General features: G+C 58.8%; 53 protein-coding genes and 1 tRNA gene (1 of these 54 running past the window's edge). 29 read left to right on the top strand and 25 right to left on the bottom strand.

Going from position 1 to position 56,306, the window contains the following annotated elements:
- The 3 genes from rpsR to A9G06_RS04580 all read left to right on the top strand — a co-directional run.
- On the top strand, window positions 1–177 hold the 3' portion of the coding sequence (gene rpsR / locus A9G06_RS04590; RefSeq protein ID WP_005308890.1) for a 30S ribosomal protein S18. It extends 54 nt beyond the left edge of the window; 177 of the gene's 231 nt are visible here — the last part of the coding sequence; its start codon lies beyond the left edge, outside the window; the stop codon is at window positions 175–177.
- Between the two features lie 52 nt (window positions 178–229).
- Window positions 230–676 (top strand): 50S ribosomal protein L9, encoded by a 447-nt coding sequence (rplI, locus tag A9G06_RS04585; RefSeq protein WP_005340490.1) that lies wholly within the window; start codon window positions 230–232, stop codon window positions 674–676.
- 101 nt (window positions 677–777) lie between these two features.
- On the top strand, window positions 778–1,518 hold the full coding sequence (locus A9G06_RS04580) for a ferredoxin--NADP reductase (RefSeq protein WP_069554424.1): 741 nt from the start codon (window positions 778–780) through the stop codon (window positions 1,516–1,518).
- A gap of 49 nt (window positions 1,519–1,567) precedes the next feature.
- Here the strand turns inward: A9G06_RS04580 and A9G06_RS04575 are convergent, their stop codons facing one another.
- Entirely contained in the window at window positions 1,568–1,918 is a 351-nt protein-coding gene (locus A9G06_RS04575; RefSeq protein WP_069554423.1) for a hypothetical protein, read from the bottom strand.
- 19 nt (window positions 1,919–1,937) lie between these two features.
- Window positions 1,938–2,234 (bottom strand): hypothetical protein, encoded by a 297-nt coding sequence (locus A9G06_RS04570; protein ID WP_069554422.1) that lies wholly within the window; start codon window positions 2,232–2,234, stop codon window positions 1,938–1,940.
- 255 nt (window positions 2,235–2,489) lie between these two features.
- On the opposite strand from A9G06_RS04570, the gene A9G06_RS04565 reads away from it, so the two are divergent.
- Window positions 2,490–3,488 (top strand): Preprotein translocase subunit SecY, encoded by a 999-nt coding sequence (locus A9G06_RS04565; protein ID WP_069554421.1) that lies wholly within the window; start codon window positions 2,490–2,492, stop codon window positions 3,486–3,488.
- A gap of 7 nt (window positions 3,489–3,495) precedes the next feature.
- On the opposite strand, the gene fos is transcribed toward A9G06_RS04565, so the two are convergent.
- Entirely contained in the window at window positions 3,496–3,897 is a 402-nt protein-coding gene (fos, locus tag A9G06_RS04560; RefSeq protein ID WP_069554420.1) for a fosfomycin resistance glutathione transferase, read from the bottom strand.
- 36 nt (window positions 3,898–3,933) lie between these two features.
- Entirely contained in the window at window positions 3,934–4,101 is a 168-nt protein-coding gene (locus A9G06_RS21850; RefSeq protein WP_162516863.1) for a hypothetical protein, read from the bottom strand.
- 56 nt (window positions 4,102–4,157) lie between these two features.
- Between A9G06_RS21850 and A9G06_RS04555 the strand changes: the two genes are divergently transcribed.
- Genes A9G06_RS04555 through gshA form a run of 4 tightly spaced genes read left to right on the top strand, consistent with a single transcriptional unit; the run spans window position 4,158 to window position 10,041 of the window.
- The gene (locus A9G06_RS04555) at window positions 4,158–5,135 is read left to right on the top strand and encodes an NADP-dependent oxidoreductase (protein WP_069554419.1); all 978 of its coding nucleotides are present in this window, start codon (window positions 4,158–4,160) and stop codon (window positions 5,133–5,135) included.
- Window positions 5,132–5,569 (top strand): VTT domain-containing protein, encoded by a 438-nt coding sequence (locus tag A9G06_RS04550; protein ID WP_005340498.1) that lies wholly within the window; start codon window positions 5,132–5,134, stop codon window positions 5,567–5,569. The genes A9G06_RS04555 and A9G06_RS04550 overlap by 4 nt, the downstream gene beginning before the upstream one ends.
- Window positions 5,570–5,596: 27 nt before the next feature.
- A complete protein-coding gene (locus A9G06_RS04545; RefSeq protein ID WP_069554418.1) occupies window positions 5,597–8,410 on the top strand; it encodes a pitrilysin family protein in 2,814 nt (937 codons plus the stop codon).
- A 32-nt stretch (window positions 8,411–8,442) separates the two neighbouring features.
- Window positions 8,443–10,041: a glutamate--cysteine ligase gene (gene gshA, locus A9G06_RS04540; RefSeq protein ID WP_069554417.1), complete on the top strand. Its 1,599-nt coding sequence runs from the start codon at window positions 8,443–8,445 to the stop codon at window positions 10,039–10,041.
- A gap of 81 nt (window positions 10,042–10,122) precedes the next feature.
- Here gshA and A9G06_RS04535 read toward each other — a convergent pair whose 3' ends face one another.
- On the bottom strand, window positions 10,123–11,913 hold the full coding sequence (locus A9G06_RS04535; RefSeq protein ID WP_069554416.1) for a long-chain fatty acid--CoA ligase: 1,791 nt from the start codon (window positions 11,911–11,913) through the stop codon (window positions 10,123–10,125).
- A gap of 185 nt (window positions 11,914–12,098) precedes the next feature.
- Here A9G06_RS04535 and A9G06_RS04530 point away from each other — a divergent pair, with 185 nt between their 5' ends.
- The gene (locus A9G06_RS04530) at window positions 12,099–12,644 is read left to right on the top strand and encodes a hypothetical protein (protein WP_069554415.1); all 546 of its coding nucleotides are present in this window, start codon (window positions 12,099–12,101) and stop codon (window positions 12,642–12,644) included.
- Window positions 12,645–12,681: 37 nt separating this feature from the next.
- On the opposite strand, the gene rimI is transcribed toward A9G06_RS04530, so the two are convergent.
- Together rimI and A9G06_RS04520 are read right to left on the bottom strand one after the other, a co-directional pair.
- Complete coding sequence (gene rimI / locus A9G06_RS04525; RefSeq protein ID WP_005340505.1) at window positions 12,682–13,131, bottom strand: ribosomal protein S18-alanine N-acetyltransferase; 450 nt, start codon at window positions 13,129–13,131, stop codon at window positions 12,682–12,684.
- Window positions 13,132–13,249: 118 nt separating this feature from the next.
- Complete coding sequence (locus A9G06_RS04520; protein ID WP_069554414.1) at window positions 13,250–13,684, bottom strand: DNA polymerase III subunit psi; 435 nt, start codon at window positions 13,682–13,684, stop codon at window positions 13,250–13,252.
- Window positions 13,685–13,998: 314 nt separating this feature from the next.
- Here A9G06_RS04520 and A9G06_RS04515 point away from each other — a divergent pair, with 314 nt between their 5' ends.
- The 3 genes from A9G06_RS04515 to A9G06_RS04505 all read left to right on the top strand — a co-directional run bounded on the left by A9G06_RS04515 (window position 13,999) and on the right by A9G06_RS04505 (window position 19,002).
- Window positions 13,999–15,612, top strand: a complete 1,614-nt coding sequence (locus A9G06_RS04515) for an ATPase RavA domain-containing protein (protein WP_069554413.1) — start codon at window positions 13,999–14,001, stop codon at window positions 15,610–15,612.
- 9 nt (window positions 15,613–15,621) lie between these two features.
- Window positions 15,622–17,076 (top strand): ATPase RavA stimulator ViaA, encoded by a 1,455-nt coding sequence (gene viaA / locus A9G06_RS04510; RefSeq protein WP_069554412.1) that lies wholly within the window; start codon window positions 15,622–15,624, stop codon window positions 17,074–17,076.
- Window positions 17,077–17,157: 81 nt separating this feature from the next.
- Window positions 17,158–19,002 carry a diguanylate cyclase gene (locus tag A9G06_RS04505; protein ID WP_253182307.1) on the top strand — a complete coding sequence of 615 codons (1,845 nt, stop codon included), beginning with the start codon at window positions 17,158–17,160 and terminating at the stop codon, window positions 19,000–19,002.
- Window positions 19,003–19,143: 141 nt separating this feature from the next.
- Here A9G06_RS04505 and A9G06_RS04500 read toward each other — a convergent pair whose 3' ends face one another.
- Entirely contained in the window at window positions 19,144–19,866 is a 723-nt protein-coding gene (locus tag A9G06_RS04500) for an SDR family oxidoreductase (protein ID WP_069554411.1), read from the bottom strand.
- 429 nt (window positions 19,867–20,295) lie between these two features.
- Here A9G06_RS04500 and prfC point away from each other — a divergent pair, with 429 nt between their 5' ends.
- Both prfC and A9G06_RS04490 read left to right on the top strand, forming a co-directional pair.
- Window positions 20,296–21,885 carry a peptide chain release factor 3 gene (prfC, locus tag A9G06_RS04495; RefSeq protein ID WP_085942070.1) on the top strand — a complete coding sequence of 530 codons (1,590 nt, stop codon included), beginning with the start codon at window positions 20,296–20,298 and terminating at the stop codon, window positions 21,883–21,885.
- Between the two features lie 57 nt (window positions 21,886–21,942).
- Entirely contained in the window at window positions 21,943–22,416 is a 474-nt protein-coding gene (locus tag A9G06_RS04490) for an ASCH domain-containing protein (protein WP_083243729.1), read from the top strand.
- 46 nt (window positions 22,417–22,462) lie between these two features.
- Here A9G06_RS04490 and A9G06_RS04485 read toward each other — a convergent pair whose 3' ends face one another.
- Window positions 22,463–23,377 carry a bifunctional helix-turn-helix transcriptional regulator/GNAT family N-acetyltransferase gene (locus A9G06_RS04485; RefSeq protein ID WP_069554410.1) on the bottom strand — a complete coding sequence of 305 codons (915 nt, stop codon included), beginning with the start codon at window positions 23,375–23,377 and terminating at the stop codon, window positions 22,463–22,465.
- 139 nt (window positions 23,378–23,516) lie between these two features.
- Complete coding sequence (mdtH, locus tag A9G06_RS04480; RefSeq protein ID WP_069554409.1) at window positions 23,517–24,713, bottom strand: multidrug efflux MFS transporter MdtH; 1,197 nt, start codon at window positions 24,711–24,713, stop codon at window positions 23,517–23,519.
- Window positions 24,714–24,805: 92 nt separating this feature from the next.
- Between mdtH and A9G06_RS04475 the strand changes: the two genes are divergently transcribed.
- A complete protein-coding gene (locus A9G06_RS04475; RefSeq protein ID WP_005349020.1) occupies window positions 24,806–25,699 on the top strand; it encodes a LysR family transcriptional regulator in 894 nt (297 codons plus the stop codon).
- Between the two features lie 32 nt (window positions 25,700–25,731).
- Here the strand turns inward: A9G06_RS04475 and A9G06_RS04470 are convergent, their stop codons facing one another.
- The gene (locus A9G06_RS04470) at window positions 25,732–27,507 is read right to left on the bottom strand and encodes a M4 family metallopeptidase (protein ID WP_069554408.1); all 1,776 of its coding nucleotides are present in this window, start codon (window positions 27,505–27,507) and stop codon (window positions 25,732–25,734) included.
- 346 nt (window positions 27,508–27,853) lie between these two features.
- Between A9G06_RS04470 and A9G06_RS04465 the strand changes: the two genes are divergently transcribed.
- Together A9G06_RS04465 and rimJ are read left to right on the top strand one after the other, a co-directional pair.
- A complete protein-coding gene (locus A9G06_RS04465; RefSeq protein ID WP_069554407.1) occupies window positions 27,854–28,408 on the top strand; it encodes a GNAT family protein in 555 nt (184 codons plus the stop codon).
- Window positions 28,408–28,959, top strand: coding sequence for a ribosomal protein S5-alanine N-acetyltransferase (rimJ, locus tag A9G06_RS04460; protein WP_069554406.1), 552 nt, complete (start codon window positions 28,408–28,410; stop codon window positions 28,957–28,959). The genes A9G06_RS04465 and rimJ overlap by 1 nt, the downstream gene beginning before the upstream one ends.
- 62 nt (window positions 28,960–29,021) lie before the next feature.
- On the opposite strand, the gene A9G06_RS04455 is transcribed toward rimJ, so the two are convergent.
- The 3 genes from A9G06_RS04455 to A9G06_RS04445 all read right to left on the bottom strand — a co-directional run bounded on the left by A9G06_RS04455 (window position 29,022) and on the right by A9G06_RS04445 (window position 31,927).
- Window positions 29,022–29,270, bottom strand: coding sequence for a hypothetical protein (locus A9G06_RS04455; protein ID WP_005340533.1), 249 nt, complete (start codon window positions 29,268–29,270; stop codon window positions 29,022–29,024).
- Between the two features lie 309 nt (window positions 29,271–29,579).
- On the bottom strand, window positions 29,580–30,629 hold the full coding sequence (locus A9G06_RS04450; protein WP_069554405.1) for an oxidoreductase: 1,050 nt from the start codon (window positions 30,627–30,629) through the stop codon (window positions 29,580–29,582).
- Between the two features lie 134 nt (window positions 30,630–30,763).
- Complete coding sequence (locus tag A9G06_RS04445; RefSeq protein ID WP_069554404.1) at window positions 30,764–31,927, bottom strand: multidrug effflux MFS transporter; 1,164 nt, start codon at window positions 31,925–31,927, stop codon at window positions 30,764–30,766.
- A 238-nt stretch (window positions 31,928–32,165) separates the two neighbouring features.
- Here A9G06_RS04445 and rdgB point away from each other — a divergent pair, with 238 nt between their 5' ends.
- Together rdgB and hemW are read left to right on the top strand one after the other, a co-directional pair.
- Window positions 32,166–32,762, top strand: coding sequence for an RdgB/HAM1 family non-canonical purine NTP pyrophosphatase (rdgB, locus tag A9G06_RS04440; RefSeq protein WP_069554403.1), 597 nt, complete (start codon window positions 32,166–32,168; stop codon window positions 32,760–32,762).
- 90 nt (window positions 32,763–32,852) lie between these two features.
- Complete coding sequence (hemW, locus tag A9G06_RS04435) at window positions 32,853–33,998, top strand: radical SAM family heme chaperone HemW (RefSeq protein WP_069554402.1); 1,146 nt, start codon at window positions 32,853–32,855, stop codon at window positions 33,996–33,998.
- A 104-nt stretch (window positions 33,999–34,102) separates the two neighbouring features.
- On the opposite strand, the gene A9G06_RS04430 is transcribed toward hemW, so the two are convergent.
- Both A9G06_RS04430 and zntR read right to left on the bottom strand, forming a co-directional pair.
- On the bottom strand, window positions 34,103–34,342 hold the full coding sequence (locus tag A9G06_RS04430) for an alternative ribosome-rescue factor A (RefSeq protein ID WP_069554401.1): 240 nt from the start codon (window positions 34,340–34,342) through the stop codon (window positions 34,103–34,105).
- A 213-nt stretch (window positions 34,343–34,555) separates the two neighbouring features.
- Window positions 34,556–35,011 (bottom strand): Zn(2+)-responsive transcriptional regulator, encoded by a 456-nt coding sequence (zntR, locus tag A9G06_RS04425; RefSeq protein WP_005341244.1) that lies wholly within the window; start codon window positions 35,009–35,011, stop codon window positions 34,556–34,558.
- 415 nt (window positions 35,012–35,426) lie between these two features.
- Between zntR and purH the strand changes: the two genes are divergently transcribed.
- The 4 genes from purH to A9G06_RS04405 all read left to right on the top strand — a co-directional run bounded on the left by purH (window position 35,427) and on the right by A9G06_RS04405 (window position 39,607).
- Complete coding sequence (gene purH, locus A9G06_RS04420) at window positions 35,427–37,019, top strand: bifunctional phosphoribosylaminoimidazolecarboxamide formyltransferase/IMP cyclohydrolase (RefSeq protein ID WP_069554400.1); 1,593 nt, start codon at window positions 35,427–35,429, stop codon at window positions 37,017–37,019.
- A gap of 114 nt (window positions 37,020–37,133) precedes the next feature.
- Complete coding sequence (purD, locus tag A9G06_RS04415) at window positions 37,134–38,420, top strand: phosphoribosylamine--glycine ligase (RefSeq protein ID WP_069554399.1); 1,287 nt, start codon at window positions 37,134–37,136, stop codon at window positions 38,418–38,420.
- A 277-nt stretch (window positions 38,421–38,697) separates the two neighbouring features.
- Window positions 38,698–39,072 carry a cytochrome b562 gene (locus tag A9G06_RS04410; RefSeq protein WP_005349056.1) on the top strand — a complete coding sequence of 125 codons (375 nt, stop codon included), beginning with the start codon at window positions 38,698–38,700 and terminating at the stop codon, window positions 39,070–39,072.
- A complete protein-coding gene (locus tag A9G06_RS04405; protein WP_005358118.1) occupies window positions 39,053–39,607 on the top strand; it encodes a cytochrome b/b6 domain-containing protein in 555 nt (184 codons plus the stop codon). Before A9G06_RS04410 ends, A9G06_RS04405 begins: the two co-directional genes overlap by 20 nt.
- Window positions 39,608–39,771: 164 nt before the next feature.
- On the opposite strand, the gene A9G06_RS04400 is transcribed toward A9G06_RS04405, so the two are convergent.
- The 5 genes from A9G06_RS04400 to rpsU form a co-directional block, all read right to left on the bottom strand.
- Window positions 39,772–39,848, bottom strand: a tRNA-Ile gene (locus A9G06_RS04400).
- A gap of 187 nt (window positions 39,849–40,035) precedes the next feature.
- Window positions 40,036–41,931, bottom strand: coding sequence for an RNA polymerase sigma factor RpoD (rpoD, locus tag A9G06_RS04395; protein ID WP_290439001.1), 1,896 nt, complete (start codon window positions 41,929–41,931; stop codon window positions 40,036–40,038).
- A gap of 183 nt (window positions 41,932–42,114) precedes the next feature.
- Window positions 42,115–43,902 (bottom strand): DNA primase, encoded by a 1,788-nt coding sequence (gene dnaG / locus A9G06_RS04390; RefSeq protein ID WP_069554397.1) that lies wholly within the window; start codon window positions 43,900–43,902, stop codon window positions 42,115–42,117.
- A gap of 88 nt (window positions 43,903–43,990) precedes the next feature.
- Complete coding sequence (locus tag A9G06_RS04385) at window positions 43,991–44,434, bottom strand: GatB/YqeY domain-containing protein (protein ID WP_005349081.1); 444 nt, start codon at window positions 44,432–44,434, stop codon at window positions 43,991–43,993.
- A 15-nt stretch (window positions 44,435–44,449) separates the two neighbouring features.
- Window positions 44,450–44,665 carry a 30S ribosomal protein S21 gene (gene rpsU / locus A9G06_RS04380; RefSeq protein WP_005309452.1) on the bottom strand — a complete coding sequence of 72 codons (216 nt, stop codon included), beginning with the start codon at window positions 44,663–44,665 and terminating at the stop codon, window positions 44,450–44,452.
- A 179-nt stretch (window positions 44,666–44,844) separates the two neighbouring features.
- Here rpsU and tsaD point away from each other — a divergent pair, with 179 nt between their 5' ends.
- Window positions 44,845–45,858 (top strand): tRNA (adenosine(37)-N6)-threonylcarbamoyltransferase complex transferase subunit TsaD, encoded by a 1,014-nt coding sequence (tsaD, locus tag A9G06_RS04375; RefSeq protein WP_005340567.1) that lies wholly within the window; start codon window positions 44,845–44,847, stop codon window positions 45,856–45,858.
- A 241-nt stretch (window positions 45,859–46,099) separates the two neighbouring features.
- Here the strand turns inward: tsaD and A9G06_RS04370 are convergent, their stop codons facing one another.
- Together A9G06_RS04370 and aspA are read right to left on the bottom strand one after the other, a co-directional pair.
- Window positions 46,100–47,419, bottom strand: a complete 1,320-nt coding sequence (locus A9G06_RS04370) for an anaerobic C4-dicarboxylate transporter (protein WP_019444958.1) — start codon at window positions 47,417–47,419, stop codon at window positions 46,100–46,102.
- Window positions 47,420–47,544: 125 nt separating this feature from the next.
- Window positions 47,545–48,987, bottom strand: a complete 1,443-nt coding sequence (gene aspA / locus A9G06_RS04365; RefSeq protein WP_005340569.1) for an aspartate ammonia-lyase — start codon at window positions 48,985–48,987, stop codon at window positions 47,545–47,547.
- A gap of 442 nt (window positions 48,988–49,429) precedes the next feature.
- Between aspA and A9G06_RS04360 the strand changes: the two genes are divergently transcribed.
- Entirely contained in the window at window positions 49,430–49,906 is a 477-nt protein-coding gene (locus tag A9G06_RS04360) for an FxsA family protein (RefSeq protein WP_069554396.1), read from the top strand.
- Window positions 49,907–49,940: 34 nt separating this feature from the next.
- Here the strand turns inward: A9G06_RS04360 and A9G06_RS04355 are convergent, their stop codons facing one another.
- Window positions 49,941–51,275 carry an MATE family efflux transporter gene (locus A9G06_RS04355; protein WP_253182310.1) on the bottom strand — a complete coding sequence of 445 codons (1,335 nt, stop codon included), beginning with the start codon at window positions 51,273–51,275 and terminating at the stop codon, window positions 49,941–49,943.
- A 260-nt stretch (window positions 51,276–51,535) separates the two neighbouring features.
- Here A9G06_RS04355 and A9G06_RS04350 point away from each other — a divergent pair, with 260 nt between their 5' ends.
- The 4 genes from A9G06_RS04350 (at window position 51,536) to A9G06_RS04335 (ending at window position 56,064) form a co-directional block, all read left to right on the top strand.
- Window positions 51,536–51,829 carry a co-chaperone GroES gene (locus A9G06_RS04350; RefSeq protein WP_005340573.1) on the top strand — a complete coding sequence of 98 codons (294 nt, stop codon included), beginning with the start codon at window positions 51,536–51,538 and terminating at the stop codon, window positions 51,827–51,829.
- Window positions 51,830–51,872: 43 nt separating this feature from the next.
- Window positions 51,873–53,507, top strand: coding sequence for a chaperonin GroEL (gene groL, locus A9G06_RS04345; RefSeq protein WP_005340575.1), 1,635 nt, complete (start codon window positions 51,873–51,875; stop codon window positions 53,505–53,507).
- 101 nt (window positions 53,508–53,608) lie between these two features.
- Complete coding sequence (locus A9G06_RS04340; protein ID WP_069554394.1) at window positions 53,609–54,109, top strand: molybdopterin-binding oxidoreductase; 501 nt, start codon at window positions 53,609–53,611, stop codon at window positions 54,107–54,109.
- Between the two features lie 23 nt (window positions 54,110–54,132).
- On the top strand, window positions 54,133–56,064 hold the full coding sequence (locus A9G06_RS04335; RefSeq protein ID WP_069554393.1) for a bifunctional diguanylate cyclase/phosphodiesterase: 1,932 nt from the start codon (window positions 54,133–54,135) through the stop codon (window positions 56,062–56,064).
- 56 nt (window positions 56,065–56,120) lie between these two features.
- On the opposite strand, the gene A9G06_RS22365 is transcribed toward A9G06_RS04335, so the two are convergent.
- A partial coding sequence (locus A9G06_RS22365; RefSeq protein WP_216093209.1) for a hypothetical protein occupies window positions 56,121–56,306 on the bottom strand: 186 nt, incomplete at its 5' end.

Raw genomic sequence — 56,306 nt, 5'->3', positions numbered from 1 at the left:
ACCGAGATCGACTACAAAGATATCGTTACTCTGAAAAACTACATCACTGAATCTGGCAAGATCGTACCGAGCCGTATCACCGGTACCCGCGCCAAGTATCAGCGTCAGCTGGCACGCGCCATCAAGCGTGCTCGTTACCTGGCTCTGCTGCCGTACACCGATCTGCACAACAAGTAAGAATCGGCCCGGCACTTAAGCCTAACTCAACGAAATTTATAGAGGAAAGGTAATGCAAGTTATCCTGCTCGACAAAATCGCCAAACTGGGCGGTCTGGGTGACCAAGTTTCCGTGAAATCTGGTTATGCCCGTAACTACCTGATCCCGCAAGGCAAAGCTGTTATGGCCACCAAGGCCAACATCGAAGCTTTCGGTGCTCGTCGCGCTGAGCTGGAAGCCAAACTGGCTGCCAACAAAGCTGCTGCTGAAGAGCGTGCTGCCAAGCTGGCCGAACTGGCTACCGTGGTTATCGCTTCCAAGTCTGGCGACGAAGGCAAGCTGTTCGGTTCCATCGGTACCCGTGACGTGGCTGAAGCCATCACTGCTGCCGGCGTAGCCGTTGCCAAGAGCGAAGTCCGCATGGGCAACGTTCTGCGTAACACCGGTGACTACGAAGTTGCTGTTCAGCTGCACGCTGACGTTAAAGCAACCGTACAGATCCAGGTTGTTGCCCTGTAATAGCGATTCGCTTTTGCAGAGAAAACCCGCGCTTTTGCGCGGGTTTTTTATTTTCCGGCCCGGGGGTAGAGTGAAGGTCTGTTCCACTGGAGGAGATCCTTATGGCTTGGGTAGAAGGCCGCGTCATCGAACGCATCGAATGGACACCCACTCTGTTCTCCCTGCGGGTAGCGGCCGAGCTGGCTCCCTACAAGGCAGGCCAATTCACCAAGCTGGCCCTCGAGCAGGGCGATCGCCGCATTCAGCGCGCCTACTCCTTCGTCAATCCCCCCTCTGCGCCATATCACGAGTTCTATCTGGTCGAGATCCCGAGCGGTGAGCTGACTCCGTCCCTCGGCTCGCTGCAAGCAGGCGATACATTGCTGGTGCAATCCCAGGCCACCGGCTTTCTGACACTTGATGAGGTGCCCGCCGGGCGCGATCTCTGGCTGCTCTCGACCGGTACTGCCATCGGCCCCTTCCTCTCCATGCTGGCCGATGGGGAAGCTTTCAACCGTTTCGAGAATCTGGTGCTGGTGCACGGGGTGCGCAAAGGCGAAGAGCTGAGCTATCAGGATTTGATCGCCAGCTTTGCCGAGCAATATGGCGCGCGTTTTTGCTATGTCCCCTTTGTCAGCCGCGAGCCCTGGCCCGATGCAATGGCAGGGCGGATCCCGGCGGCGATTGCCAATGGTCAGCTACAGGCGCGGGTGGGGTTGGAGTTCTCACCCGAGCTGAGTCAGGTGCTGATCTGCGGCAATCCGGAGATGGTGAAAGAGACCCAGCAGACCTTGCTGGCGCTGGGGTTGGCCAAGAATCTGCGGCGGGCGCCGGGCAATATCAGTGCGGAGAATTATTGGTAAAACAATCAGCATAGGGGCACCAAGCCCCTGCTGCATCAGGAGAGGGCGTTCAGTTCTTCTTGCCGTTGCCCTTATTTTTATCTTTCTGTTTGTCGTGACCTTGCCCGGGGTTATTGCCGCTGTGGATGCTGCGGTTGTAGTGATCCCGGTACTTGCCATCCATCTTGTCGCAGTTGAGTTTGATCCGGCTGTCGCCAATGCCAAGATCCAGGCAGTTGTCCTGCCACCAGTCGTACTCTTTGTCATCCCAGTCGAGATTGATCTTGATGTCATCACTGGAGATCTTGATGCCATCGCTATTTTTGCCTGGCGGTGCTGCAACCGCGATGCCATGCGCCATCAGCAAGGAGAGCAGCAGGGCGCCACGCTGGATAACGGGGTTGTGTTTGGCTTGGGTCATCGCAAGGGGACTCCTGTCGTTATTGGCCACTCTGCGAGTTGGCAGGGATCTGGTTGGTTTGCGGTGGCTGGTTGCGGTTCTCTTCATCTTCCAGATTGAATTTGACCGCCCTGCAGTCGGCCGGGGCGGTTTCGCCGACCCCCAAGTCGAGGCAGTCGTTCTGGGTCCAGCCGAACTGCTTGTCATCCCAGTCCAGGTTGAATTTAAGCTCATCGACGGAGAATTCGGAGCCACTGCTCTCTTGATATTGCTGTGTCGCTGCGGCGCTGCCGTTAACCAGAAGAAGGGAGAGTAGCAAAGTGGTCTTACTGTTCATGATGGCCTCGGATAATTGCAACGGTGGATGAGTGTACAGAGCGGAGCTGAACCCGGGCGGAACTGTTCCCCATCTCACCACATGATCAAGTCAGGGAGGGATTGTATCGCTTTTCTGCTGCCGATTTGTCCGTTTTGGTCGCACTCTGGGCAGCTGGTTGCCAATCTGAAGGAATTCAGTCATTTGCCCTTCTCTGGGCGAGTCTGGCGACTATAATCGGCAGCCAACTTTTCCTGCACAGCACACCCCTTCATCATGACCACACAGGACTCCTCCACATTGCGCTACCCCAAGGGGTGGTTTGCTCTGACGACGGTATACAGTTTCACCGGGTTGGCCATTCTGGCTTCCATTATCTTCTCCCTGCTGCTGTTCCTCTCCATCGATGACAACCCGCTGATGAAGTGGCTGTTCGGCGGCTTGGCCATCATCTTCGAATTGGGCAAGTTTTACGTCTGGTACGAGTACGGCGAGCGCAAGGCGCGGCGGGATTTAAGTGGCGCTTTCTGGTCGCTGCTGTTTTACAGCGTGCTGGCGGCCATCTCCATCGGCGGCAGTATTGGTGGCATCAACAGCGCCACCAACACGGTATTGAGCCAGCAGGCGCGCCACGAACGGGAGCTTGCCCGTTTCGACGAGCAGATCGCCAGCATCGAGCGGCAGATCCAGCTCAACGAGGAGGCGGCCCGCAAATATATCGAGCTGGAGCGCATCTCCAGTGGCGTCTCCTCGTTGCAGCACGCCAATACCAAGCTGCGCTTGCAGCAGGATGAGCTGCGCCAGCAGCGCGATGCCAAGCCGGTCAACGAACAATCCTCCATGCTGGGGCTGATGAGCAGTCTGGCGGACGGGGTAGGGATGAGCATCAGTCAGGTGCAGTTCCTGCTGGTCTGCTTCCTCTCGGTGTTGCTCGACGTGTTCGGCGCCTTCTTCGTCAGCCTGATCGGCGAGGAGAACCGCTTTCGCCGGATGTGGCGCTGGCAGCAGGATCAAGCCCGCAGAGAGGCGCAGGAGGCGTTGGCGATGGCAGCCCAGTCCGAGCCCATCATGCCCCCAGAGCCCGCCCCCGAAGTGCTGGCGCAGGTGCGCGGTGCGCTGATGAGCGGTGAGCTCAAGTGCAGCAAGCGCTCGGTGGCACAGGCGCTGTCACTCTCGCTGGAGGAGGTGGATCGGGTGTTCCACCATCTGCTGTCGCAAGGGGTGCTGGGGCAGGGGAGCAATCGCCATTATCATCTGCGTACTGACAGCGATTGAACCCGTTTTATTCGAACCAGACTAGGCCATCATAAGGACGTGTCTTGAGTGAATCGAGGCGACTGGCAAGGTTGCCAACATGGATCTCTAGTTGATGGCCGTCCGGGTCTTTTAGATAGAATGAGTCCCCTTCGCTGCTATTTGTCTTCCACTCTTCGATGCCCGCCTGGCGCAGACGGGCACAGAACTCTGAGAAGTGTTCCGCAGCGATACTTAGGGCGACATGGCTATAGTCTTCGGCGGGCTTAGCGGGGTCACTGGAAAGGCAGAGCCACAGCTCCCCCAGAGTTAAATAGGCCCCGCGAGCCCATCGCACCTTGGGACGAAAACCGAGTAAATCAACGTAAAACGTAAAGCTCTTTTCAAGATCTCCTGTTGCCAAGGTCAATTGATTCAATCCGCTCAGCATTGTTGCTCCCTTTATCCGATATCAAACGCGTAACCATTAGTTGGTCAGCACCATCATCAGGCTGAGGAAGGCGGCCAGTCCGCCACCGATGCCGATGATCCAGTAAAACCCCTTGGCCCCCTGTTTGAGCGGGATGCGGAAGTAGAGCAGAAATGCCCACCACCCCAGTGCCAGCAACAGAGGAATAAGAAACATTCGAGCCATGGTGTCCTCGCTGTTATTCTGTTGACCCTTGATCAATCAACAGGATGGATTGTGCAATGACGCAACTACAGATTACCGCATTCGGTGACCCCTCGGTACTCAAGCTCAACCCTTCCCTAGATAAGGTGCCTGCCGATGGCGAATTGCGGGTACGCATCTGCTTTGCGGGGGTCAACCCCATCGATGCCAAAACCCGCGCCGGTCTTGGCTGGGCGGCGGCCCAGAACAAGGACAAGCTGCCCTGGACACCGGGTTATGATGTCTCCGGCGTGGTAGAGAAGGTGGGCCCCGGCGTGACCTCGCTGGTCGAGGGGGATCTGGTATGCGGCATGGTCGGTTTTCCCCTCACCGCCGGTGGCTACGGGGAATCTGTGGTGGCAAGCGAGAGCGAGCTGGTCAAGCTCGACGGGGTGAGCCTTCGACAGGGAGCGGCGCTGCCCCTTGCCGGTCTCACCGCCTGGCAGGGGCTGCTTGAGCACGGCGCACTCCAGAGTGGTCAGCGGGTCTTGATCCTCGCCGGTGCCGGTGGGGTCGGCCATCTGGCGGTGCAGTTTGCCAGCGCTTATGGCGCCGAGGTGGTAGCCACCGCCAGCCCCGACAACTATGGCTTCCTGCACGCACTGGGGGCGCGCTGGATGGTGGATTACCATGATGCGAACTGGCCAGCACGGGTGGTGGCAGAGGCCGGCCAGGTCGATCTGGTGCTGGATCTGGTGGGTGGCGAAAGCGGCAAGGCGGCGCTGGCCTGTGTCAAACCGGGTGGCCGCCTAGTGACGGTGCCCACCATCACTGCCCAGCAGATCAAGGATGCAGGGGCTGCGGCGGGTATCGTGGTGGTCGGCATGCTGGTTCACCCCGACCAGAAGCAGCTGGGTCAGATGTTGATGCTGCTGCGTCAGGGGGAGGTGAAGGTCACCCTCGCCGGTGAATTCCCCCTGGTCGAGGGGGCGCTGGCCCATCAGGCTATCGAAGGGGGCCATGTGCGCGGCAAGCTGCTGCTGCGCATGCCCGCCGCTGACGGCCTGCCCGGATGAATGGCATTACCGAGATGGGTCTGGGGTGGCTGTTTCTGAGCGCCTTCACCTCCGCCACCCTGCTGCCCGGCAGCTCCGAAGTGCTGCTGGGGGCCATGGCGGCCAAGGGGGAGTGGAGCATGGCGAGCTTGCTGCTGTGGGCGACGCTGGGCAATACCCTCGGCTCCATGACCACCTGGTGGCTCGGCTGGCTCGCCACCTTCAAGAAAAAACCGGAAGATTTTCAAGGCCGTGGGGAACAAAAAGCCTTAGGCTGGCTCAAACAACATGGTCACTGGTGTCTGCTGCTTGCCTGGACGCCGGTGGTTGGTGATGGTCTCTGTCTGTTGGCCGGTTGGCTGCGCCTCTCCTTCTGGCGCTCTCTCATTTTGATCGGGCTCGGCAAATTGTTCCGTTATGCCCTGGTTTTTCTGCTGGCCAGTCATATTTTCTAGCCTGTTTTTGTCACTCACGAGGTTACCGTGAACAAAGTCATACCTTTAACGATTCTGCTGGGCTTCACCCTGCCGGTGCTGGCGGCACCGACCCTGATCGCCGAACAGGGCAAGGAGGAGGGCAAGCTCGCCATCCCCTACCAGATGTACAAGCTGGACAACGGCCTGACCGTGATCCTGGCCCCTGACCGCTCCGATCCGCTGGTGCACCTCGATGTGACCTATCACGTCGGCTCATCCCGCGAGACGGTCGGCAAGTCCGGCTTCGCCCACTTCTTCGAGCACATGATGTTCCAGGGCTCAAAACACGTCGGTGATCAGGAGCATATGCGGATCATCAACGAGGCCGGTGGCGACATGAACGGTACCACCAACAAGGATCGCACCAACTACTACGAGACTGTGCCTGCCAACCAGCTGGAAAAAGTGCTCTGGCTGGAGGCGGACCGGATGGGCTTCCTGCTCGATGCGGTGAGCCAGAAGAAGTTCGAGATACAGCGCGCTACCGTCAAGAACGAGCGGGCTCAGCGGGTCGATAACCAGCCGTACGGGCTGGTGAGCGAGAAGGTGGGGGAGGCGCTCTATCCGCGTACTCACCCCTACTCCTGGCAGCCCATCGGTTACGTGGAAGATCTCGACCGGGTCGATGTGAACGACCTCAAGCAGTTCTTCCTGCGTTGGTATGGCCCCAACAATGCCACCCTGACTCTGGGCGGCGACTTTGACAGCAAGCAGGCCCTCGAATGGGTCGAGAAGTACTTTGGCTCCATCCCGCGCGGCCCGGACGTGGCCGAGCCGACGCCAAAGCCGGTGACTCTGCCCGAGACCCGCTACGTGACGCTGCAGGACAAGGTACACCTGCCGCTGCTCTATATCAGCTACCCCACCGTATCCCTTGGTGACCCGCAGGAGCCGGCACTCGACATGTTTGCCGACGTGCTGGGCGGTTCCGCCAGCTCCATGCTCTACCAGTCTCTGGTGAAAACCGGCAAGGCGATCGATGTGGGGGCGTCTCACTACTGCGAAGAGCTGGCCTGTACCCTGACCGTCTACGCCTACCCCAATCCGTCGCAGGATGGCAGCCTCAAGACCCTCAAGGGGGAGGTGGACAAGGTGATCGGCGAGTTCGCCCAGCGCGGCCTCAAGCCGGAAGATCTGGAGAAGGCGATCGCCAAGTACCGTGCCTCCGCCATCTGGGGTCTGGATAGCGTATCCGGCAAGGTGAGCCAGCTCGCCATGGGTCAGGTGTTTGCCCAGGATCCCAACTATGTGTTCAAGACGCTGGATGCCATCGGCAAGGTGACACCGGAGCAGGTGAAGGCCGCCTACGAAAAGTTCATCGCCGGCAAGCCGGCGGTGGTGCTGAGCGTGGTGCCCAAGGGCAAGACCGAGTGGCAGGTCGCCACCCCGAACTTTACCCCCGCCAAGCGCGAGTTGCCGGATTACAGCAAGCATGACGAAGCGCTGGCCGAACGACCGGTAAAAGACAATTTCGATCGCAGCGTGCAGCCCAAGGCGAGTGAGGCGGTGAGCGTCAAGGTGCCCGCCATCTGGCACGGCAAGCTCGACAAGAACATCGAGATCATCGGCACCAAGAGTGACGAGATCCCGGCCGTCTCCATCATGATCGCCCTGCCGGGCGGTATTCGTGCCGAAGATAAGGGGCAACTGGGGCTGGCCAATCTGACCGCCGCCATGATGGGGCAGGGCACGGTGCGCCTGACCGAGGCTCAGCTGAGCGACGAGCTGCAAAAGCTGGGATCTTCCATCGATGTCTCCAGCGCCCAGTACAACAACCTCATCACCGTCAGCTCGCTGGCGGACAAGTTGCCCCAGACCCTGGCGCTGGTGCGCGAGGTGCTGGAGCGCCCGGGCATGCGGGAGGCTGACTTCGAGCGGGTCAAGGCGCAGCTGCTGCAAGGGATGCAGCAGGCCCAGCAGCAGCCCGAGTGGCTGGCCGGGCAGGCGTTCCGTGAGCTGGTCTACGGCAAGCAAAACCGCCTCGGTCAACCTACCGATGGGGTGGCGGCCGATGTGGCCAAGCTGACCCTGGCGGACGTGAAGCACTTCTATCAGGCGTACTACAACCCCACCAACGCCAAAGTGGTGGTGGTCGGTGATGTGGGCCAGAAGCAGATCGAGGAGCAACTTGGCTTCCTGACCGAGTGGAAGGGGGCCACGCCGACCCTGGGGGATCTCAAGCTCAAGGGTGAGCAGGCCAAGCCGGGTATCTATCTGGTCGACAAGCCGGGGGCGCCCCAGTCGGTGATCCGCATCGGTCGTCGCGCCATGCCGTTCGATACCACGGGGGATTACTTCACCGCCGGGCTGATGAACTTCAATCTGGGTGGCAACTTCAACAGCCGCATCAACCTCAACCTGCGGGAAGACAAGGGTTACACCTACGGCGCCAGCTCTGGCTTCTCCGCCAACCGCGAGGTGGGCACCTTCGCCACCGGCGCCAATGTGCGGGCCGATGCGACTGTGGATGCCATCCGCCAGTTCCTCAAGGAGATGGACAACTACCGCAAGAGCGGCCCGACCCCGGTCGAGCTGGCCTATATGCGCAGCGCGGTCTCCCAGCAGGATGCCCTCTCCTACGAGACCCTCGGCCAGAAGGCGGGCTTCCTGCTACAGATGGTGATGTATGACCTGAAACCGGACTATGTGCAGGCCCAGAACAACCAGATCAAAACGGTGTCGCCCGAGGCGCTGAAGGCCAGTGCGGCCCGTTGGCTCAATCCGGCCGACATGGTGATCGTGGTGGTGGGAGACAAGCAAAAGCTTGAAAAACCCCTGCAGGAGCTTCATCTTCCCATCTATCCGCTGCAGTTGCCGTAACTGACGCTTTATAAAAATCAAGAGCCGTGAATATGACTACAACAAGCTTGTCGCTCACCGAGTTGCTGAATGCGTTGGGATCGCCGGAGCGCCTCACCGCGCTCAAGGGGATCCGGCGCGGGATCGAACGTGAATGCCTGCGCATCACGCCGGATGGCCGACTCGCCCAGAGTGACCATCCCCGGGCGCTAGGTTCGGCCCTGACCCATCCCAATATCACCACCGACTACTCGGAGAGCCTGCTGGAGTTCATTACCCCGGCTACCGACTCCATCGACAGCCTGATGGAGCAGCTCGGCGACATCCATCACCATGTGATTCAGCATCTGGGTGACGAGCGGATTTGGCCGCTCTCCATGCCCTGCTTCGTCGGCGGTGAAGAGAGCATCCGGCTGGCCCAGTACGGCAGCTCCAATATTGGCAAGATGAAGACCCTCTACCGTCAGGGTCTGAAGAACCGCTACGGCAGCCTGATGCAGGTGATCGCCGGGGTGCACTTCAACTTCTCCATGCCCGACAGCTTCTGGAGCGAGTGGCAGGATCTGGTGTGCGAAGGGTGCTGCAGCCAGCGCTTTATCTCCGACAAGTACATGGGGCTTATTCGCAACGTCTACCGCTTCGGCTGGCTGGTGCCCTATCTGTTCGGCGCCTCGCCTGCTATCTGCGAATCCTTCCTCAAAGGGCGCAAGAGCAACCTGCCGTTCGAGAAGACCGGCAAGGGTACCCTCTATCTGCCTTACGCCACCGCGCTGCGTCTCTCCGATCTTGGCTATACCAACAGCGCCCAGGCTGGGCTCAAGATCAGCCACGACAATCTGCCGGTCTATGTCAGCAGCCTGCGCCGCGCCATCAACACCCACAATCCCGACTTTGCCAAGATCGGGGTCAAGGTGGATGGGGAGTATCGTCAGCTCAACGACAACGTGTTGCAGCTGGAGAACGAGCTATACGCTCCGATCCGCCCCAAGCGCACCCCACGCAGCGGCGAGAAGCCCTCGGATGCGCTGGATCAGCGCGGCATCGAATACATCGAGCTGCGCACCGTAGACGTCAACCCCTTCACCCCGCTCGGCATCGATGCGGATCAGATCCGCTTCTTCGATCTGTTCCTGGTCTGGTGCCTGCTGCGCCCCTCTCCGGTGCTGAGTGACGAGGAGATTGCTCGCAACCGCCGCAACCAGAACAAGGTGGTGCTGGAAGGGCGTCGTCCCGGCCTGACGCTGGAAGATGAGCAGGACAATGCCATTGGCCTCAAAGAGTACGGCCTCAAACTGTTCGACGAGCTGGCTCAGGTGGCTGACCTGCTGGATCGCTGCTGCGGCCGCAACCGCTATCGCGAGACGCTGGCGATGCACCGCGAGAAGCTGCTCAACCCCGAGCTCACCTATTCCGCCCGCATGCTCAAGGAGCTGCTGGAGAGCGGCAAGGACAACGGCTGCTACGGCGACAAGCTGGCGACCCGCTATCGCGAGGAGCTGCTGGCAGGGGAGCTGCAGTACTGGGATGAGGCCTACTTTGCCGGTGAGGCGAAGGATTCGCTGGCCAAGCAGCGCGAACGCGAGCGCAGCGACAGTCTGTCGTTCGATGACTTCCTGGCCGACTACTTCGGGACCAGTACCACCACGGCCTGAAGGCGGGTTCGTACCAACCAAAGTGCCAACAAAAAGCCGCTCGAGTGAGCGGCTTTTTCATTTCTCTGAACCTGAGCGATATCAGACGTGGTTATACATCGCCTCGATTTCGCTCTGGTACTTGGCCTCGATGATCTTGCGGCGCAGCTTCATGGTGGGGGTCAGCTCACCCAGCTCCATGGAGAAGGCGCTCGGCAGCAGGGTAAACTTCTTCACCTGCTCGAACTTGGCCAGCTCTTTTTGCAAGTCGGCGATGCGGGCTTCGAAGAACTCCATTACCCGGGAGTGGCGCAGCAGCTCGGTCTTGCACTGGTACTGCAGGTTGATGGAGCGGGCGTACTCCTCCAGCGACTCGAAGCAGGGGACGATCAGCGCAGAGACGAAGTGGCGAGCATCGGCGACGATGGCGATCTGCTCGATAAAGCGATCCTTGCCGATGGTCCCTTCCACCAGTTGCGGGGCCACGTATTTGCCGTTGGAGGTCTTCATCAGCTCCTTGAGGCGCTCAGTGAAGTAGATATTGCCCTGGCTGTCGAGCTCACCGGCATCGCCGGTACGCAGGAAGCCATCTTCGGTCATCACTTCGGCAGTCGCGTCCGGCTTGTTGTAGTAGCCGCGCATCACGGTGGGGGAGCGCACCAGCAGTTCGTTATTCTCACCCAGTTTTACCTCGATGCCGTTCAGTGCCGTGCCGATGGATCCCAGCTTGAACTGGCTATCCTCGTAGCAGCAGACGGTGGCGGTGGTTTCGGTCATGCCGTAGCCGTACTTGAGATTGAGCCCCATCGCCTGGAAGAAGAGGTTCACATCGTCGGCCAAGCGGGCGCCCGCCACCGGCAGGAAGCGGGTGCGGCCGCCAAAGCGGGCGCGCAGCTTGCGAAACACCAGTCGCTCGGCGAGCCAGAGTTGGGCATAGAGTTGCGGTGAGGCGGATTTGCCCGCCTGACGGGTGGCAACCATCTGCTTGCCGACCCGGGTCGCCCAGCCAAACAGGGCACGACGCAGGGCCGGAGCCTGAGCCACCTTGGCCTGGATCATGGCGTAGGCCTTCTCGTAGAGGCGCGGCACGGCGCACATCACGGTCGGCTGCACTTCGCCAATCACATCCATCACCTTCTGCGGATCGCGGATATAGACGTTCTCGGCACCGCAGTAGAGCACGTAGTAGCTCCAAGCCCGCTCAAACACGTGGCTGAGCGGCAGCATGCAGAGCGACACATCCTGCTGATTGAGGTCGAGGCGGCTGTTATGCATCTCGAAACAGGCGGCGATGTTGCTGAAGTCGAGCATGACCCCCTTGGGCTCGCCTGTGGTGCCGGAGGTGTAGATCAGGGTCAGCAGATCATCCATCCGGTACTGGCTTTCCCGTACTCGCAGCTCTTGCTCGCTGGGCTGATGGTTGCCGGAGACCAGAAATGTCTGGAAGTGGCTCGCCTGCTCGCAGCCGCGCAGATTGACGTTGCCATCGAGGGCGATGAGCTGGCGGATCTCGCCGCTTTCAATCAGTTGCAGCGCCTGATCGAACTGGGGTTGTTCGCCAACGAACAGTACCTTGATGCCGGCATCTTTGACGATGTAGCGCAGCTGATCGAGGGTGCTGGTGGGGTAGATAGGGACGCTGACACCGCGGGCGGCAAGGATGCCAAGATCGGCCTGGGTCCACTCCGGCATGTTGCGGGCATAGATGCCGACCATTTCGGTTGGCTGGTGGCCGGCACGGATCAGCGCCTGTGCGCAGTAGTCCATTGCCTGGCCCAGAGTACGCCAGCCGATGGCGCGCCACTGGCCATCTTGCTGAACCCGCAGGGCAGCCTTGTTGCCAAGCTGGGCAATACGTTCACGCATCAGTCGAACCAGATGAAGCTTCGGCATCAGTTAAACATCCTTTAATTACAGTTGTACGCCCGCGAGGGCACTAAAAATCGGGCTAGAGTTTAAACTCCAACATTACAGCTTACAAGTGTTCGCCGTTTGTCTTGGATCACAAAGAGCGCAAATAGCTCTCCCTTTGCGCAGACTGGCCGATACTGCTAGGAGGCAGAGAGAGGGTTAACGATATGAATCTGTGGGTGAAAGGGGCGTTGGCCGCGGTCGGGTTGATGGTGGTGGGGGGCGCTGCGTTTTGGTTCTTTGCCGGAACCTCATCACAGGGGCCCGCCAATCCCTGGTATCAGGGGGCCGATGGGTATCAGCAGGCGCAGCAACAGGCGCTGGCGTTGGGCTATCCGCTGCTCTATGTGCTGGAGACCCCCAAGTGCCGCCGCTGCGGCGATCTGGAGAAGAAATTCTGGCAGAGCAAGGAGATGGCTGGCCCGCTTGCCCGGTTGGTGAAAGTGCGGCTCAACCCGGGCAAGGGGGATGGCAGCGAGCAGATCCTGCGCCGCTTTCCCAAAGTCGCCACGCCGCCCGGCATCTATATCCAGCAGCCGGGCCAGCCCCTCAGACCCATCAAGATAGTGGTGGATATCGACCAGATCTGGATGCCGGGGAAAACCTGGCAGCGTGGCTTCTATATGCCGCTCTCCGGGGCCGGATTCGAGGCGGTGGTACATACCACCCTGGCCTTGCAGGATCCCGCGCTGGACAACGCCCCCCTCGATTGAGGGGGACAAAAGGCTTGGGCGCGACGAACAGGCTGGATCAGCCGAAATCGAACAGTCGCGACATCAGCACCGCATCTTCCCTGTCGTTGCCGGTGCCGTAGTAGTCGGCGCGGCGGCAATACTCGGCAAAACCGGCGCTCTCGTAGAGGTTGATGGCGGTCTGGTTACCGGCCCGTACCTCGAGAAACCAGGCCTCTGCCCCGGCTTGCTTGCTGCGCGCCAGATAGGCCTGCAACAGCGCCCGCCCCAACCCCTTGCCCTGAAACGCCGGATGCACGCAGATGTTCATCAGCGAGCTGTCACCGGCCACCAGATCCGAGATATAGAAGCCCGCCGGGCGACCATCGACCAGCATCAAGCCGTTGAGATAGCGAGGACCGAAGCAGGAGAGCAGGTTGGCCTCACTCCACGGCTCCTTGTGAGCGGCTTGCTCGATGGGGTAGACAAGGTCGAAATCGCTCTCGAGCAGGGGACGAAACTCAGGCATGGGGGCTCCGGATGGCAAGATGTTGGGCGCTGGGGTTAGCAGAGGTTGCAGAGGCGGCATTTGTAAAATCAGGTAAAAAGAGCAGCATCACACTGGGTCTTGGCGGCATGATGCAGGATCACGCCGCGTTGGCCGCAAGGTGTTGGCGCAGCTGTTGCCACAGGGCGCGCTTTTGCGCTGCGCTGGGGGTGAGCGGGCAGATCAGCGCATTTGGCCGCGCGGGGTTGGCCTCCGTCAGCCAGAGCAGGGGGGAGGCGCCCGTCGTTTGCAGATCGGCAGGCGGCAGCTCGCTGAGCAGTGAGACCTCGTCGGGGGTCATGCCGAGCAACTGGCAGATATCCGCCAGCAGCGTGGTGGCAGGCAGCTGAGGCGCCAGCAGCCAGAGTTTGCCGCTGGGCAGCGGAGCGCTGGTGGCAGGTGCTGTCTGGTCGGGCTGCACGGCATCTTGCGCAAGCTCGGGAGCGGGTGCTGCGCCCAGCAATGCCGGACGACGCAGTTGCCAGCTTTGAATGCCCATGCGGGCCAACATGCTCTGACGAACGGGATCTTGCATTTGAGGCGACTCACTCTTGATCTGCATTGGGGAAAATTGTGTTGCGCAGGGTACACTCGAACCGCTTTTGCTGCACCCTTTGCAACGCATCATCTGGCGCATGCGGGCATGGTGCTCATCACGACACTGGCTATGCATGGGCGCAGCACGCTGCCGATATGGTATCGCACTGCCTTTGCGTTTTTTCCTGCCAGAGGCGGGTATTGTGCGGCAAGCGATACCAGAATAAACATCATAACAAGACAAAACCCAAGGTCGAGCAAATGGATATCGCACCTTGGGGCTAACATCATCCCAGCTTCGGAACACTCTCTATGTCGTCTTTAGCTCAAGCCCAGAACCCTGCGCGTCTTATTCCCATCCAGGAGCGCTTGCCCCGGCTGCTGGCCGCCCTCGGTGAGGGACTTTACGAACGGCAGGATGCCCTGCGCCTCGGTCTGCTGGCTGCCCTCAGCGGTGAGAGTGTCTTCTTGCTGGGGCCACCCGGTATCGCCAAGAGCCTGATCGCCCGCCGCCTCAAGCTGGCCTTTCACGACGCCCGCCACTTTGAATACCTGATGACCCGTTTCAGTACGCCGGAGGAGGTGTTTGGCCCCCTCTCCATTCAGGCGCTGAAAGAGGATGGCAAATACCTGCGCCTCACCACAGGTTATCTGCCGGAGGCTGAGGTGGTGTTCCTCGACGAGATCTGGAAGGCAGGTCCCGCCATCCTCAACACCCTGCTCACCGCCATCAACGAGCGGCAGTTTCGTAACGGCGACAGCCAGCACCCTATCCCGATGCGCTTGCTGGTGACTGCTTCCAACGAGCTGCCGGCACCGGACAGCGGGCTGGAAGCGCTCTACGACCGGATGCTGGTGCGGATCTGGATGGACCGGGTGCAGGAGAAAGCCAACTTTCAATCCATGCTGGCCAGCGATGGTCACGCCCACCAGAACTTGCCGGAATCCCTGCAGATCCGGGGGGATGAGTATGAGCAGTGGCAGAGCCAGATTGAACAGGTGCGCCTGCCGGATGCCTGTTTCGAGCTTATCTATCAGCTGCGCCAGCAGCTCGACAGTCAGCTGGCCCATCGCTGCTATGTGTCGGATCGCCGCTGGAAGAAGGCGGTACGGCTTATCAAGGCGAGCGCCTTCTTCAATGGCCGCGATGAGGTCGCGCCGGTAGATCTGCTGCTGTTCAAGGATTGTCTCTGGCATGACGAGGAGTCCCGCACCGCCCTGCTGGAGATGATGACCGAATTCTCCCGTCTCTACGGCTATCAGCAACTGGCGATGACCCGTCAGCTACTCGCCCTTCGGGATCAGTTCAAACAGCTCAAACAGAGCGTGGCCCAGCGCCTGTGCACCAAGGCCCGGCAACGCAAGCAGTGGTTTGGCCGGCGGGCCCGGGGTATCGAGATCCCGCTTGCCAATGCCAGACCCTTTGGCAAACAGGTGCACTTCCATCTGCTCACCCCAGCGCCGCTGGATGGCAGCGATCCCGAACGTCTTACCCGCACCCTGGTGTTCGATCGCACCTTGCTCTCCCATTGGCATCCTACCGGTGAGGCGCTGGTGGGTTATGAGTTCGGCAACCCGAAAGAGGGGCATTACGAGCTGGTGCTGGACGATGAGCTGCGGCTGCAGGTGCTCGATATCCAGCGCCAGCAGATCCCGCTGGTTTTGATGGAGCGCAACGCCATCCCCGAGGTGGTGCTGGCGCCCTGGTTGCAGTCGCTCGACGAGCAGCTGGTTCAGGTCAGCAAGGTGATGCAGATGCTCAAGCAGCAGCGCAGCCTGTTCGAACGTCACCAGCAACACCTCTTTATCGCCTCACGCTGGCTACAGCAGGTGGAGGACAGCTTCTTCGTGCTGAACCGGGATCTCGAGCTGCTGCGCAGCGAGCTGACCCAGTGGCGCGAGCGGTTGCCAAGGCTGGACGAGTAAGGAGCGCTCATGCTTGAGATCGGCATGCTGGATCTGGGCCTTCTCATGGGAGAGGGTGAGCTGGCGGGAGAGGTGGTGGCGCTGCTGGCGGCCTCACCCAAGATTTCCGAATTTATCAAACGCTCCCCGCTACAGGGCAAGCTGCTGAAAAAGCGCCTGCAGAGTTGGGGCGAGCAGCTTGGTGAGGAGATCCGTCACAAGCCGGTGCCGGTGGCGCTGGAGCAGGAGTACCTGCTCTATCAGGCGCACCGGCAACTGCCGATGACCGAGCTGATTGGTCGCCTGCCCGGTTTGCTAGAGTCGCTGGAACAGTACAGCCCCTTCGCCGGTGAGGCCAGATCCTTGGTGCGTCAGCTGACTGCTCACCCCACCGAGGGGTTGCGCCAGCTCTTTATCGACAAGTGGCGCGCCAGTCTGGTGGGGAGCCTGCTGCAACTGCAGCAGCAGATCGCCGAAGCGGAGCGGGAGAAGCAGCGTCAGGAGATTGAAGATCAGCTGCTGGCGAGCCGCACCCTGGCCGATGCCCTCGATCCCAACCAGATCTCCGCCGGTGGTTTGTGGGATCTGGCGCAAGGGCACTGGCACAAGCGCAGTCTGGTGCTGGTCAAGCAATACGCCCGCATGCTGCAGCGCGAGCCTTTGCTGGCGGAGATTGCCGGTCTGCTCGGGCGCAGCGAGCGGGATCGGCGGGCGCAGGAGCAACCTGTGCCGCCGGTTCCGGTGCTGGAGTTGGAGCCTGCACCCAGCGATGATGTGCCGGACGATCTGGTGGGCATCCATCAGGCGAACGATCTGATGCGGCTGCTGCCAAGTGAAGCTGTGATGCTGGGGCTGCCGGAGCTGGAGCTGGAGTTCTATCGCCGCTATCTGGAGCGGCGCCTGCTCAGCTACCAGTCACGTGGCACCTTGCCGCGTCAGCGCATCATGCTGCGCACCCCGGAGCAGGGGGGGCAGCAGTTGCAGCAACGGGGCCCCTTTATCGTCTGTGTCGATACCTCCGGCTCCATGGGGGGATATCCCGAGGAGTGTGCCAAGGCGCTGTTTCTGGCGTTGCTCAAGGTGGCGATGGATGAGAAGCGCGGCTGCTACCTGATGCTCTTCTCCACCGAGGTGGCGACCCTCGAGATCACCGCAGATACCGGGCTGGACAAGGCGGAGCGCTTCCTCTCCATGAGTTTTCACGGCGGTACCGATTTGGTGCCCTGCCTGGAAAAAGCGCTGGCCAAGCTCGATGATCCCGCCTTTGCCAAGGCGGATGTGCTGGTCATCTCCGACTTTATCGCCCAGAGCCTGCCTCATCCCCTGCTCGATCAGATGAACCGCTATCGCCAGCGTCAGACCCGTTTTCACGCCGTCGCCATGTCCCGCCACGCCAAGCAGGCGCTGCTGCGGGTCTTTGACAACAGCTGGCTACTCGATTGTGGCCTGCGCGGCCGACTGCTGCGGCGTTTTCAGCACAATTAACTATTTTTTAGTTATGAATAGTGCTTGATGGTTGCTTTGGTAGTTTATTCTGGCGCCAATGCGGAAGGATGGAGGGAAAATGTGAAGTTTTATCCGTGTTGTGTACTGCTGTTGGCATTGAACACCATGGCTGAGCCGATTTCACCTCTTCAGTTGGAGAGTGAGCTCAATACGCTGGAGCAGACTTACCTCTCTGATCGCGAATTGGGCTTGCGAGTTCAGCGATTGAAGCGGGATTTGTCCGCTTACACATCGGCACAGCAGATGCGGATAACTCGCTTGGCCTGCAGACTGCAATCGGCAAACGAGACGGCGGAGTATCGTCAGGCTATGTTTTATGCCGACGAACAGCTTCAGCGTGCTACTGCACAAGGCGATCAATTTGCCCGCAGTGATTTTTTCATGTGCCGTGGCTGGTTTCACCAACTGCTCGGAGAAAACGATAAGGCTCGCCAGGATTATGAGCTGGCACTGACGTTGGCTCGTGATATCGGTTCCCTCAAGCAACAGGCAAGTGCTCTCTCCTATCGAGGTTCCCTCTTTTCCTTTCAGGGCTACCCCGCCAAGGGACTCAGAGACCTGATGAACGCTTTGCATATCTATGATGCTCTTGATCTTCCGGGCTGGTATGGAAAAGTTCAGCTGGAAATCGCCGCGACCTACCGCCGTATGGGGCTAATGGGGCCTGCCAATCGCTTGCTGGATGAGCTGGAGATGAAATTACCTGCCAACAGCGATCCTGATATTTTTTACGAGTTTTATCGGCAGAAAGCGATGGTGGCCAATAGCATGGGGCAGTATCAAGAGGCCATCGACGAGCTGGATAACGCGGCGGCGCAACACAATGAATTAACTCCTGTCGAAAAAGGATTATTGCAGCTGGATAGGGCCGAAGCTTTGCTGGGACTGGACAACTATCAGGAGGCCATGGTTCAGCTTGAGCAAGCTGGCATAGTGTTTCAATCAGAAATTGATCCTTTATTTAACAGTTATTGGCACTTGCTGATGGCGCAGGGAGAGAGCATGACAGGAAAGTATGGTCATGCGCTTGAGCATCTTGCTATGGCTGAACCGATCCTAGTGCGTGAAGATAACCAGCGCTTTCTTATCAAGTTGACATGGCTGCGCAGTCAGGCGTTTGAGGGGCTTGGAAAAACCGCTGATGCGTTGGCGCAATTGCATCGTTATGTAGAACTGAAGCGCGCCTTTGAGCAGGAAATGCAGGAGCAGAGCACCGAATGGGTTCGTAGTCAGTTTGAGCTGGCTCGTCAGGAGGGTGAAAACAAACAACTGCGGGTTGAGCAGCTATTGCAGCAACAGGAGCTGGCTCTGGCCAAGGAGCGTCGTTTCTGGCTGCTGGTGGTGATGGTGCTCTGCGGGGTACTGGCGCTGCTGACGATGGGGTGGCTGCTGGATCGCAACCGTCGGATGCGTCGTCTGGCCTTTACCGATGAACTGACCGGCATCAACAACCGCCGTCGGGTGCTGCGGCAGGGCAGTGATATGTTGGCGCTGGCTCGCAGGCAGGGCACGCCATTTTGTCTGCTGGTGTTCGATATCGATCACTTCAAGCGGATCAACGATACCCTGGGACATCATCAAGGAGACAGGGTGCTGCAATGGGTCTCTCGGGCGGCAGATCGTCAGCTGCGACACCAGGATCAGTTGGGGCGTACCGGCGGAGAGGAGTTCTTGATCCTGCTGCCGGATACCAGCCTTGAAGAGGCGTGCCGGGTGGCTGAGCGGATCCGTCACTCGGTCGCCAACCGGGCGCTGCCCGGCATGTCGTACCCGGTAACCATCAGTATCGGATGTGCCTCTCTGCGAGACGATGATCAGGATCTGGCTGCCTTGATCCAGCGTGCCGACAATGCGCTGTATCGTGCGAAAGAGGCGGGGCGCAACCGGGTGGAAACAGATGATTGACGGGCTGGGTATTGTCACTCAGCAGGATGTCATCGCCATTGGGGAGCACTCTGATACGGCGATGATGCTCGTCCCCTGCGCTCGTTCTTGCCTGCGATGACAGATTGGCAAGCACGAGCGCAGAAGACCGTCAGAAGGGCGTTATGCCCAGGCGCTGCCGCCATTGAGGTGAAGCACTTCACCATTCATGTTGTTATTGCTCATCAGGAATAGCGCGGCCTGCGCATAATCCTCTCCCTCTCCCAAGCGTTTCAACGGCAGGCTTTGCGCCACGGCTGCCACTTTTTGTGGGTCATTGCCCAGTGCTTTAAGCAGCATTGGAGTGCGCATGGGGCCCGGGTTGATGACGTTGATCCGACGGGGGGTCAGCTCGGTAACCAGACTGTGAGCCAGCGTTTCAACCGCGCCAGCTGCAACGGCAGGGAGTGCCTTACCCAGTTGTGGACGGCGCGTCACCATCCCGGAGGTGAGCACGATGGAGCCGCGTTCGGACAGTTTGGGTGCTGCGGCGCGGATCGCATGAACACTTCCCCAGAAGCGGCTGTCCATGTTGATTTTCAAATCCTCGATGGCTGCGGTGAGAAAGCTGCCTGGTCGCATGACTGCGGCGGTGATGACGAGATGATCCAGCGAATCCAGCTGGTTGAAAAAGTGATTGACGGAGTCGACGTCGAGAATATCCAGTTGATGGCCACTGGCACTTGGGCCCAGTTCAGCCACTGCAGTGGCAAGCTGCTCACGGCTGGAACCGCCGATAATGACCTTGGCACCTTGCTCGATCGCTTGTTGGGCTGTGGCCAGGCCAAGACCCGAGGTACCACCGATAATGACGATCTGTTGATTGTGCAGGGTGGAATGTTTCATGTAATGACCTCTCCATTATGTAGATACGATTTACATATTTGTAGCTGGATAGGGAAAGTCCAAGTATGAAAATTTATCAAGAGTGGTTGTTGCTGGCATGGGGAGGGGGCCAAGTCCACGTGGTCCGGATGCTGCCATCCGATTCGGAGTGTTTGATTTTCTGTTCAGTTGGAACCTGTGGAACGGATGAGCGGCCAAATTATCATCTCTTGTCAGGCTGGGTATTTTTCACTCGCGCGGGTATAATGTCGCGCAATTTTGCTTTGACTCAGGCGAGAAGACCCATGTAACGCAACCCTCCTCCCTCTCTCCACCTGGTTGGCAACACGCCAGCTGGCGTGGCTTTCGTTGCGTATACATGTGCCGTGAGCGGCATTCCGGATTTATTCCCACGGTGGCTGATACCACCGCTCAATAGAAGAACGTTGAATTATGTCAGCTGAATTTCTGAGTGAAGTCTCCAAGAGACGCACTTTTGCGATCATTTCGCACCCGGATGCGGGTAAAACCACCATCACCGAGAAAGTCCTGCTGTTCGGACAGGCCATTCAGCGCGCCGGTACCGTCAAGGGCCGTGGCTCGGGCCAGCACGCCAAATCCGACTGGATGGAGATGGAGAAGCAGCGTGGTATCTCCATCACCACCTCGGTGATGCAGTTCCCCTATGCCGATTGTCTGGTCAACCTGCTCGATACCCCGGGTCACGAGGACTTCTCTGAAGATACCTACCGTACCCTGACCGCGGTCGACTGCTGCCTGATGGTCATCGATGCCGCCAAGGGTGTTGAAGACCGGACCCGCAAGCTGATGGAAGTCACCCGTCTGCGTGATACCCCCATCCTCACCTTCATGAACAAGCTGGACCGCGAAGTGCGCGATCCGATGGAAGTGATGGACGAGGTGGAGCGCGAGCTGAAGATCATGTGTGCCCCCATCACCTGGCCTATCGGCTGCGGTAAATCCTTCAAGGGTGTCTACCACCTCTACAAGGATGAGACCTATCTCTATCAGAGCGGTCAGGGCCACACCATCCAGGAGAAGCGGGTGGTCAAGGGGCTGAACAACCCGGATCTGGATGCCGCCGTCGGCGAAGATCTGGCCCGGCAACTGCGTGACGAGCTGGAGCTGGTGCAGGGCGCCTCTCCCGAGTTCGATCACGATGCCTTTATCGCTGGCGAGATGACCCCGGTCTTCTTCGGTACTGCACTGGGTAACTTCGGTGTTGACCACATGCTGGATGGCCTGACTGACTGGGCGCCGTCTCCCATGCCGCGCAAGGCCGAGAGCCGCGAAGTGGTGGCGACCGAGGAGAAGTTCTCCGGTTTCGTATTCAAGATCCAGGCAAACATGGATCCGAAGCACCGTGACCGTATCGCTTTTATGCGTATCGTGTCAGGTACTTACAGCAAGGGAATGAAGATGCGCCATGTGCGTATCGGCAAGGATGTGAACATCTCCGATGCCGTGACCTTTATGGCCGGTGACCGTGAGCAGGCGGAAGACGCCTTCGCCGGTGACATCATCGGTCTGCACAACCACGGTACCATCCAGATCGGCGACACCTTCACTCAGGGTGAAGATCTCAAGTTCACCGGTATCCCGAACTTTGCTCCAGAACTGTTCCGCCGCATCCGCCTGCGCGATCCGCTCAAGCAGAAGCAGCTGCTCAAGGGGCTGGTCCAGCTCTCCGAAGAGGGGGCGGTACAGGTGTTCCGTCCGCTGATCAGCAACGATCTCATCGTCGGTGCGGTCGGTGTACTGCAGTTTGACGTGGTGGTTTCACGCCTCAAGAGCGAGTACAACGTCGAGGCCATCTACGAGGCGGTCAACGTCTCCACCGCCCGCTGGGTGGAAGGGACTGACGTCAAGAAGTTCGAAGAGTTCAAGCGCAAGAACGAGGTCAACCTGGCCCTCGATGGCGGTGACAACCTCACCTATATCGCACCGACCATGGTCAACCTGCGCCTGGCTCAGGAGCGCCACCCGGACGTGGAGTTCCGTCAGACTCGTGAGCATTGATACTGCTTACCAAATCCCGCCAGATGGCGGGATTTTTTTATGCATCAAGGAGAGGTGATGGTTGAATCGATGAATCCTGCCTGCTCGGCTCTGGCTGAGGGTTATCTGTTATCCCTGCCGGTGGCTGCACGGGCTCGTCATGTCTCGGCGGACTACTTCTGTGCTGATGAACACAATGCCAACCTCTGTGCTTCGCTGGTGGTGGCAGGACGCAAGCGAGCGACCTGTAGCCTCGCTTACTGGTATCTGGAGAAGGGCAAGCGGATGCCGGAACAGGGGGACCTACTGGTGGTAACCGACTGGAGTGGTCAGCCCAAGGCGCTGGTTGACATAGTCTCGGTCACCTTGTGCCGATTCGATGAGATTGATGCTGCGTTTGCCGCCGAGGAGGGGGATGGCGATGGCTCTCTGGCTTGGTGGCACGAGGCGCACAAGGCCTTCTTCGAACGCGAGATGAAGGCGGAAGGGAGAGAATTTGATGAGCACGCCACGCTGGTGCTGGAGCGATTTCGGGTAGTGGCGCTGCCATAGTAAACAAAGCGGCAAGCAGGGGATACTTCTGCTTGCCGCTATCACTTTAGATCGCCAGGTCTAGCACCATACAGATCTCGCAGGCATCGTGGCCGGTGCAGCCAAGGGGGTTGGGCAGGTGTTCAAAGCCCAGTGATTCGTAGAGGCTGGTGGCTTCGCGCAAGACCTCGGTCGTCTCCAGATAGCAGCGCTGATAGCCCAAACCACGAGCGGCATCCAGTGCCTGCAATACCAGCCGTTTGCCAAGGCCCAGTCCGCGCAGGGCGGGCATAAAGTACATCTTCTGCAGCTCGCAGACTCCCTCTTCTCCCGCCAATGGCGCGATACCACCACCGCCGAGGATGGAACCGTCCGGCCCTTCGATGACCCAATAGCGGCTCTTTTCCGCCTGATAGCTCTGGGAGAGGGTATCGAGATTGGGATCCGAGACCCCATACCCCTTGTCGGCGGTGAGGCCATATTCGGCCGAGACGGCGCGGATCACCAAGGCGATCTGGGCATTGTCCGCCGCCGTGATGGGGCGGATCTGGTAACCCCGCTGGCGACGGGCGCGGGAGAGGGCGCTGCGATAGAGCCGCAGCCCTTGCCATAGCTGCTCCCGCTCGGGCAGGCTCAGCTGCGCCAGCATCTCTTCCATCGCCCCGTCCATCTCCCGGTGCAACTCCAGCAGCATCCCCTGACCGTTGACGGTGAGTCGGGCCTCCTTGCTGCGGCCGTCGGAGGGGTGCGGGTGCCAGCTGATGAGCTCCCGCTCGGCGAGGCGTGCCAGCGGACGGCTGGCGTTGGATTTGTCGATGTGCAGCTTTTCTGCCAGCTGCTGATTGGTGGCCGGGGCGTTTTCCAGCTCGATCAGCAGGTGAGCCTCGATGGGGGTGAGGGCCAGATTGCCGCACTGCTGGGAGAGCATGCCGAGTTCGCGAACCAGGTCGCGCGACAGGGCGCGCAGGGGACGGGGATCCATGTCGTGGTTTCCTATTTAGTTGTGTATGACAACTAAAATAGCGTAAAAGTTGTAATTCGCAACCTTTTGCTGTGATGACTTGCAGAATATGGGGTGAGCGGCAGCTCCGTTGATTGGGCTGCCGCAGGTGGGGCGGTCGTCAGGCAGCGGCTCTGATGGCCAGCTCCGGGCGGCGGGAGAAGCAGCGGGCGAGCAGCAACATGGTGGCGACGCCTATGGTGCCCAGCACCAGCCAGGGGAGGGCCGGTTGTCCCTGTTGCAGCGAGAAGTCATAGAGGGAGCCGCCGCCCACATAGCCGGTCATGCCCCCCAGCGCCAGTCCGAGGCGGCTGAAGCCCATGTAGCTGCCGCGGGCTGTGGGGTTGGCCAGCCGGGTCATCAGGGTCTCCCGGGCCGGTTCGCAGATGATGATCCCCAGATAGAAGCAGGCCAGCAGCACGAAGAGGCCGGAGAGAGTGCTGACAAAGGCGACCAGCCCGATCCCCACCGTCATCAGCAGGATACCCGCCATCAGCCGGCTCTCCAGCCGATAGCGCCGTTCGCTGAAACGGGCGATGGGGTAGAGCAGCGCCAGCGACAGCGCCGTTTCCAGGCTGTACATCCAGCCCACCGCCGTGGTGGTGCCGGAGAGCTGCTTGACCAGAATGGGGAAAATCAGCATCACCTGTACCCACAGCATGTAGTAGCCGCTTAAGATCAGCACCAGCCGACAGAAGGCGCGATCCGCCAGCACCTGTCCCAACCCTTCCTGCATCGGGGTCGGTTTGACCGAGAGGCGGTAGGCGGGCAGTAGGGTCCAGTTGCAGAGCGCCGCCAGGGTGAAGAGCCCGGCGCCCAGCAGACAGACGTAGGTGAAGTCAAAGCGCAGCAGCCAGCTGCCGAGCAGGGCACCGGTGACTGCTCCCGCGCTCTCCAGCATCATCAGCAGGGAGATAAAGCGGCCCCGCTCATGGGGACGGGTAAATTTGATCACCAGTGCGGCCCGTGGCGGGTCGAACAGGCAACCGCCCAGTCCGGAGAGGAAGCAGGAGAAAATCAGCATGGCGCCGCTGTCGGCCCAGGCCAGGGTGGCAAAGCCGACGGCGCGCAACAGCATGCCGGTGACGATGAGCGGGCGGGCGCCAAAGCGGTCGGCCAGCGAGCCGCCAAAGATCCCCAGCCCCTGCTGGGTCAGTTGGCGCAGGCCGAGGGCCAGCCCCACCAGACCGGCCGCCCAGCCTAGTTGATCGACGAAGCGCAGGCTGATCATCGGCATCACCACAAAGAAACCCAGGATCACCAGTGTGGTATCCAGCGCCAGAAACCAGCGTCCCCAAAACCTCGCCCTGTCGACCATAACGCCCTCTCATTTACAGATACCTTCATTCTGGAGAGGGTTTAGATATAGTGGTAGACGACAACTACCTATATTTCATATCAGGATTATTTATGTCTATGGATCTGGACGATCTGCAACTGCTGCTGGATGTGGCCGAGCTGGGCAGCTTCAGTCAGGCGGCGGCCATTCGTGGCTGGTCACAGCCGCTGGTGAGCCAGCGGATTGCTCAGCTGGAGGAGAGCCTCGGGGCGCCGCTGTTTCAGCGCCATCGGCGTGGCGTAACGCCGACCCGTGCCTGCGAGGAGTTTCTGCCATCGGCCCGCTCGGCGCTGGCGATCCTGAGCGAAGGGCGGCTGGCACTGCAGGGGGCGCCTGCGCTGCCTTGTATCCGTCTCTCCAGCCTGCCATCCCTCACTTCGGTGGTGTTTGGCTCGTTATTGATGGAGCTGGTGGACGAGCCGTTCGAGATCCGCTGCACCACGGATCACTCCGGCGAGATCATGCAGTCGCTGCTGACTGGCGAGGCCGATATCGGCTTTGTGCTCAAGCGCCCGCCGGTTGCTGGCCTGCAGATGGAGCTGCTCTGCTGCTCCCCCATTATCGCTATCGCCTCGCCATTGCATCCGCTGGCCGGTTGTCACGGCCTCACGCTGGAGGATATTGCCGACCAGCGGCTGGCGCCTCAGGTATGGGGGCCGGGGTGTGACGTCTTTATCCAGCAGTTGCGGCGGTTGCGGCGGGCCGCCAGCCCCCTGCATGCGGTGCAGCCCGCCAGTGCGGCGCGGGATCTGGCGCTGGAACACGGGTTTATCACCCTGATGCCGGAGCTGGCCATCAAGCGGGATCTGGAGGTGGGGCGGCTGGTCAGGCTAGATGTGCGCAATCTGCCGCAAGAGCATTGGGATGTGATGATGGCGTGGCGCGGTGGCAAGCGGCCCAACCCGGCCCGGGAAACCGTGTTGGCCACCGCCCGCACGCTGGCGAAACGGTGGCGCAATGAATAGAGCGATGCGGGACAAGGCCCGCATCGGGTGGATCAGTAGCTGGCCTTGAGGGTCACGCCACTGAACGCGGAAAACCCTGACAGCTGCACATGCCAGGTACCCGCCTTGGGATTGGTGAAGGAGCAGCTTTCGTTGTTACCGCCCTTGTAGGGACGGCAGTCATAACTGCTGCTGGTGGGGGCACTGCCAAAGCGGACGTAGAGGTCGGCATCACCGGTACCGCCGCTGCTGCTGATCTGCAGCGACCTGGTGCCCGCCGGTACGTTCAGGGTGTAGTTGAGCTTGCCCCCCTTGCTGGCGGCGAGGTTGCTCACCGGCACGCCGTTTTGCAGCACGTTGTCGCTTGGTGGCGGCGTGGTGCCGCAGCTGGCATCGACCCCGACGGTCTGGAAGGCCCGTGCCACATCCGCCTGACTGTAACCCAGATCGGCGGTCGCCCGGCTGACGCCGCAGGCCCCTTGCTGGTAGTTGGTGTTGGCGCCCCAGTAGAGGCGGTTGGCCAGCAAGAACACTTCAAATGCCTTGCGGGTGTTCCAGCCGCTGCTGGTGGCGAGCAGGTAGAAGGCGCGGTTATAGACCCCGGAGCTGTGGTGTACATCCATCCCTTCCTGATAATCCGCCGCATGGCCGATGGATCTGCCATCTCGGGTCGGATCCTCGAAGTAGCGCAGGGAGCCGTTGCCCTTGAAGATCTGGGCGCCGACCAGCCAGTCGTTGCTCCCTTTCATGTAGAACTCGGCCGCTTCCCCCGCCATATCGGAGAAGGCCTCGTTGATGCCGCCGGATTGTCCTGAATAGATCAGCCCGGAGTTCTGCTCGGTAAAGCCGTGGCTCACCTCGTGGGCCGCCACATCGAGGCTCACCAGCGGGTGGAAGGTGGTAGCGCCGTCACCGAAGGTCATCTGGCTGCCATCCCAGAAGGCGTTCTCGTAATTCTTGCTGTAGTGAACCCGCATCTTCAGTTTGAAGGTGAGGGGCGCCGTGTTGTACCAGTTGCGGTACATGTCGAACACCACGTTGCCGAAGTAGTGGGCGTCGTTGAGGGGCGAGTAGGCGCCGTTGATCTCCTTGACCCGGTTCTCCGGACAGGTGAACTGGTGGATGGCGCCGCCAGAGGTGGCGTGGTTGAGGTTGATGGTATCGACGTTGGGGCTGGTCATCCGGCAGTTGTCATCCACGATGAGCGGACCAAAGTCGGTGCCGTAGAAATATTTGCCGGTCTTGATGTTGCCCCCCGGGCCGGTGGCGTCCTTGTGGTTGATCCCCTCCCAGCGTTTGAGCTCCTCACCGCTCTGGGCATCAAGTATGACGAAGGGGCGGCTTGGCTTGTCACCTTCGGCGATGAAGGAGACCTGATAAACCAGCCGGGCCAGCCCGTTCTCATCCTGCATCACGTAGAGTTTGACCTGCTCGTTGCTCCCCTTGCTGCCCGCCTTGGCCTTGCTGGCGGCATCCTGTGGCGAGAGGGTGGCGACCGGACTTGCCACATCCTGATCGATCTGGCGCAGCATGCGCCCGCTGGCCTGTTGCAGCTGGCCGTTCAGGCTCTTGTCAGCCACCACCACCTGACCCATTACCGGGATGCCGTTCCAGACCTGCTCGTAGCGGATCCGCTGCTGGCCGTTGGGCAGCTTGACCACCCGCACCTGACGAAACTCGCCATCTTCCAGCTGCAAGGTACCACTCGCGGCACTGAGGCCTGTCATGGCCCGGATGCCGTTTGCCGTTACGTTGATCTCTACCTCTTGCGCCGCCAGTGCGGCACTTCCCCAGCAGGCCAGCGCAACGGCCAGATAAATTTTATTCATCTCTTCTTTCCTTAAATCGATGAGGTTGATAAACCGACCGAAGGTCGGGCGTTTTGAAGCTAGTGCCGGTGGGGAAAAGTGCCCCCTGTCAAAAGTGACAGCGCAGCACAAAGGGGTAGCAGGATCTGCCAAAGTGCCGTTTGTGGGCATTCGTCGGCGCCATGTGGAGAGCATTATCCGGTTTCAGACACCCACCCTCCTCTTTTGAGGGAGGAGAGATCGTGCGCTGTCACCCTCTGCGAAGCCTGCCGGAGGAGGGCCGTAAAAGTGGCTGGCGCGGCCAGTGGCGATTGGCTACATTGGGTGCTGGTTCGCGATTTGATCACTGATTTGAAAGGAGAATCCCATGTTTTCATGGCAGTTGGACGACGAGCTTGCGCTGCTCTTCTTGCAGCCCGATATGGCGAGCGAACTGTTTGCCCTCTGCAATGACAACCGGGAGTACCTCTCCCAGTGGCTACCCTGGCCGCCACTGATCCAGCGCCCCGTTGACAGCGCCCTCTTCATTCGCAGTGCCATCGAGAAGTTCGCCCGGGGTGAGGGGCTCACCACTGCCATCGAGTATCAGGGGGAGGTGGTGGGGGTTATAGGTTACAACAGCATCGATCATGACCTTGGCAAGGTGGTCATCGGTTACTGGCTGGCGGAGCGCTGGCAGGGTAACGGTATCATCACCCGGGCCTGTCAGGCCCTGATCCACCACGCCTTCGAGGAGATGGGGATGGAGAAGGTGGAGATCAGCGCCGCCACCGATAACGAGCCCAGCAGAGCCGTCTGTGAGCGGCTCGGGATGCAGCTGGAGGGGGTGACCCGGCGCGCAGAGCGTCTGGGCAACCGGATTGTGGACCATACCCACTACAGCTTGCTGCGCGATGAGTGGTTAAGGCAGAGGGAGTCCTGATGTCGCTGCCACATATCAAGACGGCCCGCACCCACCTGACCATACTGTCGCCGGATCAGGCCCCCATGATGCTCGACTTCTACCGGCGCAACCGCGACCACCTTACCCCGTGGGAGCCGCTGCGCGACGAGCACTTCTACACCCTCTCTTACTGGCATGCCCGGCTGCAGGACAGCTACAGCCAGTTCTTCAACGGCACCGGCGTCAATCTGGTGGCCCTCGATCCGGCTGGCGAGCGGGTGATCGCCACCTGCAACTTCAGCAATATCCTGATGGGGGTCTTCAAGGCGTGTCATCTGGGCTATGCCATCGACCAGCAGCATCAGGGGCAGGGGGTGATGGGAGAGGTGCTGTCAGCCGCCATCGACTACCTGTTTCGGGAGCACGATCTGCATCGCATCATGGCTTGCTATATGCCTGCCAATCAGCGCAGTGGCGCCCTGCTGGAGCGGCTTGGCTTCGAGCGGGAGGGATTCGCGCGGGCGTATCTGATGATCAATGGCCGCTGGGAGGATCACATCCTCACCTCGCTGATTAATCCGGCCCCCTGAACGACAGATAAAAAAACGGGCCCGAAGTTGCCTTCGGACCCGTCTTCGAATGAGGTGCAGGCTTAGTTGGCCTTGGCATCGCTCACTGCAGCTTCAACCTTGGTAGCGGCTTCGGTAGCAGCTTTTTCTACGGTTGCAGTCGCTTCGGAGGTGGCCTTCTCTACGGTAGAGGTGGCTTCGCTAGCGGCTTTTTCTACAGTGGCAGCAACTTCGGCGGCCGGAGCAGCAGCAGGAGCGGCAGCTTTTTCTTCTTTCTGACCGCAAGCAGTCAACATCAGACCCAGGATACCGGCTACCAGTACTTTGTTCATGTGCATTCCCTCAAAAAAAGATGGAGAGATGGTCTGTGCAACCATCACAGCGCCCACCGTTGCCCGGTATTGAAACAAGAAGCCGGGAGGCAGCAGGCGGGCGCAATATAGCCCCATTAGTTACCGATGAAAACGGATATCACAATGACATTTTTTCGTGCCGTGGATAAAAAGCTCCACTGCAACGACTGATATCAATACAAGATGCCGTTAAATGGCACTAATTGCACAATAAAACACCACATTGCTGCCATCTTGTGGCGGTTTAACAAGGTCAAGGTTGGTCAATAGCGGCCGATGACCCGCACCTTAGTCAGACAGCTTCTGACAGGGCAGCCGTTTTCCCTCAAGGTGGCTCTGACGGGCCAGATCCAGCAGCGCCATCACCGCCAGCGCTTCACTTGCTGGCACCGGGTTGCTCCCTTCGTCCTTGATGGCGGCGCAGACACCGCGATAGTAGGCGCCATAATCCCCCGCCTCACCCACCACGCTCTGCTGCTGCAACTGACCATCGACAATGCGGCTGAGCTGACCGGGTTCACTATCCACGCCCCAATCCGCCGCCGGTGGCCGCAAGCCCTGCTTGAGCTGATCTTCCTGCACATCCATACCGAATTTCACGAATGAGCCCTGGCTGCCGTGAATGACAAAGCGCGGCATGGTGGCTGAAACCAGACAGCTGCCATGCAGAATAACCCGCAGAGCACCGTAACCCAGCACCACATGGAAGTAGTCGTCCGCCAGTGCGCCGGGGCGTTGCTCGGCCAGATCGGCCTGCAGCCAGTCCGGCTGGCCGAACAGCTGCAGCGCCTGATCCAGTACATGGGGGCCGAGATCGAACCAGAGGCCGGAACCCGGGCCACCCGCTTCGCGCCAGCGCTGGCGCACTTCGGGGCGATAGCGATCGAAGTGGGATTCGAACTGGGCGATCTGCCCCAGCGTCCCTTCGGCAATCAAACGGCGCACGGTAAGGAAATCCCCGTCCCAACGACGGTTGTGGAAGATACTGAGCAGCCGCTGCTGCTTTTCGGCCAGTTCGACCAGTGCTTTCGCTTCGGCCAGATCCAGTGCAAAGGGCTTGTCGATCACCACATGTTTGCCTGCCAGCAGCGCCTGGCGGGCGAGGGGGGCGTGGGTGTCGTTGGGGGTGGCGATCACCACCAGATCGACGGTCTCATCGCTTAGCACCTCCTCCAGTGAACCGACCCGGCAGCCGGGTAGATCGGCCTGCACCTTGGCGGCATCGCGGCTCACTACCCAACTGAGGGACAAGCCCGGTGTGGTGGAGAGGAAGGGGGCGTGGAAGGTCTTGCCTGCAAAGCCATAGCCCACCAGGGCTGCGTTGAGAGTGTGGCTCATCGGGAGTTCTCCGCTGACATCGAGTGAGTGGGGTTGCCATCGCAGGCAATCTGCCGGATGGCCATTCGTTGTAAAGGCGATACAAACGAGAAGGGGGCCGATGGCCCCCGAATGTGCCCATCAGAGCACAGGATTTATTGCAAACACAAGCGGCGACCGCGGCGGGTCATCAGCATCACCAGAGGCGGCAGCAGTAGCCACATATGCAGTGCCAGCTGGCTGAGCGGGTCGTGAATCAGGGCGCCGGTCAGACCAACCAGGGCGCCGGATCCACTCATCTGGAACAGGCCGAGCAGGGCGGCGGCGGTACCGGCGCAGTGGCCGAACGGTGCCAGCGCCATCCCGGCGGCAGCGCCCAGGATCATGGCAAAGCCGATGCTGGAGAGGAATACCGGCCCCATCATCGCCAGCGGATGCTCGATGTGCATGGCCAGAGTCAGGCTGATGGCGGAGAGCATCAACACCAGCAGGCCGATGCGCAGGGTGCGTCTTGGCCCTACCTTGGCGATAAAGCGCGGCGCCATGAAGCAGGCCAGAATGTTGAGCGCGGCGTTGGCGGTAAACCAGTAGCTAAAGCCGCTCATGTCCAGCCCCAGTTTCACCATCAGCTGCACCGGTGCGGCGGTGACATAAGCGAGGATCACCGCCATCGCCAGCATGCACAGGGACGCGTTGAACAGGAAGCTGGGGGAGCGCAGCACTGGGCTGTAGCGAGACCAGCTGATGAGGGCCCCTTCGCTGCGGGTCTCCTCCGGGCGGGTCTCCGGCATCCGCCACATCAGCCAGCTGCCGACGATGAGCGCATAACCGGCCATAAACCAGAAGTTGGCAGACCAGCCCGCCTTGGCGGTGAGCCAGCCACCGAGCAGGGGGGCCAGCGCAGGAATAAAGCAGATGGCGCCATTGAGATAGGAGATCATCTGGCCGCTCTTTTTCGGGCCGTAGCTGTCACGCACCACCGAGAAGGCGGCGACCGAGGTGGCGCAGGCGCCAAAGCCCTGCAGCACCCGGGCCAGCATCAATTCGCCGAGGCTGGCGGCAAAACCGGCCCCCAGCGCGCTCAGGCCATAGAGCAGCACGCCGCCCAGCGCGATGGGCTTGCGACCGTAGCGATCGGCCAGCGGGCCAACAAGCAGTTGCCCCAGCCCCATGCTGAACAGGAACCAGGTGATGGTGCCCTGCATCAGAGTTACTTCGGCGCCCAGCTGCTCGGCCATCTGCGGAATGGCGGGCAGGTAGATGTCGATAGCCAGCGGACTGAACAGCACCAGTAGTACGAGTAAAAGTATCAATGGCATCTGTCACCTCTTTAGTCAGCCAGGTTAATGAATTGGGGCGCGAGTCTACTGACTCACAGTAATGAATAGAAATGGTATTTAATCACTTTGGTTATTCCATTATGGAAACATGTATTAAAAAGCTGGTTATTCGATGGCTTCCAATCACCCGCAACCCCATCACAGCGGGTGTAATTGACGCTTTTACTAAACGCTTGCGCCGCATAGAATGCGCAGATTATTTTTGCGGAGGTGCTCGATGAACAAGCTTGTCCTGGCAACAGGTAACCAGAAAAAGGTGAAGGAATTGGCCGCCATGCTGGCCGATATGAAGATCCAGGTGATCCCACAGAGCGAGTTTGCAGTCTCCGATGCCGATGAGACCGGCACCACCTTCGTCGAGAATGCCATCATCAAGGCCCGCCACGCCGCCCGTATTACCGGTCTGCCCGCCGTGGCCGATGACTCCGGTCTGGAAGTCGATCTGCTGCAAGGGCGCCCCGGCGTCTACTCCGCCCGCTTTGCCGGTGTGGATGCCGGTGACAAGGCCAACATCGAGAAGCTGCTCGGTGAGCTGCAAGGTGCCCCCGAGTACCTCAAGAGCGCCCGCTTCTGGTGTGTGCTGGTCTATATGCGCCACGCTGACGATCCCACTCCCATCATCTGTCAGGCGAGCTGGGAAGGGATGATCATCGACGAGCCGCGCGGTCAGCACGGTTTCGGCTATGACCCCGTCTTCTTCGTGCCGGATCACGACTGTACCGCCGCCCAGATGCCCGCCGAGCTGAAAAACCAGCTGAGCCATCGCGGTCAGGCGCTGGCCAAGCTCAAAGCGGCGCTGGCTGCGGCGCACTGAGCCACTTCGCCACCTTGTTGGTTACACACGGTCAATTACACATAGTCATCTACAATGGGGGCCTTGAGCCCCCGTTTTATTGGAAGCCCCATGCTGCAACTGCCGCCGCTCTCTCTCTATATTCATGTGCCCTGGTGTGTCCAGAAGTGCCCTTACTGTGACTTCAACTCCCATGCCCAGAAGGGGGAGTTGCCTCACCTCGAATATGTCGCCGCTCTGCTGGAGGATCTGGATCAGGATCTGAAGTGGGCGCAGGGGCGGCCGCTCTCCTCCATCTTTATCGGCGGCGGCACCCCCAGCCTGTTGACGGTGGAGGCGATGCAAGCCTTGCTGGATGGGGTACGGGCCCGTATTCCGCTCACTGCGGATTGCGAGATCACCATGGAGGCGAACCCGGGCACGGTGGAGGCGGACAAGTTCGCCGGTTTCCAGCGCGCCGGCATCAACCGCATCTCCATCGGGGTGCAGAGCTTCCAGCAGGAGAAGCTGACCCGCCTCGGCCGCATTCACGGCCCGGAAGAGGCGCGCAAGGCCGCCGCACTGGCCCACGCCATCAAGTTGCCTACCTTCAATCTGGATCTGATGCACGGTCTGCCGGATCAGAGTCTGGACGATGCCCTTTACGACCTGCAGCAGGCGATCGACTGCGCCCCGCCGCACCTCTCCTGGTATCAGCTCACCATAGAGCCGAACACAGCATTTGCCTCCAAACCGCCCAAACTGCCGGAAGATGACACCCTGTGGGACATCTACGAGCAGGGCCACGCCATGCTCACAGCCAGCGGTTATCGCCAGTACGAGATCTCGGCTTACGCCAAAGAGGGCTACCAGTGCCATCACAACCTAAACTACTGGCGCTTTGGTGACTATCTGGGGATCGGCTGTGGTGCTCACGGCAAGGTGACTGATCTCGCGAACCAACAGATCCTGCGCACCGCCAAGGTGAAGCATCCGAAAGGGTATCTGGACAAGAGTCGCCCCTATCTGGACGAGCAGTGGCAGGTGACGGCAGACGATCTGCCGCTCGAATACTTTATGAACCGCTTCCGCCTGTTTGAACCTGCTCCCAAGGCGGAGTTCGAGGCCTATACCGGCCTGCCGCTGGAGCGGGTAGAGACGGTGCTCACCATCGCCCAAAGCCAGGAGCTTATCGAGGATTTGGGGGATAGCTGGCAGCTCACTTCTCTCGGCCATCGCTATCTGAACGTATTGCTCGAACTGTTTATGGATGAGTGAGCGGCCTGTTAAGGCTGTGAGTTGGCGTTGCCAAATCGCTTCTTCTGTCAAAACAATCAGGGCGCCATTGGCGCCCTGATTGTTTGTGGTCGGTAGAAACCCGCTCAGCAGCAGACGCGGATCATCTGCTGTTGGCCGGGCTCCCACCGTTTGCCGAATTTGGCCTTGCGCTGGTAACTCCCCTTGCCCTTCTTGTTGCGCTCGACCCGGCTGCGAAACAGCGGATCGGAGAGCAGGGCGTGCAGATGGTTATCCTTTATCTCGCCGCGCTGATGGGCATAGTTGCCCTCTTGCGCATTTTCCTCACGGGGGAGGGCGGGTTGGTCGACCCGAATTTTGGCCATGATGGCTCCTCTTCTTTTCTCTTGGTGTGTTGACTCTGTGTCTGGATGGCTGTTTTCGCTGCGGGCGCCTGTTCAGGCTAGCGCCCGGCAACCGGATGCACTGGCACCGGTTAAAAACGCGGCGATTTTGTCACCAAATCGCCGCCGGAGCAATGCGTCGGCGGCGCCGAGTCAGTCACACTGAGCTAGGCACGCTCAGTCAGGAATGCCATGTCAACCATGAACCGGGTCATGCTGGTCGTGGCTGTGATGCTCGTGATGGGCCGGGGCGCCAGATTCCAGCGTCTCGAGGATGGCGCAGTGCTCCGCCGAGCGGGGGCCGCCGCAGCAGATATTGGAGAGCTCGCGCAGATTGTCGCGAAAGCGGGTCAGTTCGATGATCTTCTGCTCCACCTGGGCCAGCTTGGTGTCGGCCACTGCTTTCACCTCCTGACAGGTGACTTTGGCCTTGTTGGTATCGAGGTCGAGCAACTCGCCAATATCGGCCAGCGAGAATCCCACCGACTTGGCGCGAATGATGAACTCCAGCCGCCGCTTGTCCTGTTCGCTGTAGAGGCGGTAGCCGGATTCGTTGCGGATCCCCGGTGAGATAAGCCCGTTCTTCTCGTAAAAACGCAGGGTATCTGCCTTGACCCCGCACGCCTTGGCCAGTTCACCGATCCGATACATGCTCTCTCTCCCCTTGAATGTATGCCGCCACAAAAACCGGAATCCACTATCACCCCTTTGCCCATGGATTGCCAGCCAAGGGCATAAAAGGGGCAGATAAACATCTCCTGGCGACCCTTTTTCCCATAAAACACTGAAAGTGCAAACGTTTCGAGGAAATCAAGTGGAAAACGTTTAACGCCGCGCCAAATAAGGCTTTGCTGTTTCAAAAAATCCACCACAGGTCACATTTTTTGTGTAGAATACGCGCCCATAACAGAGCGCCGCACCAAGCGGGCATTTCCTAAAACGCTTTTGCCGGATGTCGGGGCGAGAGTGGTTTGCGAAATCCCCCACTTCCATTTATTTGGGGACTCTCTGTGTTGAGCCTCGCCTCCCATGGAACGGTCCCCGTTATGTTGAGGACGATAGTGTGATGGAACAAGCTCGACCCATTCGCCGTGCACTGCTGAGTGTGTCTGACAAAACTGGCATTCTGGAATTTGCCAAGGCACTCAACGAGCGTGGTGTTGCCCTGCTCTCCACGGGCGGTACCGCCAAGCTGCTTGGCGAGGCGGGTCTGCCGGTGACCGAGGTCTCCGACTACACGGGTTTCCCTGAAATGATGGATGGCCGGGTCAAGACCCTGCATCCCAAGGTTCATGGCGGCATCCTCGGCCGTCGGGATCAGGATGACGCCATCATGGCCCAGCACGCTATCTCCCCCATCGACATGGTTGTCGTCAACCTCTATCCCTTTGCTGCCACCGTCGCCAAAGCAGGCTGCACTCTGGCCGATGCGGTCGAGAACATCGACATCGGCGGTCCGACCATGGTGCGTTCTGCCGCCAAAAACCATAAAGATGTCGCTATCGTCGTCAAAGCTGCCGACTATGATCGGGTTATTCACGAGATGGATGCCAACGGCAACAGCCTGAAACTGGCGACCCGTTTCGATCTTGCCATCGCAGCTTTCGAGCACACCGCCGCCTACGATGGCATGATCGCCAACTACTTCGGCACCATGGTTCCTTCCTACGGTGACAACAAGGAGGGTGACGAGGAGTCCCGTTTCCCGCGCACCTTCAACAGCCAGTTCATCAAGAAGCAGGACATGCGTTACGGCGAAAACAGCCATCAGGCTGCCGCCTTCTACGCCGAAGAGCATGCCGCTCCGGGTTCTGTCTCCAGCGCTATCCAGCTGCAGGGCAAGGCGCTCTCCTACAACAACATCGCCGATACCGATGCGGCGCTGGAGTGTGTGAAGGAGTTCGACGAGCCGGCCTGCGTCATCGTCAAGCATGCCAACCCCTGCGGTGTGGCCATCGGTAGCGACCTGCTGAGTGCCTACGATCGCGCTTACCAGACCGACCCCACCTCTGCTTTCGGCGGCATCATCGCCTTCAACCGTGAGCTGGATGGCGCCACTGCCGCTGCCATCGTTGCCCGCCAGTTTGTCGAAGTGATCATCGCCCCGACCGTCAGCCAGGAGGCCCGCGATGCGGTCGCCGCCAAGCAGAACGTGCGTCTGCTCGAATGCGGTCAGTGGACGGCTCCGGCGCAAGGGTTTGACCTCAAGCGCGTCAACGGCGGCCTGCTGGTGCAGGAGCGGGATCTCGGCATGGTGACGCTGGGGGACCTGACCGTGGTCAGCAAGCGTCAGCCGACCGAGGCCGAGCTGCAGGATCTGCTGTTCTGCTGGAAAGTGGCCAAGTTCGTCAAATCCAACGCCATCGTCTACGCCAAAGATGGCCAGACCATCGGCGTCGGCGCAGGCCAGATGAGCCGTGTTTATTCGGCCAAAATCGCCGGTATCAAGGCGGCAGATGAAGGACTGACCGTGGCGGGCTCCGTGATGGCCTCCGATGCCTTCTTCCCGTTCCGCGACGGTATCGATGCTGCCGCTCAGGCCGGTATCTCCTGCGTGATCCAGCCAGGTGGCTCGATGCGCGATCAGGAAGTGATCGATGCCGCCGACGAGCACGGTATGTGCATGGTCTTCACCAACATGCGCCATTTCCGTCATTGATGGGTCAGGGGCTGCCGATGGCGGCCCTTTTGTTGTCTCTTTTCAACTGACTATTTCCACTGACTGACGGCCCGGGTGGCCGTCCAGTGACCACAAATAGAAGCGAGCGATACGATGAAAGTACTGATCATTGGCAACGGTGGCCGTGAACACGCCCTGGCCTGGAAGGCCAAACACTCCCCGCTGGTGCGTCACGTTTTTGTTGCGCCGGGCAACGCAGGCACCCAGCTTGAGCCGGGTGTCGAGAACGTCGCCATCGAGGCGACCGATATCGAAGGGTTGCTGGCCTTTGCCAAAGAGAAGCAGGTCGGCCTCACCATCGTCGGGCCGGAAGCGCCGCTGGTGAAAGGGGTGGTGGATGCCTTCCGTGCTGCCGGTCAGCCCATCTTTGGCCCGACCGCTGCCGCTGCCCAGCTGGAAGGCTCCAAGGCTTTCACCAAGGATTTCCTGGCCCGTCACGCCATTCCGACCGCCGAGTACCAGAACTTCACCGAAGTGGAGCGTGCGCTCGCCTACTTGCGTGAGAAAGGTGCCCCCATCGTCATCAAGGCCGATGGTCTGGCGGCGGGCAAGGGGGTGATTGTCGCCATGACCTTGCAGGAAGCGGAAGACGCGGTGCGCGACATGCTCTCCGGCAATGCCTTTGGCGAAGCGGGCTCCCGGGTGGTGATCGAGGAGTTTCTGGAGGGTGAAGAGGCGAGCTTCATCGTCATGGTCGATGGCGAGCACGTGCTGCCGATGGCCACCAGTCAGGATCACAAGCGGGTTGGCGACGGTGATACCGGCCTCAACACCGGCGGTATGGGGGCTTACTCCCCGGCGCCGGTAGTGACCGCCGAGGTACATCGACGCGTGATGGAGCAGGTGATCATGCCGACCGTGCGTGGTATGGCGGCCGAAGGCAATGTCTACACAGGTTTCCTCTACGCCGGTCTGATGATCGACGGCGCAGGCAATCCCAAGGTGATCGAGTTCAACTGCCGTTTCGGCGATCCCGAGACCCAGCCCATCATGCTGCGGATGCAGTCCGATCTGGTGGAGCTCTGTCTGGCCGCTTGCGCAGGCAAGCTGGATCAGAAAGAGGCCATCTATGATCCCCGCGCCGCTATCGGCGTGGTGTTGGCGGCGGGAGGCTATCCTGGCGATTACAGCACCAACCACCCCATCAGCGGCTTACCGGTGGATGAAGTGGCGGGTGAGAAGGTGTTCCATGCCGGTACCCGCCTGGAGGGCGATACCAGCCTGACCGCTGGCGGCCGCGTGTTGTGCGCCACCGCCCTCGGCCACACAGTGGCAGAAGCCCAGCAGCGTGCCTATCAGCTCGCTGGCCGCATCAAGTGGGATGGCGTCTTCTACCGCAAGGATATCGGCTGGCGCGCCATTGCTCGCGAACAGGAGTAACTGACGCACGCAAATGGCCAGCTGATTCAGACCCCGCTACGGCGGGGTTTTTTGTCGCTGTTTACCGCTTTCAACCATCCTCATGATGCGCGTCACCAGCGTTCAATCAGTTACCAAGCGCAAACAAGCACGGTATATCTGTCACTATTTGCCACAAAAAACAGCATTTTTCACAAACGTTTCACCATGAGTCATGGCATCATGCTGGTGATGAATTCTTGTTTGGATTCATAAGCACCCCTAACAATTCGAGCATGTCGTTATATAAGGAAATCCCATGTTGAAAACCGTCCGCCCCCTGCTGCTGCCCCTGATGTTTGGCCTGATGACCCTGCCTGCCGTGGCGGGTGATCTGGAACAGCCGATGAAGAAGATTGGCTTCAACTACAAGCAGGCCGTCAAGGCTGATGATGCAGCCACCATGGAGAAGCACATCAACGAGATGAAGGCCCAGCTGGATGTGGCCAAGCAGAAGAACATGCCGGCCGCCAAGAAAGAGAAATTCCTTGAAGGGATGAACGAGGTACAGACCGAGCTGGACGCCAGCCTGGCCGCACTCAAGGCGGGTGATGAGGCCAAGGCGCGCGAACATCTGGCCAAGGTCAACGACCTGAAGAAGGAGTACCACAAATATGCCAAGCAAAAAGGGTGAGCCCTTTCGCTGGGATCCGCTGGTTCGCCTGACCCATTGGGGCTTGGCGGCGGTCTGCATCGGCAACCTCTGGGTTAACGAAGCGGGGGAGGAGTGGCACGAGTGGCTGGGTTACGGCGCTATTGGGCTGGTCTCCTTGCGTCTGCTCTGGGGGCTCACTTTCGCCCGTGGCTACGCTCGCCTTGGCGCCCTCATCCCCAGCGGTGAGGATTTTCGCCAGCAAGCGCGCGAGATGCGTGAGCGGCAGCCTCCGGCACCGGGTCATCACGGCAGCGGCAAGCTGGCCGTGTGGGCGCTTTGGCTGGTCGTGCTGGCCACCGCTGGCAGCGGCTGGTTTCAAAATACCGAGACGGGATTTGAACTGGGGGCTGACGAGTGGCATGAGTGGTGCGTGGTGGCGCTGCAGGGGTTGATTGGTCTGCATCTGCTGGCCATTGTTTTCACCTCCTGGCGTCAGCGCAGCAATCTGGTTACCCGGATGCTGCCCGCCGGGCGTCGCTCATCCATCCAGAGCGGCAGCAACGAGCAAACCTGAGGCTCAGCATTAGGCTCCTTGTCTCTGAGTGAGGCGCCTGATCCGGACCCTGCCCAGACCCGCCCATGGCGGGTCTTTTCTATGACCTCATCCAGCTCATCACTGGACATTGCCCGATCCGCAGATACAAAAAGGCCGCTCATTATGAGCGGCCTTTTTCAATTTGGTGGCCCCTGGGGGACTTGAACCCACGACCAATCGATTATGAGTCGACTGCTCTGACCAACTGAGCTAAGGGGCCAAATTGTGCGTTTAGCGGCGTGGATTATAGGGGAAGAGGAAAGGGCAGTCTATAGGCATATCAACCACTTGGCGACTAATTGTCCAGGTCGATAGAGGGTGCAAAGCGGGTCGCAAGGGTAAATGCCAGACAAAACAAAGCCCCGCATGGCGGGGCTTTGGTAGAGCAGTTTGACACAGGGTCAGGACTATTCGTCCAGGAAGCTGCGCAGCACTTCCGAGCGGCTCGGGTGGCGCAGTTTGCGCAGTGCCTTGGCTTCGATCTGACGAATACGTTCACGGGTCACGTCGAACTGTTTGCCCACTTCCTCTAGGGTGTGGTCAGTGTTCATGTCGATACCGAAACGCATCCGCAGTACCTTGGCTTCGCGAGCTGTCAGACCGGCCAGCACTTCGCGGGTGGCGTTGCGCAGGCTTTCGCTGGTCGCCGCATCCGCTGGCAGAGCCAGGGTGGTATCCTCGATAAAGTCGCCCAAGTGGGAATCTTCATCATCACCGATGGGCGTCTCCATAGAGATAGGCTCTTTGGCGATCTTCAGTACCTTGCGGATCTTGTCTTCCGGCATGCCCATGCGCATGGCCAGCTCTTCCGGGTTCGGTTCGCGCCCCATCTCCTGCAGCATCTGACGGGAGATACGGTTGAGCTTGTTGATGGTCTCGATCATGTGTACCGGGATACGGATGGTACGGGCCTGATCCGCGATGGAGCGGGTAATGGCCTGACGGATCCACCAGGTAGCATAGGTCGAGAACTTGTAGCCACGGCGGTATTCAAACTTGTCTACCGCCTTCATCAGACCGATGTTGCCCTCCTGGATCAGATCCAGGAACTGCAGACCGCGGTTGGTGTACTTCTTGGCGATAGAGATAACCAGACGCAAGTTGGCCTCAACCATCTCTTTCTTCGCACGGCGGGCTTTGGCCTCACCGATGCTCATGCGGCGGTTGATATCCTTGATCTGGGCAATCGACAGACCGGTCTCTTCTTCAATCTGCTGCAGCTTGCCAATGGCACGCTGAATATCCTCGTCCATTTCAACCAGACGGGGAGACCATGCTTTGCCAGCCTGCTTCTGGTATTCGAACCAGGCAGTTTCGCACTCGTTGTTGGTGAAGGCTGCGACGAAGGTTTTCTTCGGCATCTTGGCCTGCTCAACGCAGAGCTTCATGATGATGCGTTCCTGCACGCGGACACGCTCCATCATTTCACGCATGTTGTTGACCAAGCGATCGAACTGCTTGGGCATCAGGCGGAATTGACGGAATACATCGGCCAGCTGGGCGATGGCGGCCTGGGTATCGTCGTGCGCGCGACCATTCTTTTGAATGGAGAGGCGAGTCACTTCATACTGGGCACGCAGTTCGCCGAACTTCTCGCGAGCAACTTCCGGATCCGGACCACCGTCACCGTCGTCGTCAGAGCTGTCGCCATCTTCGTCTTCGTCTTCTTCGTCCTCTTCATCTTCGTCGGCCAGATCGTCTTCGCCGAGTTCGGAACCGATATGCGTGGCGGTAGGCGCCATATCTTCAGTTTCGTTCGGGTCAATAAAGCCAGAGATGATGTCAGAGAGACGCAGCTGCTCGGCTTCGTACTTGTCGTACTGTTCGAGCAGGTAAGTAATTGCTTCAGGGTACTCGGCTACGGAGCTTTGTACCTGGTTGATACCGTCTTCGATCCGCTTGGCGATGTCGATTTCGCCTTCGCGGGTCAGCAGTTCGACGGTACCCATTTCCCGCATGTACATGCGGACGGGATCGGTCGTGCGACCAATCTCAGATTCAACAGATGCCAGAGCCTGGGCCGCTGCTTCGGCAGCGTCCTCATCGGCGGTACCACCTTCAGCCATGATAAGGTCATCGGCATCCGGAGCGTTTTCAACCACTTGAATGCCCATATCGTTGATCATCTGAATGATGTCTTCGATCTGGTCTGAATCGACAATGTCTTGCGGGAGGTGATCGTTCACCTCGGCATAGGTCAGGTAGCCCTGTTCTTTACCTTTGGCAACGAGGAGTTTAAGCTGAGACTGCGGGGTTTGCTCCATAGAACTCATCCGGTTGGTGTTGCTAGGTTGCGCGTACAGTGCGCTGCTGCGCAAATAGCCAATTCTAATAGAAAACCGCCAGACATGCTATGTCTGGTTGCGGCGTCGGTCATGAGAAACCCCTGCCCGCAGTATTGTCGGGGCCAGGCGGTTATAAAAACTTTGCTTTTCATCCCGTCGATTCGGGCAACGCTATCCATATTGGGACTAATCACTCAAATATCAAGCCCCACTCTCATTTCTTTTCTCAATTTGCACCTCTCTTATCAGCATCATCAGCTCTTGGGTTTCTTCGGAGCTTAGTCCTTCCTGAGCCACTTTGGCCTGCAATTCTTCGATCCGCTGTTTCAGAAACTGGTTGATGAAGCCGACGAAGGTGTCCTGCAATTCTCCCAGAATATCCGGCTCCTGATCGAGTTTGATCTCCTCAAACAGGTCGTGCATGGCCAGCTGAGCAAGGATCTCTCCCTCCTTGGTACCACGCCAGTGTTCCAGCAGGATACCGGTTGTGATACCGGGCTGTGCCAGGATTTGCTGGTGCAGTTGCAGCAGGAACTTGATGCCCTGTACGCGTAGTCCGGCCAATTCCGGCATGGGGGGAAGCTCAGCCGTTACTGCCGGATATTGCACCATCAGTGCCAGCGCACGCCGCAGTGGCGTCAGCTTGGCTGCCTTGGGTTTGTTGACCTCGGCCTTGGGCTGACTGTTGCGGGCAAAGAGCTCGGCGATGCGCTGTTTGTTCTCCCCCCAGCGCATCATGCTGGAGAGACGAGTGATCAGCCCTTCGCGGGTAAACCCTTCCGGTACGCGACGAATAAGCTCGGCGGCCTTGTTGGCCACTTCGAACTTGCCTGCCTCACCGGAGAGCGCCGCATCGCGACCGAGACGCTCGAACATGAAGTCGGCGAACGGCTGGGCTTCATCGAGCAGTGCTTCAAAGCCCTCCTTGCCGATCTGGCGTACCAGCGAGTCGGGATCCTCGCCATCGGGCAGGAACACGAACTTCAGTTCGCGGCCATCCTGCAGATGAGGGAGGGCATTATCTAACGCGCGCCAGGCGGCTTCACGACCGGCGTTGTCACCATCGTAGCAGCAGACCACCTCGGCGGTGGTGCGAAACAGGGTGTGGATATGGTCGCTGGTTGTTGCAGTACCCAGGGCCGCCACCGCATAGTCGATGTCGTACTGACCGAGTGCCACCACATCCATGTAGCCCTCAACAACCAGTATCCTGCGTGGATCCTTGTGTGCCTGCTTCACCTCGTAGAGACCGAACAGCTCCCGTCCTTTATGGAAGATGGGGGTCTCCGGCGAGTTCAGGTACTTGGGGGTGCCATCGCCCAGCACCCGGCCACCGAAACCGATGACCCGGCCACGCTTGTCGCGGATCGGGAACATGATGCGATCGCGAAAGCGATCGTAGCTGCCCCCACCATTTTCACGAGTGATCAGCATGCCGCCCGAGATAAGCAACTGCTCGTGATCCCGGCTGGCACCGAAGCGGCGGCGCACCTGATCCCAGTCGCTGGGGGCGTAGCCGATATTGAAGCGTTTGACCACTTCACCGGTCAGACCGCGGCCTTTAAGATACTCCACCGCATGGGGAGCACTCTTGAGATTGCTCTCGTAGAAGCGGGCGATCTGGTTCATCAGTTCGAACAGATCCTTGCTGACAGCGGGCTGGCTATTGGCCGAGTTGCCGATACTCTGCTCGCGAGGCACCTGCATGCCCTGCATGCTGGCGAGCTCTTCGATGGCATCGGGAAATTCGAGACCGTCGTACTCCATGACAAAGCCGATGGCGTTGCCGTGGGCGCCACAACCGAAACAGTGGTAGAACTGCTTCTCCTGGCTGACGGTAAAAGAGGGGCTTTTTTCGTTATGAAAAGGGCAGCAAGCCTGGTAGTTCTTACCGGCTTTTTTCAGCCGCACTCGCGAGTCGATCAGCTCGACTATGTCTGTGCGTACGAGCAGATCGTCGATAAAGGATTGGGGGATCCTGCCTGCCATAACCGTCCTGTTTCATTGCGGAGAAAATAAAAAAGCCGCGCATTCCAAGGGAAGCACGGCTTCTTCGACCAAACAAGAGAGTTGCCTGTTACGCCAAGCGGGTTTTCACCTGAGCACTGACGGCGCCGACATCGGCACGCCCCTGAATTTTCGGCTTCAAGACAGCCATGACCTTGCCCATATCAGCCATGACGGCAGCACCACTTTCAGTGATGGCTTGCTCAATCAGGGCAGCAATTTCATCTGCGGTCAGCTGTTGTGGCAGGAATTCCTGCAACACAACGATCTCGGCGGACTCTTTGTCGGCGAGATCCTGGCGACCGGCAGCTTCAAATTGGCTGATGGAATCGCGGCGCTGTTTGACCATTTTGGTCACGACAGCGAGGATATCCTCATCATTCAGCTCGATACGGGTATCGACTTCACGTTGCTTGATTTCTGCCATCAACAAGCGGATCGCTCCCAGACGTGCCTTATCTTTGGCAAGCATGGCGAGCTTTTGCTGATCCTTGAGTTGATCCTTCAGAGACACGGCAATATCTCCCGATTAGTACAGGCGGATACGACGTGCGTTTTCGCGAGACAGCTTCTTGGCGTGACGCTTGACAGCAGACGCTTTGGCGCGCTTACGAATGGTAGTCGGCTTCTCGTAGAACTCACGGCTACGAACTTCGGACAGGATACCGGCTTTTTCGCAAGAACGCTTGAAACGACGCAGAGCAACGTCAAACGGCTCATTTTCACGGACTTTGATTACTGGCATGTGCCTTTCACCTCAGTGATAAATTGTTAGCTGACCTTCAATCGATCAGCATGTCTTAAAATGGTGCGAAATTATACTCTGGACAGGGAATGAAAGTAAACCCGCAGAGATCGCTCTGGTTTAAAAAACCCGCGAAGGTTACCATAGCCGTCTCATTTTAGCAGTGAAATTTTTTAGCAATGCGTGTATTGGGCATAGAGACATCCTGTGACGAAACCGGGATCGCGATCTTCGACGATCAAAAAGGGATCCTTTCCCATCAGTTATACAGCCAGGTCAAGCTGCATGCGGACTACGGTGGCGTCGTCCCCGAACTCGCCAGCCGGGATCATGTTCGCAAGACGATCCCGTTGATCCAGGCCGCATTGCAAGAGGCGGGACTGGGCAAAGATGACATCGACGGCATCGCGTATACCGCGGGTCCGGGTCTGGTTGGCGCCATTCTGGTGGGGGCGACCATTGGCCGCTCGCTGGCGATGGCATGGAACAAGCCTGCTATCGCCGTCCACCATATGGAAGGGCACCTGCTGGCTCCCATGCTGGAAGAAAAGGCCCCCGAGTTCCCCTTCGTGGCGCTGCTGGTCTCCGGTGGTCACTCCATGCTGGTACGGGTTGATGGCATCGGCAGCTATCAGCTGCTGGGCGAATCCATCGATGATGCCGCTGGCGAAGCGTTCGACAAGACCGCCAAGCTGATGGGGCTGGACTATCCGGGTGGTCCGCTGCTCTCCCGTCTGGCCGAGAAGGGCACTAAGGGGCGCTTCCACTTCCCCCGTCCGATGACAGATCGTCCCGGGCTCGACATGAGCTTCTCCGGCCTCAAGACCTTCACCGCCAACACCATCGCCGCCAATGGTGATGATGAGCAGACCCGTGCCGATATCGCTCGGGCGTTTGAAGATGCGGTGGTCGATACCCTGGCCATCAAGTGCCGTCGTGCCTTGAAAGAGACAGGTCTCACGCGTCTGGTGGTTGCTGGCGGTGTCAGTGCCAACCGTCATCTGCGTGCCCAGCTGGCCGAGCTGATGGAGAGCCTCAAGGGTGAGGTGTTCTATCCGCGCACTGAATATTGCACCGATAACGGCGCCATGATTGCCTATGCCGGTATGCAGCGCCTGAAAGCGGGCGTGTTTGAGCCGCTGGCGGTCAAAGCCGTGCCGCGCTGGCCGCTGGATACCCTGGATCCGGTCTGATCCGACGGATCCCGTCTTCTGGCGTGGTGGTGAGTACCATGGTGGCCTACAGCTCCTGCAATCCGGCAGCGGCGGTTATAGCGCCGTTGGCACGCTGTTGTGGTGTCTGCTGTCGCCGTGGTTGAGCCATCCGGATAAGAGGTCAGCCCTCTTGCTGCCAGACAGCCAAGCACAGAGTAAAGAGATAAAAAAATCCCCGCCAACTGGCGGGGATTTTGTTTGGCAATCGGCAGGCGATGAATTACAGCAGGATGCCGCCGAAGAAGAAGCCCAGTGCCACGGCGATGGCGATGGTGGCGGTGCCCGGTACGAAGAAGGGGTGGTTGAAGACCGCCTTACCGATACGGGTGGAGCCGGTGTCGTCCATCTCTACCGCAGCCAGCAGGGTCGGGTAGGTCGGCAGTACAAACAGGGCGCTCACGGCTGCGAAAGAGGCAATCGCAGTCAGCGGGCTGACACCCAGTGCCAGTGCGGCAGGCATCAGTGCTTTGGTGGTGGCGCCTTGTGAATAGAGCAGCATGGCAGCGAAGAACAGCACCACGGCCAGCAGCCAGGAGTACTGGTTCAGCAGGTCGCCAGCGATCAGCTGGATGGTGTCCATGTTGCCTTTCACGAAGACGTTACCCAGCCAGGCGACACCCAGTACACAGATACAGGCGGACATACCGGACTTGAAGGTCGGCATGTTGGTGACCTGGGTGGCGTCCAGTTTGCACACCAGGGTCATGATGGTGGCCGCGGCCAGCATGATGCCCATGATGGCGCCGTCACGGGGGATCGGCGGGTTGGTGATCAGACCCACTTTACCGGAGATAGCAGTGGCATAAGCCATGACAGCAACGATGGCGGCGATGAAGATCCAGACAGACAGTTTGGCGTACGGTTTGATCTCGAGCTTGGTAGTACCACGCAGTTTGATCAGGCCCTTGGCTTTACGCTCCAGATAGACTTCGTCCTGATCCAGCGGTTTGCCCATCATGTTGGCAATGAAGGCGCCCAGGATACAGGCCAGGAAGGTTGAGGGGATGCAGATGGCCAGCAGGGTCAGGTAGTCAACACCGAACGGCTCGAGCATGCCGGAGAAGGCAACCACAGCGGCAGAGATTGGGGAGGCTGTGATGGCGATCTGGGAGGCGACAACCGCGATGGAGAGCGGACGGGATGGGCGGATCCCTTGCTCTTTGGCCACTTCAGCGATCACCGGCAGGGTGGAGAAGGCGGTATGACCGGTACCGGCCAGCATGGTCATCAGATAGGTGACGACCGGAGCGGCGAAGGTGATGTATTTGGGGTTCTTGCGCAGCGCTTTTTCAGCCAAAGAAACCAGGTAGTCCATCCCGCCAGCCAGTTGCATACAGGCGATGGCGCAGATGACGGACGCGATGATCATGATCACATCCCAAGGGATGTAGCTGACCAGTTGATCGCTCGGGATGGGCATGCCCAGACCCCACGTCAATACCAGTACCCCCAGACCACCGGCAAAGCCGATGCCGATGCTGCCTATCCGGGCCCCCAGATAGATAGCGGCGAGCACGACAAGTAACTCGATTCCAATCATAGCGATAACTCCATTTTTTAGTTTTTGGTTTTTATTTGGCAAAAAGCCAATTCCCGATCGGGCTGGGGATAAAGACCAATCGGGAACTGACTTTATGGGCCGGGAAGATCCCGGCCCACACTCGCTTATACGGCAGCTTCGCGGGTGAAACGCTTGGCTTTGTATTGCGGGTTCATCAGGTTCTCGATGGAGAGAATTTCGTCCAGCTGCTCGGCGCTCAGCAGGCCGCGCTCAAGAACGACTTCGCGGACGTTCTTGCCGGTCTGGGCACAGATCTTGCCGACGATATCCCCTTCGTGGTGGCCGATGAAGGGGTTCAGGTAGGTCACGATACCGATGGAGTTCAGCACGTGATTCATGCAGATTTCCGGGTTGGCGGTGATACCTTCCACGCACTTCTCGCGCAGGGAAATACAGGCTTTTTCCATCAGGCTCAGGGATTCGAACATCGCCTGGCCAATCACCGGCTCCATGACGTTCAGCTGCAGCTGACCGGCTTCGGCGGCGAAGGTGATGGTGATGTCGTTACCGAATACCTTGAAGCAGGATTGGTTGACCACTTCCGGGATAACCGGGTTGACCTTGGCCGGCATGATGGAGGAACCCGCCTGCATTTCCGGCAGGTTGATCTCTTTCAGTGCAGTGCGCGGGCCGGAGGAGAGCAGACGCAGGTCGTTACAGATCTTGGACAGCTTCATGGCCAGACGCTTGATGGCGCCGTGCAGCATGACGTAGGCGCCACAGTCGGAGGTCGCTTCGATCAGGTCTTCTGCCGGCACATAGGCACGACCGGTGATCTCGGCCAGACGCTTGATAGCCAGTGCAGAGTACTCGGGCGGAGTGTTCAGACCGGTACCGATGGCGGTCGCGCCCAGGTTCACTTCCAGCAGCAGCTCCTGGCAACGCTTGATGGATTTGATCTCTTCACGCAGGGTCACGGCGAACGCGTGGAACTCCTGACCCAGGGTCATCGGAACTGCATCTTGCAGCTGGGTACGGCCCATCTTCAGGATGTTTTTGAACTCTTTCGCTTTGGCATCGAATGCCGCGATCAGGTGCTCCAGCGCGTGCAGAGTCACGTCGGTGCTGTTCACAACAGCAACGCGGAAACCGGTGGGGTAGGCATCGTTGGTGGACTGGCACTTGTTGACGTGGTCGTTCGGGTTGATGACGTCGTAACGGCCTTTCTCCAGACCCATGATTTCCAGGGCGATGTTGGCCAGTACTTCGTTAGTGTTCATGTTGACGGAAGTGCCGGCACCACCCTGGTAAACGTCGACCGGGAACTGGTCGAAGCATTTGCCGGTGTTCAGCATCAGGTCGCAGGCTTCTACGATCTTGTCAGCAATTTCAGGACGGATGGTACCCAGTTCACCGTTTGCCAGCGCAGCGGCCTTCTTGGTCAGCACCATACCGCGGACGAATTCCGGAACGTCAGAAATCTTCTGAGAGCTGATCTTGAAGTTCTCGACAGCGCGCAGGGTGTGCACACCGTAGTAGAGATCATTGGAAACTTCTTTGGTGCCCAGCAGGTCTTCTTCAATGCGGACGTTCTTGATGTCGCTCATTGTAATGCCTCAGAAATCAGATAAATGGAAAAATCCTCACCGAGTGGTCGCGAGTTCCTTGCGCACAGCTCATCCTGAAGCACCACACATCGAGTGGGGCGGTTGGGAGAATGACCTCCCGAAAAACTAATCAATATACTACTCCAATTGAGGTATCGGTTATTAGAGGTGGATCACTAAATTTGCGACATTTTCAAATTACTTTGAGGAAAGTACACATATGTTACAAAGTTTTTATCATGATGATTTTTATAAGTTTTTGTGACTTTTTGCTGATTTTTTAGATTGCTGATGATGTAGGAGTCAGTTGACCAACTTGAAAAGAGGGGGGCAGCCCCCATTTATTCAGGGCAGAAAGTGGAGATGACGGGGCGGTAAAATCGCCTCTGACCATCGTTGGATGGGCGCCACTTTTTCTCAATTTACCGGTGCTGGAGTGGATATGGGCAAGTTGTTTTTGTTGTTGGTGGGTCTGGTTGTGCTGGAGCTCACCGTGATGATCGAGGTCGGCTCGGTGATCGGGGCGCTGCCGACTGTCGGCTTGCTCATCCTGACTGCGGTACTGGGCTCCTCGCTGGTGCGCAGTGAAGGGATCAAGACCCTGTTCAGCGCCCAGCAAAAGATGCAGATGGGCGAGATGCCGGGCCGCGAGGTGATGGGGGGGATGATGCTGGCGTTGGCCGGTTTGCTGCTGATCATTCCGGGTTTCGTGACCGACATTTTCGGTGTGCTGTTGCTGCAACCCTGGCTGCGCAACCAACTGGCTGACAAGCTGATCGGCAGCAGCCAGTTCCGGATGCAGATGGGCGGTTTCCAGCGTACTCAATCCCCGTTTGGCAACGTACCGTCCGATGATCATCTGGGGAACGCCAAGCAGGGCGGCACCACCATCGAAGGCGAATTTGAGCGTAAAGAGTAATCGACGAGACGAAAAACCGAGGCGAGTGACTGAATCAGGGTTTGCCCTGATGGCACAAGGCCTCGAAGCGGTGTCGGGCATACCACCATGCGAGGGTGCCCGCCGCCAGATTGGCCAGCAGTATCCCCAGATATATCCCCTGTTCTCCCCCCAGCTTTGCCCCCAGCCAGGCTCCTGGCAACAGAAAACCAAACAGCCGCAATCCGTTGAACAAGAACGAGATACTGGATGCCCTCACGCCATTGAGTGCCGAGGCCAACAGCATCACCATGCCCTGAAAGCCGTAACCGATCGGCACCAGATGCAGATAGAGAATGATTAGGCGAATGACCTGCGGATGATCGCTGAACAGGTTGGCGATGAGTGGCGCCAGTAGCCAGGTCAGGCCATAGATGGCGAGCTGGAACAGTAGTGCAAAGCGCATGCTGCTCTGAAGTGCGGCTTTGGCGCGGGCCGGATTGCCAGCGCCGCAGTTTTGCGAGATGAAAGGGGCCAGTACGGAGGCGAGGGCCATAATCACAATTAGCAACAGCGCCTCGACCCGCGACGCGGCGCCGTAAGCGGCCACCACCTCGGTACCCAGACCCGCAAAGATCGTCATCAGCACCGCATTGGCCAGGGGGTTGAGCATATTGGTAAAAGAGGCGGGGACGGCGACATGGAGCAGCGCCCGCCAGTGGGTCAGCAACCGAGCTCGAGGCGAGAGGCGCCACAGCAGCAAGCCCTCCCGATGACGCAGGATATAGAGGCTGACCAGCATCGCCATCAACCAGGAGATAGATGTCGCGATAGCGGCCCCGCGGATCCCCCATTCGGGAAAGGGGCCGATACCGAAGATCAACAGAGGATCCAGTACCCCGTTGACCAGCCCGGCTACGGCCATCACCAGGCTGGGGGTTTTGGTATCGCCGGTCGCCCGGATGGCGGCATTGCCCACCATGGGCAGCACCAGCATGGGGACGGTGAGATACCAGATCAGCATGTAGTCATGGATGAGAGAGATAAGCTCGGCACTGGCCCCCAACAGAGTAAACAGAGGCTTGATGGTGAGAGCGCCCCCCGCGGAGAGCAGGGCCACCATGATCACCGCCAGAAACAGGCTGTCGGTGGCGAGATGAGCCGCCTCATCGTGTTTGCCCTGCCCCAGGGTATGACCGATCACCGCTGACAATCCGGCGCCCAATCCCATCGCCAGCGAGGTCACCACAAAAGTGACGGGAAAGGTAAAACTGATGGCAGCCAGAGCTTCGGTTCCCAGCATACCGATAAAAAAGGTATCGACCAGATTGAAGGCCAGAATGGCGATGATGCCGAAGATCATGGGGCCCGTCATCTGGCGCAGTACGACCGGAATAGGGGCTGTCAACATGGGGTTGGTGCGGGTCAAGGGCTCGTCTCTACAGCTGGCTTTGAAGGTTCTGGCATCGAAAACGGGCGGCTTGAACCGACCTTGCACCAGGGTGCAGACATGGCTGAACCATCGAAGATGTTTATAGTACGTGAAAAAATTTTTTTTGTATTTGCCCTTGAAGGGTTAGCAACTCTGCCCCACATCAGGGACATATCTAATTTGGCCTGGAACGGCCATTCCTCAAAGCAACAATGAGACTCATTTTGGGAGAGTTATCGATGAAAATTCGTCCACTGCACGACCGCGTCATCATCAAGCGCATCGAAGCTGAAGCCAAATCTGCCGGCGGTATCGTCTTGACTGGTACTGCGGCCCAGAAGTCCACCCGTGGTGAAGTGCTTGCCGTGGGGACTGGTCGCATCCTGGATAATGGCGAAGTCAAAGCGCTGGCCGTGAAGGTTGGTGACAAAGTTATCTTCAACGAAGGCTACGGTGTGAAGACCGAGAAGCTGGATGGTCAGGACGTCCTGATCCTCTCCGAAACCGACATCCTGGCGATTGTCGAAGAGTAATCCATCCTCCTTTTCCCCGAATTGATTTAAGGATTGAAGAAAAATGGCAGCTAAAGACGTTAAGTTTGGTAACGAAGCCCGCATCAAGATGCTGGAAGGCGTAAACATCCTGGCTGATGCCGTCAAGGTGACTCTGGGCCCGAAAGGTCGCAACGTGGTGCTGGACAAGTCCTTCGGCGCCCCGACCATCACTAAAGATGGTGTTTCTGTTGCGCGCGAAATCGAGCTGGAAGACAAGTTCCAGAACATGGGCGCCCAGATGGTCAAGGAAGTGGCTTCCAAAGCGAACGACGCTGCGGGTGACGGTACTACTACTGCAACCGTTCTGGCTCAGGCTATCGTCAACGAAGGTCTGAAAGCCGTTGCCGCCGGTATGAACCCGATGGATCTGAAGCGCGGTATCGACAAGGCCGTTGTGGCTGCTGTTGCCGAGCTGCAGGCGCTGTCCCAGCCGTGTGCCGACAGCAATGCCATCGCTCAGGTGGGCACTATCTCCGCCAACTCCGACGAGAAAGTGGGCAAGCTGATTGCTGAAGCCATGGACAAAGTGGGTCGCGATGGCGTCATCACCGTTGAAGATGGTCAGGGTCTGGAAGATGAGCTGGCTGTTGTTGAAGGTATGCAGTTCGACCGCGGCTACCTGTCCCCCTACTTCATCAACAAGCAAGAGACCGGTTCCGTTGAACTGGACGACCCGTTCATCCTGCTGGTTGACAAGAAAGTCTCCAACATCCGCGAAATGCTGCCGGTGCTGGAAGGCGTTGCCAAAGCTGGCAAGCCGCTGCTGATTGTTGCTGAAGACGTAGAAGGCGAAGCCCTGGCGACTCTGGTGGTCAACACCATGCGCGGTATCGTGAAAGTGGCTGCCGTCAAGGCGCCTGGCTTCGGTGACCGTCGCAAGGCCATGCTGCAGGATATCGCCGTACTGACTGGCGGTACCGTCATCTCCGAAGAAGTGGGCATGGAGCTGGAAAAAGCGACTCTGGAAGATCTGGGTCGTGCCAAGCGCATCGTCATCACCAAAGAGAACACCACCATCATCGATGGCGTGGGTGATGCAGGCGTGATCGAAGGCCGTGTTGCCCAGATCCGTCAGCAGATCGAAGAGACCTCTTCCGACTACGACCGTGAGAAGCTGCAAGAGCGCGTAGCCAAGCTGGCTGGCGGTGTTGCCGTGATCAAGGTTGGCGCAGCCACCGAAGTCGAGATGAAAGAGAAGAAAGCCCGCGTTGAAGATGCCCTGCACGCTACCCGCGCCGCGGTTGAAGAAGGTGTGGTTGCCGGTGGTGGTGTTGCGCTGGTTCGCGTTGCTGCCAAACTGGCTGGTCTGCGCGGTGACAACGAAGACCAGAACGTCGGTATCAAGGTTGCCCTGCGCGCCATGGAAGCCCCGCTGCGTCAAATCGTCATCAACGCTGGTGAAGAAGCCTCCGTCATTGCCAACGCAGTGAAGAATGGCGAAGGCAACTTCGGTTACAACGCTTACAGCGAACAGTATGGCGACATGCTGGCCATGGGTATCCTGGATCCGACCAAGGTAACCCGTTCCGCCCTGCAGTTTGCCTCTTCCATCGCCGGTCTGATGATCACCACTGAGTGCATGGTCACCGAACTGCCGAAGAAAGATACCCCTGCAATGCCTGACATGGGCGGCATGGGTGGCATGGGCATGATGTAATCATCCCCCTTGCTCTGTTTGACAAACGGCTCGCTCAAGGCGAGCCGTTTTTTTATATCTGGCTAAACTGAGTCTGTTGAGACAGCAAATCTGGGGGAGATATGAAAATGTTTGGTTGGCTGACACTACTGTGTTCATTGGTCATCATGCCGGTGATGGCTGCTGAGGCGCTGACGGGGCCGGTGATACTGAAAGTGGGTGGTAACATCAGGTCGGCAGACGAAGTTGATGGCAAGGTGTTGTTTGATCTGGCCAAACTGCAGGCTCTGCCGCAACATGAGATAGTGACCGGCAACCCGTGGGTGGATAAGCCACACACCTACAGAGGCCCAAAACTGGCAGATGTGTTGGCTGCAGTCGGTGCGGATGGCAAGACTATTACGTTGACGGCGCTGAACAGTTTCCAGGTCCGCATTGAATGGGACAAGGTTGCCAAATACGAGCCCATCCTTGCATGGGAAGACAACGGCGCTGTCATACGGGTGCGTGACAAGGGGCCGGTCTGGTTTATGCTGCCTCTTGATCAATATCCGGAATTGAAGCGATCCGAATATACCGACATGATGATCTGGCAGCTGGATTTGATAGACATTCAGCACTGATAAAAACAGCACGGGAGCATGGGGTGAAAGGAAAGACCAGGGCGTGGCCACTGCTCGTCATTCTGTATGTATCCATCCTGTCGTTTACCGGGAGCACCCTCTATTGCCTGATGCAAATCCAGAATGCGACCAGAGCGATGGAGAAATACACCTATGATGTCTCCTGGGCGTTGATGCAGTTGCAGCTGGAGCTCGGTCGTTTCCTCAATGCGGTAGAGGTCTATCACTATGGCGGGATTGATCATGACACCTTGATGTTGCGTTATGACATTCTCTGGAGCAGAACGCCCATCCTGTTGAGCGGCCAGCTGCGAAAGAGCATGCAGGACAAGCAGAAAACCTTGCGTCTGGTGCAGCTGATTGAAACCAATATTCGCCAAATAGAGCCCGACATCACCAAGTTGCAAAGCGGGGCATCTGACTATCAGCAGATCATGATGCGCCTTGCCCCGCTGCAAGAGCCGCTCTCCTACTCCCTCGCTTCTGTGATGCAGAAGAACATTAACGTCTATTCCGAGAACGATCGCCATTTTGGCCAATTGCGCAATGCCTTGTTGCTGATGGTCTCCGGTCTGGTCATGTCAGTGCTGCTGCTCAGCATGCTACTTATATATGAAGGGCGTCGCCATTTCAGAGCAGCCAGACGGGATCCGCTGACCGGGTTGTCCAATCGGGTTGCTTTGCTGGAGCGGATGGAGCTGTACGCCACACAGGAAGTGCCGTTTGGACTGGTGCTGGTCGATATCAACGACTTCAGGGATATCAACAGCAAGTTTGGCTATGACACCGGTGATTATCTGCTTTGTGAGTTTGCCACCCGGATCAGAGTGCTCTGTGAAGAGGGGGAGTGGAGCGGACGTCTTGGGGGGGATCAATTTGCCATTATTCAGCGTGGCAGCAGCGATCTGCGTCAGGTCAGGGAGCTGGTAGCGCGATTGCTGCATGCTCTGAAGCAAGATATCGTCTATGACAACTATCCCTTCCGGCTTGAAGTCGGGATCGGGATTGCCTTCTATCCGATGGACAGCGACAAGACTCAGGAGTTGCTGAGTCGTGCGGAGCAGGCCCTGTTCCATAGTCGCAAGACCCATGTCCCCTATGTAATTTACGATAACTCCCTGCTCAACGAGACGGCGCGGCGCAAGCATCTGGCGTCGGACATGATCATGGCGCTGGAACACAATGCGCTGGAACTCTATTACCAACCCATCGTCAATCTAGAGAGTGGCCGCTGCGAAGCTGTCGAGGCTCTGCTGCGCTGGCGGCATCCTGAGCTCGGTTTCATTCCGCCAAACGAAGTGATCATGGTGGCTGAGGAGTTCCAGCTTGCCGAACGGGTTGGCAGCTGGGTGCTGAACACCGCTTGCGAGCAACTCTATCAGTGGCACCAGCTTGGTATGGTTGATCTGCAAATGTGTGTGAATATCTCGCCTGGCATGTACCAGCGCAATTTGCTCAAACTAGTGGCCAAGGCATTGATGGAGCACCACCTGCCTGCCCGTAGCCTGGTCTTGGAGGTCACGGAAGATACCACCATGCGCGAAGTGAAGAACTCGCTGCAACTGATGCAGGATCTTAATCAGCAGGGGGTACTGCTGGCATTAGACGATTTTGGGACTGGTTATTCATCTTTGAGTTATCTGCAAAAGTTACCGGTCAGCAAGGTGAAGATCGACCGCTCCTTTATACAGGGCATTGACACTTCACTGGAGGCATCCGAACTGGTCGCCAATATTTGCCGGATGGGGTCGATGCTGGGCAAGAGTTTGGTGTGTGAAGGGATTGAGACACAGGCCCAGTTGGATGTGCTGCGATCCTTGACCGATATCCACTTGTATGGACAGGGCTATCTGTTCAGCCGACCGGAACAGGCGGAGAAAATCTATCAGACCTTGTTGGAGATGGAGGAGCTTTGGCTAGCACGTCAACAATCCGAAATGGCTTATATGAGTTGAAGGGGAGGGGTACTTGACGGTCATCTGCCTCAAGAATGTGTGATTCAGTTCAAGTTTTATTCTTTTTGTTTGTTGTTTGAACGGTTGTGCGGTTTTATCAAAAAAACATGCATTTTAGCCTTGCCAGAAAGAATCTGTTCCCTATAATGCGCCTCCATCGACAGGGCAAGCGGCAACGCAAACAACTTCGTCGATAACCTCGAAAAACCTTTGAAAATAAGGCTTGACTCGAGAAGGCGGTC

Source organism: Aeromonas sp. DNP9 (assembly GCF_001728955.1).
Taxonomy (GTDB): Bacteria; Pseudomonadota; Gammaproteobacteria; order Enterobacterales; family Aeromonadaceae; genus Aeromonas; species Aeromonas veronii.
This window is presented reverse-complemented; position numbering and strand designations above follow the sequence as displayed.

Excerpts from the sequence above, each read along its gene's own strand:
- rplI (WP_005340490.1), top strand. The coding sequence starts at position 230 with ATGCAAGTTATCCTGCTCGACAAAATCGCCAAACTGGGCGGTCTGGGT.
- A9G06_RS04580 (WP_069554424.1), top strand. The coding sequence starts at position 778 with ATGGCTTGGGTAGAAGGCCGCGTCATCGAACGCATCGAATGGACACCC.
- A9G06_RS04575 (WP_069554423.1), bottom strand. The coding sequence starts at position 1,918 with ATGACCCAAGCCAAACACAACCCCGTTATCCAGCGTGGCGCCCTGCTG.
- A9G06_RS04570 (WP_069554422.1), bottom strand. The coding sequence starts at position 2,234 with ATGAACAGTAAGACCACTTTGCTACTCTCCCTTCTTCTGGTTAACGGC.
- A9G06_RS04565 (WP_069554421.1), top strand. The coding sequence starts at position 2,490 with ATGACCACACAGGACTCCTCCACATTGCGCTACCCCAAGGGGTGGTTT.
- fos (WP_069554420.1), bottom strand. The coding sequence starts at position 3,897 with ATGCTGAGCGGATTGAATCAATTGACCTTGGCAACAGGAGATCTTGAA.
- A9G06_RS21850 (WP_162516863.1), bottom strand. The coding sequence starts at position 4,101 with ATGGCTCGAATGTTTCTTATTCCTCTGTTGCTGGCACTGGGGTGGTGG.
- A9G06_RS04555 (WP_069554419.1), top strand. The coding sequence starts at position 4,158 with ATGACGCAACTACAGATTACCGCATTCGGTGACCCCTCGGTACTCAAG.
- A9G06_RS04550 (WP_005340498.1), top strand. The coding sequence starts at position 5,132 with ATGAATGGCATTACCGAGATGGGTCTGGGGTGGCTGTTTCTGAGCGCC.
- gshA (WP_069554417.1), top strand. The coding sequence starts at position 8,443 with ATGACTACAACAAGCTTGTCGCTCACCGAGTTGCTGAATGCGTTGGGA.
- A9G06_RS04535 (WP_069554416.1), bottom strand. The coding sequence starts at position 11,913 with ATGCCGAAGCTTCATCTGGTTCGACTGATGCGTGAACGTATTGCCCAG.
- A9G06_RS04530 (WP_069554415.1), top strand. The coding sequence starts at position 12,099 with ATGAATCTGTGGGTGAAAGGGGCGTTGGCCGCGGTCGGGTTGATGGTG.
- rimI (WP_005340505.1), bottom strand. The coding sequence starts at position 13,131 with ATGCCTGAGTTTCGTCCCCTGCTCGAGAGCGATTTCGACCTTGTCTAC.
- A9G06_RS04520 (WP_069554414.1), bottom strand. The coding sequence starts at position 13,684 with ATGCAAGATCCCGTTCGTCAGAGCATGTTGGCCCGCATGGGCATTCAA.
- A9G06_RS04515 (WP_069554413.1), top strand. The coding sequence starts at position 13,999 with ATGTCGTCTTTAGCTCAAGCCCAGAACCCTGCGCGTCTTATTCCCATC.
- viaA (WP_069554412.1), top strand. The coding sequence starts at position 15,622 with ATGCTTGAGATCGGCATGCTGGATCTGGGCCTTCTCATGGGAGAGGGT.
- A9G06_RS04500 (WP_069554411.1), bottom strand. The coding sequence starts at position 19,866 with ATGAAACATTCCACCCTGCACAATCAACAGATCGTCATTATCGGTGGT.
- A9G06_RS04490 (WP_083243729.1), top strand. The coding sequence starts at position 21,943 with ATGGTTGAATCGATGAATCCTGCCTGCTCGGCTCTGGCTGAGGGTTAT.
- A9G06_RS04485 (WP_069554410.1), bottom strand. The coding sequence starts at position 23,377 with ATGGATCCCCGTCCCCTGCGCGCCCTGTCGCGCGACCTGGTTCGCGAA.
- mdtH (WP_069554409.1), bottom strand. The coding sequence starts at position 24,713 with ATGGTCGACAGGGCGAGGTTTTGGGGACGCTGGTTTCTGGCGCTGGAT.
- A9G06_RS04475 (WP_005349020.1), top strand. The coding sequence starts at position 24,806 with ATGTCTATGGATCTGGACGATCTGCAACTGCTGCTGGATGTGGCCGAG.
- A9G06_RS04470 (WP_069554408.1), bottom strand. The coding sequence starts at position 27,507 with ATGAATAAAATTTATCTGGCCGTTGCGCTGGCCTGCTGGGGAAGTGCC.
- A9G06_RS04465 (WP_069554407.1), top strand. The coding sequence starts at position 27,854 with ATGTTTTCATGGCAGTTGGACGACGAGCTTGCGCTGCTCTTCTTGCAG.
- rimJ (WP_069554406.1), top strand. The coding sequence starts at position 28,408 with ATGTCGCTGCCACATATCAAGACGGCCCGCACCCACCTGACCATACTG.
- A9G06_RS04455 (WP_005340533.1), bottom strand. The coding sequence starts at position 29,270 with ATGAACAAAGTACTGGTAGCCGGTATCCTGGGTCTGATGTTGACTGCT.
- A9G06_RS04450 (WP_069554405.1), bottom strand. The coding sequence starts at position 30,629 with ATGAGCCACACTCTCAACGCAGCCCTGGTGGGCTATGGCTTTGCAGGC.
- A9G06_RS04445 (WP_069554404.1), bottom strand. The coding sequence starts at position 31,927 with ATGCCATTGATACTTTTACTCGTACTACTGGTGCTGTTCAGTCCGCTG.
- rdgB (WP_069554403.1), top strand. The coding sequence starts at position 32,166 with ATGAACAAGCTTGTCCTGGCAACAGGTAACCAGAAAAAGGTGAAGGAA.
- hemW (WP_069554402.1), top strand. The coding sequence starts at position 32,853 with ATGCTGCAACTGCCGCCGCTCTCTCTCTATATTCATGTGCCCTGGTGT.
- A9G06_RS04430 (WP_069554401.1), bottom strand. The coding sequence starts at position 34,342 with ATGGCCAAAATTCGGGTCGACCAACCCGCCCTCCCCCGTGAGGAAAAT.
- zntR (WP_005341244.1), bottom strand. The coding sequence starts at position 35,011 with ATGTATCGGATCGGTGAACTGGCCAAGGCGTGCGGGGTCAAGGCAGAT.
- purH (WP_069554400.1), top strand. The coding sequence starts at position 35,427 with ATGGAACAAGCTCGACCCATTCGCCGTGCACTGCTGAGTGTGTCTGAC.
- purD (WP_069554399.1), top strand. The coding sequence starts at position 37,134 with ATGAAAGTACTGATCATTGGCAACGGTGGCCGTGAACACGCCCTGGCC.
- A9G06_RS04410 (WP_005349056.1), top strand. The coding sequence starts at position 38,698 with ATGTTGAAAACCGTCCGCCCCCTGCTGCTGCCCCTGATGTTTGGCCTG.
- A9G06_RS04405 (WP_005358118.1), top strand. The coding sequence starts at position 39,053 with ATGCCAAGCAAAAAGGGTGAGCCCTTTCGCTGGGATCCGCTGGTTCGC.
- dnaG (WP_069554397.1), bottom strand. The coding sequence starts at position 43,902 with ATGGCAGGCAGGATCCCCCAATCCTTTATCGACGATCTGCTCGTACGC.
- rpsU (WP_005309452.1), bottom strand. The coding sequence starts at position 44,665 with ATGCCAGTAATCAAAGTCCGTGAAAATGAGCCGTTTGACGTTGCTCTG.
- tsaD (WP_005340567.1), top strand. The coding sequence starts at position 44,845 with ATGCGTGTATTGGGCATAGAGACATCCTGTGACGAAACCGGGATCGCG.
- A9G06_RS04370 (WP_019444958.1), bottom strand. The coding sequence starts at position 47,419 with ATGATTGGAATCGAGTTACTTGTCGTGCTCGCCGCTATCTATCTGGGG.
- aspA (WP_005340569.1), bottom strand. The coding sequence starts at position 48,987 with ATGAGCGACATCAAGAACGTCCGCATTGAAGAAGACCTGCTGGGCACC.
- A9G06_RS04360 (WP_069554396.1), top strand. The coding sequence starts at position 49,430 with ATGGGCAAGTTGTTTTTGTTGTTGGTGGGTCTGGTTGTGCTGGAGCTC.
- A9G06_RS04355 (WP_253182310.1), bottom strand. The coding sequence starts at position 51,275 with ATGTTGACAGCCCCTATTCCGGTCGTACTGCGCCAGATGACGGGCCCC.
- A9G06_RS04350 (WP_005340573.1), top strand. The coding sequence starts at position 51,536 with ATGAAAATTCGTCCACTGCACGACCGCGTCATCATCAAGCGCATCGAA.
- groL (WP_005340575.1), top strand. The coding sequence starts at position 51,873 with ATGGCAGCTAAAGACGTTAAGTTTGGTAACGAAGCCCGCATCAAGATG.
- A9G06_RS04340 (WP_069554394.1), top strand. The coding sequence starts at position 53,609 with ATGAAAATGTTTGGTTGGCTGACACTACTGTGTTCATTGGTCATCATG.